Origin of the sequence: Pseudomonas sp. BF-RE-25 (assembly GCF_019956105.1) — a bacterium.
Taxonomy (GTDB): Bacteria; Pseudomonadota; Gammaproteobacteria; order Pseudomonadales; family Pseudomonadaceae; genus Aquipseudomonas; species Aquipseudomonas migulae.
This window is the reverse complement of record NZ_JAHBDB010000011.1, coordinates 230,687-288,357: the sequence shown is the minus strand read 5'-3', so window position 1 is coordinate 288,357 and position 57,671 is coordinate 230,687. Positions and strand designations below refer to the sequence as shown.

Sequence of the window (57,671 nt, the reverse complement as noted above, 5' to 3'; positions counted from 1 at the left end):
CAGTATTCCTACATCCTGCAAAGCGCCGACCTTGGCGAATTGCGCCAGTGGTACCCGAAGGTCGTCACCGCGCTCAAGGCGTTGCCGGAGCTGACCGCGATTGACGCCCGTGAAGGACGCGGGGCGCAGCAAGTGACCTTGATCGTCGATCGCGATCAGGCCAAGCGCCTGGGCGTCGATATGGACATGGTCACCGCCGTGTTGAACAACGCCTACAGCCAGCGGCAGATTTCGACGATCTACGACAGCCTCAACCAGTATCAGGTGGTGATGGAGGTCAACCCGAAATACGCTCAAGACCCGATCACCCTCAAGCAGGTCCAGGTGATCACCGCCGACGGCGCGCGGATTCCGCTGTCGACCATCGCCCATTACGAAAACAGCCTGGAAGATGATCGCGTCAGCCATGAAGGCCAGTTCGCCTCCGAAAGCATTTCCTTCGACATGGCCGAAGGCGTGACCGTGGAGCAGGGCACTGCGGCCATCGAACGGGCGATTGCCAAGCTCGGTATGCCGGAAGACGTCATCGTGAAAATGGCCGGTACAGCCGATGCCTTTGCCGCCACGCAAAAGAGCCAGCCGTGGATGATTCTTGGCGCGCTGGTGGCGGTGTATCTGGTACTGGGCGTGCTGTATGAAAGCTACATTCATCCGCTGACCATTCTCTCGACCTTGCCGTCGGCGGGGGTTGGCGCGTTGTTGTCGATCTATGCATTGGGCGGCGAGTTCAGCCTGATCTCGTTGCTCGGGCTGTTTTTGCTGATCGGGGTGGTGAAGAAAAACGCCATTCTGATGATCGACCTCGCGCTGCAACTGGAGCGGCAAAAGGGCCTGGAACCGCTGGAGTCGATTCGCAGCGCGTGCCTGCAACGTCTGCGTCCGATCCTGATGACCACGCTGGCCGCGATCCTCGGGGCGTTGCCGCTGCTGCTGAGCCGTGCCGAAGGTGCGGAAATGCGCCAGCCGCTGGGCCTGACCATTATCGGCGGGCTGATCTTCAGTCAGGTGCTGACCCTTTACACCACCCCGGTGGTTTACCTCTATCTCGACAAACTGCGCCATCGTTTCAATAAATGGCGTGGGGTGCGTACTGATGCTGCTCTGGAAACTCCGCTATGACTGACCGTTCGCTTATCAACCTGTCTGCACCGCTGATCACGGCCAGAGGCTCGCGTTTGTTGAGCCTGTCGCTGTGCGTGGCGCTGCTCAGTGCCTGCGCCATCGGCCCGGATTACCAGCGCCCGACGGCCGCCGCGCCGGTGCAGTACAAGGAGGCGGCCGGTTGGCGTCAGGCCAACCCGAGCGATTCCCTGGCCCGCGGTGCCTGGTGGGAGCTGTATGGCGATCAACAGCTCAACGGCCTGATCGACAAACTCAACAGCGCCAACCAGACCGTCGCCCAGTCCGAAGCCCAGTACCGTCAGGCCCAGGCCCTGGTGCGCAGTGCCCGCGGTGCTTTCTTCCCGACGGTGGACCTGACCGTCGGGAAAAACCGTTCCAGCCAGGGCACCGGCAGCAGCAGTTCGAGCCTGAGCAGTTCCTCCAGCGGCATCCGCAACACCTACACGGCCCAGGCCGGGGTCAGTTGGGAGGCCGACGTCTGGGGCAAACTGCGCCGGGGCCTTGAGGCCGACACCGCCAACGCCGAGGCAAGTTTTGCCGATCTGGCGGCGATGCGGTTGAGCCAGCAGTCGGAGTTGGTGCAGAACTACCTGCAATTGCGTGTGATCGATGAGCAAAGGCGCCTGCTGCAAGCGACGGTCGAGGCGTATCAGCGCTCGCTGAAAATGACCGAAAACCAGTATCGCGCCGGCGTTTCCGGCAAGGACGCGGTGGCACAGGCCACCACTCAGCTCAAGAGCACCGAGGCCGAGTTGGTCGATCTGATCTGGCAGCGCGCCCAGTTCGAGAACGCTATCGCCGTACTGATCGGGCTGCCGCCCGCTGAGTTCAGCCTCGCAGAAACCACGGACATCCCGCTGCTGCCCGACGTGCCGCTGAACCTGCCTTCGCAATTGCTCGAACGTCGCCCGGACATCGCCTCTGCCGAGCGCTCGGTGATGGCGGCCAACGCCAACATCGGCGTGGCCAAGGCGGCTTATTACCCGGACCTGACGTTGAGTTTGAACGGCGGTTACAGCAGCAGCACCTCTTCGAACTGGATCAGTGTGCCTAACCGCTTCTGGTCGGTCGGCCCGCAACTGGCAATGACCTTGTTCGACGGCGGTCAGCGCTCGGCGGAAGTGGACCGCAGCGAAGCGGCCTATGACGAAACCGTGGCCAAATACCGTCAGACCGTGCTCGACGGTTTCCGTGAAGTGGAAAACTACCTGGTTCAGCTCAAGGTCCTGGAAGACGAATCCGCCGTGCGCCAACAGGCACTGGACGCGGCGCGTGAGTCGCTGCGCCTGACCCAGAACCAGTACAAGGCCGGGTTGATTGCTTACCTGGATGTGGTCGTGGTGCAAGCCACGGCGCTGAACAATGAACGCAACATGCTGGACTTGTTGCAGAGCCGGCTGATCGCCAGCGTGCAATTGATTGCGGCGCTGGGCGGCGGATGGGACGGCCAGCTAGAACTCAACAACTGATCCCCGAATTCCCGCATTCCCCCGTATCCCTGTAGGAGCTGTCGAGTGAAACGAGGCGGCGATTTTTGATCTTGCTCCAGATCTTCATTGCCTGAAAGAATCGCCGCCTCGTTTCACTCGACAGCTCCTACAGAGGTGTGGGGTGCGGTTCGGGAGTAACGTTTCAGAGGTATTGCGGGCGATCAAACAAGCGTTTCATCGGCTTGATGGCCCTTTGCTAATTTTCTCAGTGCGTTCTTTTGTGCAATCAGTACAATCGCCCGATTTGCCCCCCGAGAACGGAAGCAGTACGGCGGGGTAGTCGCGAGAAATCCAATGCTCATCGGTAGCTATTCACCCACGCTGGTTATCATTTCGCTCTTCGTAGCGATTCTCGCCTCCTATACCGCACTCGACATGACCGGGCGCATTGCCACCGCCAAAGGTCGGGCTGTGCATTTGTGGACGGCGGGCGGGGCTTTTGCGATGGGCATTGGTGTGTGGTCGATGCATTTCATCGGCATGCTCGCGTTCAAATTGCCGATTGACCTTGGCTACGATGTCACGCTGACATCGCTGTCGCTGCTGACCGCGTTCCTGTCCAGCGGCTTCGCCCTGTGGCTGGTCAGCCAGCCACAATTACCGGCCTGGCAACTAGCGTTCGGCGCACTGGTGATGGGGGCCGGCATCAGCGCCATGCATTACACCGGCATGGCCGCCATGAGCATGCAGCCGGGCATCGATTACGACCCGACGCTATTCAGCTTATCGCTGCTGATAGCCGTCGGCGCCTCGGGCGCGGCGTTATGGATCGCCTTCCGCCTGCGCAAGCACACACCTTACGTCCGGCTGATTCGCGGCGGCGCGGCGGTGATCATGGGCATCGCCATCGTCGGCATGCACTACACCGCCATGGCTGCGGCGCAGTTTCCGGACGGCAGTTTTTGTGGCGCGGCCGTCAACGGTTTAAGCGGCAAGGGCCTGGACAGCCTGGTCTTGATCACCACGCTGGCGGTGTTGAGCATCGCCTTGCTCACCTCGATTCTGGATGCGCGTCTGGAGGCGCGCACCGCCGACCTGGCCCGCTCGCTGACCGAAGCCAATCGTGAACTCACCCAACTGGCGCTGCACGACACCCTGACCGGTTTGCCGAATCGGGTATTGCTGGCCGACCGCATCGGCCAGGCCATGTCGAAGGTGCAGGAGCAGGGCGGTTGTTTTGCATTGATGTTCATCGATCTGGACGGTTTCAAACCAGTCAATGATGCCTTCGGCCATCACATGGGCGACCTGCTGCTGCGGGAAGTCGGCTTGCGCCTGCGCGAGGATCTGCGCAGCCAGGACACCCTGGCGCGGATCGGCGGTGACGAATTTGTCTTGCTGGTGCAACTGCGCGACCAGCATGACGCCCTGAACCTGGCGGCCCGTCAGGTCGGAATGATCGCGCGCTCGTTCCGCGTCGCCGAACATGATTTGCAGATTTCAGCCAGTGTCGGCATCGCCCTCTATCCGGGCAACGGCCAGACGGCCGAAGAGCTGCTGATGAATGCCGATGCGGCGATGTATCACGCCAAGGGCGCGGGCAAAAATGGATACAGCTTCTTCGACGCCTCGATGAACAGCAACGCGCGTAAACAACTGCAATTGCTGCAAGACCTGCGTAATGCCGTGGACCAGCAACAATTCAGCCTCTATTACCAGCCCAAATTCGACGCCAGCAATGGCCGGCCGGTCGGCGCCGAAGCGCTGTTGCGTTGGGTGCACCCGACTCAGGGCATGCTGCTGCCGGATAAATTCATCGAGCTGGCGGAGAAGACCGGGCTGATCATCCCGATTGGCGACTGGGTGCTTAACGAAGCCTGCCGCCAGATGCGCGAGTGGTACGTGCTCGGCTACACCGACTGGCGCATCGCGGTGAACCTCTCGGCCCTGCAGTTCTGCCATGCTGGCCTGGTTCAGAGTGTCGCCAAAGCCCTGGCCACGCACCATTTGCCCGCCAACAGCCTGACTCTGGAAATCACCGAAACCACCGCCATGAGTGACGCCGATGCGAGCATGACGGTGCTTAACGAGCTCTCGGAGATGGGCGTCGACCTGTCCATCGATGACTTTGGCACTGGCTATTCGAGTTTGATGTACCTCAAGCGCTTGCCGGCCAATGAATTGAAGATTGACCGTGGTTTTGTTCGCGACCTGGAACGCGACAGCGACGACGCCGCGATCGTTTCCGCCATCGTCGCGCTGGGCCAGGCACTGGGTTTGCGGATTGTCGCCGAAGGGGTGGAAACCGACGTGCAGCAGGATTTCCTCACTCAACTGGGCTGTGATTCGTTGCAGGGTTACCTGCTGGGGCACCCGCTGCCGGCGGAGCGCTTCATGGTCGACATCCTTCGAGCGGAGCGTGCGGCCGCGTTACCGCTTACCGCCGAGTCACTCACCCTGTAGGAGCCGGCTTGCCGGCGATGGGGCCCGTGAGATTTACGTCGATTTCGAGGACGCTATCGCCAGCAAGCCGGCTCCTACAGAGGACCGTGTTGTTCAGATCGTTCAGGCCCGCCACAAAACCTTGTAGGAGCCGGCTTGCCGGCGATGGCGTCCGCCTGGACACCACAACACCCCATGCAAAAAACGCCGATGGCGGTTATTCTTGCCCCCGACTGCTTACGCTTGAACGGGGAAAGCTCGCATGGACAAAGTCATCGTCATCACCGGCGGCAGCCGCGGCATCGGTGCCGCCACAGCCTTGTTGGCCGCCGAACAGGGCTATCGGATCTGCATCAACTATCAATCCGACGAAGAAGCTGCGCACCGTGTGCTCGAGCAAGTCCGCGCCCTCGGTGCCCAAGCCATCGCGGTCCGTGCCGACGTCAGCATCGAAGACGAAGTGATCACCTTGTTTCACCGGGTCGACACCGAACTGGGCCGGGTCACCGCACTGGTCAACAACGCCGGCACCGTGGGGCACAAATCCCGGGTCGACGAAATGTCCGAATTCCGCATCCTCAAAATTCTCAAAACCAACGTCCTGGCGCCAATCCTCTGCGCCAAACACGCGATCCTGCGCATGTCGCCCAAACATGGCGGCCAGGGTGGCAGCATCGTCAACGTCTCCTCGGTAGCCGCACGCTTGGGCGCCCCCAACGAATACGTCGACTACGCGTCCTCCAAAGGCGCGCTCGACACCTTCACCGTCGGCCTGTCCAAGGAAGTGGCCGGCGAAGGTATCCGCGTCAACGCCGTGCGACCTGGCTATATCTACACCGATTTCCACGCACTGAGCGGCGATCCGGACCGGGTCAGCAAACTGGAATCGGCAATACCGATGGCACGCGGTGGCCGGCCGGATGAAGTGGCGGAAGCGATTGTGTGGTTGTTGTCGGATAAGGCGTCGTATGCGACGGGGACGTTTGTTGATCTTGGTGGCGGACGCTAGCCCTCAAATGTTGTGGTGCCTGTTCTGGTCTCATCGCGAGCAGGCTCGCTCCCACAGTGGAACACGGTCAACTGTAGGAGCGAGCCTGCTCGCGAAGGCGATAGACCAAACACTATCAAACCTTCAAAACGACCGCACAATCCGCCCCAACGTCTCCATCGCCTTCTCCGAAGCCTCATTCCAGGGGCTGCCATAATTCAGTCGAATACAATTCCTGAACCGCTGCGCCGGTGAAAATATCGGCCCCGGCGCAATGCTGATCCCTTGCGCCAATGCCATCTGAAACAACTTCAACGAGTCCATCTGCGGCGGCAATTCCAGCCATAAAAAATACCCGCCGGCCGGTTGGCTGACGCGAGTCTGCGCCGGGAAATAGCGAGCAATCGCCGCCAGCATCGCACTCTGCTGTTCTTCCAACGCATAACGCAGTTTGCGCAGATGCCGGTCATAGCCGCCATGTTGCAGATAATCGGCAATGGCCGCCTGCGCCGGCATCGATGCGCACAGCGAGGTCATCAACTTCAACCGCTCAATCTTCTGCGCATAGCGCCCGGCAGCCACCCAGCCAATGCGATAACCAGGGGCGAGGCTCTTGGCGAACGAGCCGCAATGCATCACCAACCCTTCGGTATCGAACGCTTTCGCCGGTTTCGGCGCCTGCTGCCCGTAATAGAGTTCTGCGTAGACATCATCTTCGATCAGCGGTACCTGATGGATTCGCAACAGCTCCACCAGTTCCTGTTTCTTGGGCTCGGGCATGGTGGCGCCCATGGGGTTCTGGAAGCTGGTCATGCACCAGCAGGCCTTGATCGGGTGGCGTTCCAGGGTTTGCGCGAGCACGCCGAGGTCGATGCCGTCGCGTGGGTGCACGGGGATTTCCACGGCTTTGAGTTTCAGCCGTTCGAGGATTTGCAGGCAGGCGTAGAACGCAGGGGCTTCGATGGCCACCAGGTCGCCGGGTTCGGTGACGGCTTGCAGGCACAGGTTCAACGCTTCGAGGGCGCCGTTGGTGATCAGCAGTTCTTCCATGGGCAGCATCAGACCGCCGACCATATAGCGCAGGGCGATTTGTCGGCGCAGTTGCGGGTTGCCTGGCGACATGTCGGTAACGACCATGCGCGGATCCATGTCCCGGGCGGCGCTGGCCAGGGAGCGGGACAGGCGTTGCAGGGGAAACAGGGTCGGGCTGGGGAACGCCGAGCCGAAGGGTACGGTGTTGGGGTCTTTGATCGAGTCGAGGACCGAGAACACCAGTTCGCTGACGTCGACTTCGGTGGACTCATTGACCTGACTGCTGATCACCGGCTCTGAAAACGGGCTCGGCGCATGGGTGTTGACGAAGTAGCCGGAACGCGGGCGGGCGCGGATCAGGCCACGGCGCTCCAGCAGGTAATAGGCCTGGAACACAGTGGACGGGCTGACGCCGTAGGTCTGGCTGGCATAGCGCACCGAGGGCACGCGCTGGCCGGGGCCGAGGACGCCGGAGCGGATCAGTTCAGCGATGTCGTCGGCGAATTTTTCGTAGCGTTTCATTTAAAGCCCGGTTCGGTGTCATTCAGGAAAATCGAGGTGACATCTTCGCGGGCGAGCCTCGCTCCTACAGACACCATCGTACCGTAGGAGCGAGGCTTGCCCGCGAATGGCAGCACCGCAGTCTAAGGGATCAACGGTTCATCGGCGCAACAAACCGGCTTTTGGCCACGCTATAAATCTCAGGTTCATCGCTGTCGACGATCTTGAAACTGATGCTCTGCGAGCTGCTGCTCGGCCGTTCGGTGGTCATCGCCACGGACACCGGCACGTCGACAATTTCACCCGGTGCCAGGCTCAGTTCGGTCTTGCCTTGCAGCTGGAAGCCGTCGCCATCGACCAGGGTCAAGCGGTAGTCCTGACGTTGCTGGGTCTTGTTGATGACCTTAAGGCTGTAGATGTTTTCGATCTGCCCCTGGCTGTTCTCGCGGAACAGACCACGGTCCTTGCTGACGTCCAGCGACACCATCGGCCGTTCCACCAGTGCGAGGGCGAGGGCGCCGATCATCACCAGCAACACCGCGGTGTAGCCGATCAGCCTTGGCCGCAGCAGATGCGTCTTGCCACCTTGCAACTCGTGCTCCGAGGTGTAGCTGATCAGGCCACGGGCATAGCCCATTTTGTCCATGATCGAATCGCAAGCGTCGATACACGCGGCGCACCCGATGCACTCCATCTGCAAGCCATCGCGGATGTCGATGCCGGTCGGGCAGACCTGCACGCACAGTTGGCAATCGATGCAATCACCAAGGCCGACGTCGGCAGGTTTCACCTCACGTTTGCGTGGGCCACGGTTTTCGCCACGGGCGACATCGTAGGAAATGGTCAGCGTGTCTTTGTCGAACATCACGCTCTGGAACCGTGCATACGGGCACATGTGCATGCACACCGCTTCGCGCAGCCAACCGGCGTTGATGTAAGTCGCGCCGGTGAAAAACAGCACCCAAAACAGGCTGACACCGCCCATCTGCAAGGTCAGCAACTCTTCGGCCAGCGGCCGGATCGGCGTGAAGTAACCGACAAACGTCAGGCCCGTCATCAAACTGATCGCCAGCCACAGCGTGTGCTTGGCCGAGCGACGCATCAGTTTATTCACGCCCCAGGGCGCGGCTTGCAGCTTGATTCGCTGGTTACGCTCGCCTTCGGTGATCTTCTCGCACCACATGAAAATCCAGGTCCAGGAACTCTGCGGGCAGGTGTAGCCGCACCAGACCCGGCCGGCAAACACGGTGATCGCAAACAGACCGAACGCGGCAATGATCAACAGTGCCGACAACAGGATGAAATCCTGCGGCCAGAAGGTCGCACCGAAGATGTGGAATTTGCTTTCGGAAAGGTCCCAGAGCACAGCCTGACGGCCACCCCAGTTCAACCACACGGTGCCGAAAAACAGCAGAAACAGAAATCCCGCACCGCTCAGGCGCAGGGTTCGGAACAGGCCGGTGAAGCTGCGGGTGTGGATCAGGTTGTCGCTGGACTTGGCCTTCATCTTTGGACGCGAAGGCTCAAATGTTTCTACGGTTCGGACGGGGATTCTTTCGCTCATGGTCTTTCGCTCATCAGCCTCCATCAGGCATGAGCACTATGAGCGGCGATCTGTTTGCATAACAGACTCAGGTATCGCAATAAAAAGCGGATCAGATGAGCGTTGAGCCTCGTCCTGCGACAAGTTGATGCACCCGTCAAAACGGGGCGCGGGCGTCTATATCAGGCGCCCGCGCGTGATGTTGATCCGGGTCAGTCAAATCACCGAATCACTGTTGGTGGCCTTCAGATGCCGTCGACCGTCCACTGCGCCTGCTACGGTCAATGCATCGGCTTCTGCTTCGGTGATGTAAATGCGCTGGCCGTCGATGTCTACCGCCGACATGGCCTTGGCGCCGTCGGTGATGATGGTGACGTCGGGGCACAGACGGATTTCTTCGCCGTTCTGCGTGATGAAGAAGCAGGTCTGGTTTTCGATGCGCACAGTCATGGAGAGGTCCTTTTTCTGCGGGTTCATGACTGTTAGGGCATCCGCGGCCGCCATCGTTCTGTGCAACCGATTAATGGTCGGCGCGGTCCATCCTCTATCGAGCATCTACAAGGATTGCACCATGAACGCCTGGTGGCATGAGGTTTGGGTGACGCTGCAAGCGGAGTTCGCCGACATCGGCGACGCCTCACAACTGACACGAATTACCGTCAGATTGCTGATAGCGGCGATTTTGGGCGGGATTCTGGGGTTCGAGCGTGAACACAAGGGCAAGGCGGCCGGAGTGCGAACGCACATGTTGGTCGCCCTTGGCGCGGCATTGTTTGTGCTGGTGCCGCAAATGTCCGGTTCTCAGGCGGATGCCATGAGCCGCGTGGTGCAAGGCGTGATCGCCGGGATCGGCTTTCTCGGTGCCGGGACCATCCTGAAAAACCAGGACGGTGATGAAGGCCACGTGAAAGGCCTGACCACCGCCGCCGGGTTGTGGATGACTGCGGCGATTGGTGTTTCCGCCGGGTTGGGGCGTGAGGCGACGGCGGTGTTCAGTACGTTGCTGGCGTTGGGGATTTTCAGTGTGATGCCGAGGATCGTGAAACTACTCGAAAACAAAGACTGACACGGACCTGTAGGAGCCGGCTTGCTGGCGATAGCGGTCGTCCAGATAACGCCATGTTTAATGTACGGACGCCATCGCCAGCAAGCTGGCTCCTACAGGGGGCGCGGCATCATTCGGGACTGACGATTACCGGCGGGATGGTTTCTGGCGGATCTTCACGCGGTGGAGGGGTAGTACCCGGCGGATCCTGCTCGGGTACAGGTTGCGGTTCAGTCGGTGGAATCGTCGGTTGGTCGATGTTCGGATCGGGCGTTTCTGCCGGGATTGGAATACTCATCGTGGAAGCCTCCAGTGGCACATGGCGCAAGTCGTGCTTAAGTGTGTTGACCACTTCGCGCAGGAATTGATTCCACCGGATACCCAGGCAAATCCCCGTGAACTTTACCGGCGCCCGTCGCTCGGAACTTAAGTGAGTTCATTCCGGGGCCGCTGGCCTTGCGCGAATGACGACCAGGTACAAGAGCGTCCATGGGGCGTGAAGGAGAGATGCTCGATGACTGCTGAAAAACCCACAGAGCTCAACTACAACCCTCATATGCCGCTGTCGCAGGCGTTACTGCTACCGCGCATCGCCATCGAAAACACCATGCCGACCCTCGATGGCGGGCAATTCGCCGTTAAAGCGGTGGTGGGGCAAGACGTGGTCGTCACCAGCAAAGTCTTCGCCGACGGTCATGACAAACTGGCCGTCCGGGTCCGCTGGCGTGCCGCCGACGATGAGGTCTGGCAGAGCGAAGTCATGGGCGAGTTGGGCAACAACGGTTATCAAGGCCAGTTCCGCGTCGACCGCCAAGGCCGTTATGTGTTCTGCATCGAAGCCTGGGTCGATCAGTTCGCCAGCTTCTGTTATGAGCTGGAAAAAAAGTACACGGCCCGCGTGCCGGTCAGTCTTGAGTTGCAGGAGGGGCGCAATCAGGTCCAGCAGGCGGCCGAACGCACTGAAGGGCCACTCAGCGAAGCGCTGGCCGCGCTGCACCATGAATTGTCCGGGTTGCTCGAAAACGAGCAGGTCGCACTGTTTTTGCACCAGCGTAGCGCTGACCTGATGGCCGAGGCCGATCACCACGCTTTTTTGAGCCTGAGCGCCGAGTATCCGCTGGATGTCGAACGCGAGCTCGCGCAGTTTGCCAGTTGGTATGAGTTGTTCCCGCGTTCGATCACCGATGACCCGGCCCGTCACGGCACCTTCAACGACGTGCATTCGCGGCTGCCGATGATCCACGACATGGGGTTCGACGTGCTGTACTTTCCGCCGATCCACCCGATCGGACGCAGCTACCGCAAAGGCCCGAACAACTCGCTCACCGCTGGCCCCGACGATCCGGGCAGCCCCTATGCCATTGGCAGTGAAGAGGGCGGGCATGAGGCGATTCATAAGGAGCTGGGCACCCGCGAAGACTTCCGTCGGCTGGTGGCTGCAGCGGCTGACCATGGCCTGGAAATCGCGCTCGACTTTGCCATCCAGTGTTCCCAGGACCATCCGTGGCTCAAACAGCACCCCGGCTGGTTCAACTGGCGCCCGGACGGCACGATCAAATACGCCGAGAACCCGCCGAAGAAATACCAGGATATCGTCAACGTCGACTTCTATGCCGTCGAAGCGATTCCCAGCCTGTGGGTCGAGTTGCGCGACATCGTGGTCGGCTGGGTCGAGGAGGGCGTGAAGCTCTTTCGCGTCGACAACCCGCACACCAAACCGTTGCCGTTCTGGCAGTGGCTGATCGCCGATGTGCGGGCGCTGTACCCGGAGGTGATTTTTCTCGCCGAAGCCTTCACCACGCCGGCGATGATGGCGCGCCTGGGCAAGGTGGGGTATTCGCAGAGCTACACCTACTTCACCTGGCGCAACACCAAGCATGAACTGTCGACGTACTTCACCGAACTCAACGAATCGCCGTGGCGCGAATGCTACCGGCCGAATTTCTTCGTCAATACGCCAGACATCAACCCGGCGTTTCTGCATGAGTCGGGGCGCGCCGGTTTTCTGATCCGTGCGGCGCTGGCGACTATGGGCTCCGGGTTGTGGGGCATGTATTCCGGGTTCGAACTCTGCGAAGCCGCGCCCGTGCCGGGGAAGGAGGAATACCTCGATTCCGAGAAGTACGAGATTCGCCCAAGAGACTTCAATGCGCCCGGCAACATCATCGCCGAGATCGCTCAGCTCAATCGCATTCGTCGGCAAAACCCGGCGCTGCACACGCATTTGGGGCTAAGGGTCTACAACGCCTGGAATGACAACATTCTGTATTTCGGAAAGCGCAGCGCCGATGGCAGCAATTTCATTCTGATGGCCGTCAGCCTCGATCCGCACAACGTTCAGGAAGCGAACTTCGAATTGCCGCTGTGGGAAATGGGTTTGTCCGACGACGCCAGCACCCAGGGCGAGGATTTGATGAACGGGCATCGCTGGACCTGGCACGGCAAGTACCAGTTCATGCGGATCGACCCGGCGCATCAGCCGTTCGGGATCTGGCGCATTACCGTCTAAACGCAGGATCTGTAGGAGCCGGCTTGCTGGCGATAGCGCAATTGCATTCAACAGTTTCGTTGACTGGCCCGCCGCCATCGCCAGCAAGCCGGCTCCTACAAGGGAAATCATTGCGTCGGAGGACTGTGAACGGCCCAGCGACCTTCTCGAACTCAACAGGAGTTTCAAATGGCGAAGAAACCCAAGGCAGCCACGTTTATCAAGGACCCGCTCTGGTACAAGGATGCGGTGATCTACCAGGTTCACGTTAAGTCTTTTTTCGACTCAAACAACGACGGGATCGGCGACTTTCCCGGCCTTATCGCCAAACTCGATTACATTGCCGACCTCGGCGTCAACACCATCTGGCTGTTGCCGTTTTATCCCTCGCCACGACGCGATGACGGTTACGACATCGCCGAATACCGTGGCGTGCACCCCGATTACGGCACCATGGCCGACGCCAAACGCTTTATCTCTGAAGCGCACAAACGTGGCTTGCGGGTGATTACCGAACTGGTCATCAATCACACCTCGGACCAGCACGCGTGGTTCCAGCGCGCGCGCAAAGCCAAACCCGGCTCGGCCGCGCGGGACTTTTACGTCTGGTCCGATGACGATCAAAAATACGACGGCACCCGCATCATTTTTCTCGACACCGAGAAATCCAACTGGACCTGGGACCCGGTCGCCGGCCAGTACTTCTGGCACCGCTTCTATTCCCACCAGCCGGACTTGAACTTCGATAACCCGCAGGTCATGAAAGCCGTGCTCTCGGTGATGCGCTATTGGCTGGACATGGGCATCGACGGCTTGCGTCTGGATGCGATTCCGTACCTCATCGAGCGCGACGGCACCAACAACGAAAACCTGCCCGAGACCCACGATGTCCTCAAGCAGATCCGTGCCGAAATCGACGCCAATTATCCCGATCGCATGCTGCTGGCCGAGGCCAACCAGTGGCCGGAAGATACCCAGTTGTACTTCGGCGACACCGATACAAAAGGCCTGAACGGCGACGAATGCCACATGGCCTTTCACTTCCCGCTGATGCCGCGGATGTACATGGCGCTGGCCCAGGAAGACCGTTTCCCGATCACCGACATTCTGCGTCAGACCCCGGAAATCCCGGCCAACTGTCAGTGGGCGATTTTCCTGCGCAACCACGATGAGCTGACTCTGGAAATGGTCACCGACAAGGAGCGCGATTACCTGTGGAATTACTACGCCGCCGACCGTCGCGCGCGGATCAACCTGGGGATTCGCCGTCGTCTCGCGCCGCTGATGGAGCGTGATCGTCGTCGCGTGGAATTGCTCAATAGCCTGTTGCTGTCGATGCCCGGCACACCGACGCTGTATTACGGCGATGAAATCGGCATGGGCGACAACATCTACCTCGGCGACCGCGATGGCGTGCGCACGCCGATGCAATGGTCGATCGACCGTAATGGCGGGTTTTCCCGCGCCGACCCGGCGAGCCTGGTGCTGCCGCCGATCATGGACCCGCAATACGGCTACCTGTCGGTCAACGTCGAAACCCAGGCCGGCGACCCGCATTCGCTGCTGAACTGGACCCGCCGCATGCTCGCGGTGCGCAAACAGTCCAAGGCCTTTGGCCGTGGCACCCTGAAAATGCTGTCGCCGAGCAACCGCCGGATTCTGGCCTACACCCGTGAATTCACCGGGACCGACGGCAAGCACGAAATCATCCTGTGCGTGGCCAACGTGTCCCGCAGCGCGCAAGCGGCAGAGCTCGACCTGTCGGCCTACGTCGGCATGGTGCCGGTGGAGATGCTCGGCGGGAATGCGTTCCCGCCGATTGGGCAATTGAATTTTCTCCTGACCCTGGCACCGTATGGCTTCTATTGGTTTGTACTGGCAGCAGAAAACCAGATGCCGAGCTGGCACGTCGAGCCGGCGCAAAGCCTGCCGGACTTCACCACGCTGGTGCTGAAGAAACGCATGGAGGAACTGCTCGAAACGCCGTCCCGTGGCACGCTGGAGCAGAGCATCTTGCCAAGCTGGTTGCAGAACCGGCGTTGGTTCGCCGGCAAGGACGCTGCCATCGACAAGGTCAACCTGGCCTACGGCGTGCGTTTCGGTGATGCGCAGCATCCGGTGCTGTTGAGTGAAATCGAAGTCACCAGCGGCGGCCAGACCAGTCGTTACCAATTGCCGTTCGGCTTCATTGCGGACGATCAGGTCGGGCCGGCATTGCCGCAGCAACTGGCGTTGTCGCGGGTGCGACGCGGACCACAGGTGGGTTTGATCACCGATGCCTTCAGCCTCGAACACTTCATCCGCGCCGTGCTGTCAGCCATGCAGGACAACACGGTGTTGCCTTCCGATGGCGGCGAAATCCGCTTCGAGCCGACTGCCGCACTGGCCGGCCTGGGGCTGACGGCGGAATCGGAAGTGCGTTACCTGTCCGCCGAGCAGTCCAACAGTTCGGTGGTGGTGGGCAAAACCATGGTGCTGAAGCTGATCCGCAAGATCGCCTCGGGCGTGCACCCGGAACTGGAAATGAGCGCGTACCTGACCAACGCAGGCTTTGCCAATATCTCGCCGCTGCTGGGTTCGGTGGTTCGCCGCGACGCCAAGGGCGAAGACAATCTGCTGATGATCGCCCAAGGCTATTTGAGCAATCAGGGCGATGCGTGGGAATGGACGCAGAACAACCTCGAACGGGCGCTACGCGATGAACTGGCCGACGCGATGTCCGAGCAGGAGCAGCATTACAACGCTCTCGGCGAGTTGAAAGACTTCGCCGCAATGCTTGGTCAGCGCCTGGGTGAAATGCACCTGGTGCTGGCGGCGTCTACCGACGACCCGGACTTCGCCCCGCACGTCACCACGCAAAAAGACGCCCTGGCCTCGGCCAAGGATGTCGCGGCGCAACTGGAGCACGCGCTGAAGTTGCTCAAGCAGCATCAAAGCGAACTGAACCCGGCAGACAAAACCCTGGTCAGCCGTTTACTGGACAACAAAAAAGCCATCCTCGGCCATGTCCAGGAACTGGGTAAAAAAGCAGTCGGTGGTCTGCGGATTCGCGTCCACGGCGACTTGCACCTCGGGCAGGTGCTGGTGATCAAGGGGGATGCGTACCTGATCGACTTCGAAGGCGAACCGGCACGGCCACTGGCCGAACGTCGCGGCAAACACAGCCCCTATAAAGATGTCAGCGGCGTGTTGCGTTCCTTCGACTACGCTGCGGCGATGACGATCAACGTACACAACGCCGATCAGACCTCCGATGTGCAGGCGGCTCGCCAGCGCGTTGCCGATCGCTATTTAAGTGAAGCGCGACAGGCATTTGTCGACGCTTATCGGCTGGCGGCAGCTAGTCTTGCTCATGCGTGGCAAGATCCGGAAGGCGAGGACGCCGCGCTGGCGTTGTTCGGTCTGGAAAAAGCGGCGTATGAGGTGGCCTATGAGGCAGAGAATCGGCCCACCTGGTTGCCCGTGCCGTTGCACGGTTTATATGGATTATTGAGTGGGCTTAAACCCTTTTCCGATCTTGGTGGAGAGTAGTCATGAGTTTCTCGAACAAGGAACAGGGTCACGCTAGAGAGGCGTTACTGCCCAGGTCCCGGGACATTGATGCGCTGGTACGCGCTGAACATCACGACCCCTTTGCAATCCTCGGCCCCCATGGCGATGGTGCTGGCGGGCAATTTATTCGGGCTTATCTACCTGACGCGCTGAGCGTGCAGGTGCTGGCCAAGGACTCCGGCGAAGAACTCGGCAGCCTTGAAGCCACCCAGACGCCGGGGTTGTTTGTCGGGCATTTCGAGCACGCGCAGCCGTATGTGCTGCGTACCCGTTGGGCCGGTGGCGAACAGGTGTCCGAGGACCCTTACAGCTTTGGCCCGTTGCTCGGTGAAATGGACTTGTACCTGTTCGCCGAGGGCAATCACCGCGACTTGAGCAGTTGCCTCGGTGCGCAGCTGAAAAACGTCGACGGCGTCGACGGCGTGCGTTTCGCCGTGTGGGCACCCAACGCCAGGCGGGTGTCGGTGGTCGGCGATTTCAATAACTGGGATGGGCGTCGCCACCCGATGCGCTCGCGTCACCCGACCGGCGTCTGGGAAGTGTTCATCCCGCGCATGCAGGCAGGCGAGGCTTACAAGTACGAGATCCTCGGTGCCCACGGCATTCTGCCGCTCAAGGCTGATCCAATGGCCCTGGCCACCGCGCTGCCGCCGGACACTGCGTCGAAAGTCGCCTCACCCCTGAGCGTCGAATGGCAGGATCACGCGTGGATGCAGGCACGCGTCGAGCGTTCACAACCGAGCGCGCCGCTGTCGATCTACGAATTGCACGCTGGCTCCTGGCAGTGCGAACTGGACGATCTGGGCGAAGTCGCGCGTCAGTACACCTGGCACGAACTGGGTGAACGGTTGATCCCGTACGTGAAGGATCTGGGCTTCACCCACATTGAGCTGATGCCGATCATGGAGCACCCGTTCGGCGGTTCGTGGGGCTATCAACTGCTCTCGCAATTCGCCCCGAGTGCGCGTTACGGTTCACCGGATGACTTCGCCGCGTTCGTCAACGCCTGTCACCTGGCCGACATCGGCGTCATCCTCGATTGGGTGCCGGCGCATTTCCCGACCGATGTCCACGGCCTGGCGCAATTCGACGGCACCGCGCTGTACGAATACGGCAACCCGCTGGAAGGTTTCCACCAGGATTGGGACACGCTGATCTACAACCTCGGACGCACCGAGGTGCACGGCTACATGCTGGCGTCGGGGCTGCACTGGCTCAAGCATTTCCATGTCGATGGCCTGCGCGTCGATGCGGTGGCGTCGATGCTGTATCGCGATTACTCGCGCAAGGCCGGCGAATGGGTGCCGAACCGTCACGGTGGGCGGGAGAACCTTGAAGCGATCGACTTCCTGCGTCACCTCAACGACGTGGTCAACCTCGAAGCCCCTGGCGCACTGGTGATCGCCGAAGAATCCACCGCGTGGCCAGGCGTGAGCCAGAGCACCCAACAGGGCGGCCTGGGTTTTGATTACAAATGGAACATGGGCTGGATGCACGATTCGCTGCATTACATCCAGCAGGATCCGGTGTACCGCGCGCATCATCACAACGAACTGAGTTTCGGCCTGGTATACGCCTGGTCCGAGCGCTTCATTCTGCCGATCTCCCACGACGAAGTGGTCCACGGCAAACACTCGCTGATCGACAAAATGCCCGGCGACCGCTGGCAGAAATTCGCCAACCTGCGCGCGTACCTGAGCTTCATGTGGGCGCATCCGGGCAAGAAGCTGTTGTTCATGGGCTGCGAGTTTGGCCAGTGGCGCGAGTGGGATCATGATCAGCAGCTGGATTGGTACTTGCTGCAGTACCCGGAACACCAAGGCGTGCAGAAACTCGTTGGCGACCTCAACCGGTTGTACCGCGAAGAACCGGCGTTGCATGAGCAGGACGACGTGCCGCAAGGGTTCCAGTGGTTGATTGGCGATGACGCGATCAACAGCGTTTACGCGTTCCTGCGCTGGAGCAAGGATGGGCGGCCGGTGCTGGTGGTGGCCAACTTTACGCCGGTACCGCGCCAGGCTTATCGCATTGGCGTGCCGTTTGCGGGGCGCTGGACTGAGGTGATCAACAGTGATGCGGCGACGTATGCCGGTTCGAATTACGGGAACAGCGGCGGGGCGTCTACCGAGGAAGAGGCCAGCCATGGGCAGGCGCTTTCCTTGGTGCTGAATTTGCCGCCGTTGGCGGTGTTGATGTTGCGGCCGGAGGGTTGATCTAAAAACGCGTCGCTGCCATTCGCCAGCAAGCCGGTCTCGCTCCCACAGGGGTCACGCTGTACCTGTGGGAGCAGCGGTGCGACGACCCGGCTTGTCCGCGATGGTGTCAGCCGGGACAACGCATTTCATGAAAACCGACGCTCACCAGCGCATCCGCACGCCAAGGCTGCCAATCAGCCCATTCAAATCATTTTCATCCACACTGCTGCTGTAATCGGCACTGACATACAGGCTCACGGCGGGAGTCACTCTGGCCACCAGGCCCAAACCCACTTCGACCGTCGATGAATAGCGGCTGGTGCTTATCTTGTCGACCTGATCCAGGGTCACGGTATTGCCGGTGTACACCGTGTGCCACAAGTTGGTCCGCACATACGGTTCGACCCCGAGGCCGTTGATGTCGTAGCTACCTTTCAACCGTGCACCGACCCGGCCGCTCCAGGATGTCAGGTCGCTGGACGAAGCGTTGCCGGAACCGGCGTACGGGGTGTCCAGGGTGATGCGCTGATTGATCAACTGCGCCTGGGGTTCGACGACCCAGTTGTCGCCCAGACCAATCGGAAAGCCGCCTTCCACCGAGAAGGTGACTGCGCTGCCTTCGGCGGCTTGTCGCGCCCCTTGTTCATTACGACTGAAACCGTTGACCCGACCGCCACTGGCCGTCAAGTCGACGTGCCAGCCCTGTGGGCCGGTCAGGCTCCAGTAGGCGCCGAGGCTCTGGCCTTGCAGGTTGAGGGTGTCGGTGTTGGGGTCGGCAAGGGCGCGACTGGTCAGCAGGCCGTTGCTGTTGCCTTGAAACTGGCTCATCCCGCCGATCAGCCCGACCTGCTGGGTATGGCCACTACCGCTTTGAAGGGTGAGGATCGCCGGGCCTTTGAATTCGTTGGCACCAGGAATGCTGAATCCCTGGGACAGATAATCGGTTTGTGCCTGACGCGACGCCTGTCCATAGAGCTGATCCCAGGCCGAGGGCGCAGCGTCTTCGATGGTCAGGTGTGAACTTCGCAAATCAGGGTTGGCGCTGAAGCGGCCAGGGTAGGTGTTAGCGAGCGCGGGCAAGGTGAGCACCGGGACCTCCTGATCATACCAGGGGGTTGTTTCTTCCTCGGCAGGCGAGGCCTGCACTTCCATGGATGAGCACAGCAAGAGTGAACTCGACACCGTGCAAAAAGTAACTTTGATCTCTTGTGGGGTGAATGAAGTTTTCATGGAGGTCTACCTTGCAGTCGCATGTGGTATCTCGCTCTGGCGTCTCTCCTACCCCTGATTGAGGGGCGACCGAATGGACTGGGGCAAGCCGCTGGCGGCCCGTTTTGACGGGTGTCTGGGGGTTGCTCCGGGTGGTACTTCCGGGGGTAGTAACGTCAAGTCAAGAAGACCGATGGCGTCGCGTCAAGAAAATGAACGATAAGCGGTATGTCTATTTTGGCCGTTGCAACTGATTGTTTTTTGGCGCTTATCTAAGTTCTTGTTTGTACGAAAAATCATCGTGAAAGTATTGTTCCAGAGGCGTTTGAGCAGCCGACGGTCGGTAAGAAAGTCGATGTGAACGGCGAGATTCACTGGCGCATCCCTTAGAACATTACTGTCAATATCAATGATGCCTGACGGATCATGCCTGAAACACTAAAGACGCACTTCCACTGCCAACGGCAAATGGTCCGACAGATGCGTCCACGGCTTGCTGCCCAATATCCGCGGGTCATGGCTGCTGGCATTGCGCAGATAAATCCGGTCCAGTCGCAGTAGCGGAAACCGTGCTGGATAGGTTTTTGCCGGGCGACCATGGTGGCGCTCGAATGCTTCGTGCAGGTAGTCGTGGCGGGCTAGGGCGGCGTTGCCTTGTAGCTGCCAGTCGTTGAAGTCGCCGGCGATGATCACCGGTGCATCGTCGGGTAAAGACTCGAGCAGTTGGCAGAGTAACTGGAGCTGCAACTGACGATGACTTTCCAGCAGGCTCAGGTGTACGCAAATCGCGTGGACTTCGGCGTGGCCCGGTACGTCGAGCAGGCAATGCAGCAGACCGCGGCGCTCGGGGCCGGTGATCGAGACGTCGAGGTTGCGGTATTCGCGGATCGGGTATTTTGACAGCAGCGCGTTACCGTGGTGACCGTTGGGGTAGACCGCATTGCGGCCGTAGGCGAAATCGCTCCACATGCTGTCGGCCAGGAATTCGTATTGCGAGGTCTGTGGCCAGTTGTTGAGGCGGGAAGAATGGCGTTCGTGTTCACCGACGACTTCCTGCAGGAACACCAGGTCGGCGGACGTACTGCGTACCGCTTCACGCAGTTCCGGGAGGATGAAGCGTCGGTTTAGCGCGGTGAAGCCCTTGTGGGTGTTGACCGTCAACACCCTGAGTCGATGAATCGCCGGCGGCGTGTTCAATGGCTTTGCTTCGACGGTCTGGCGCTTGGAATCACTGGTCACTTTGACTCCTCTGAATCAGGCTGGCTTATGTATGCGACTGATGCGGGGGCGGGCAGTTCAGTTTGAGCATTTGCAGGGGGCCGACTTGCCAGTGATGGCGTCCGCAAGAATAGCGCAAGGTTCGAGGGCCTCATCGCCAGCAAGCCGGCTCCTACAGGGGTGGGGGCAATTTCAAACCTGTGATCGACACAACCTTGTAGGAGCTGGCTTGCCGGTGATGGCGTCTTCAAGATTAGCGCAAGGTTCGAGGGCCTCATCGCCAGCAAGCTGGCTCCTACAGGGGCGGGTGTAATTTCGAGCGGGTGATCGACACAACCTTGTAGGAGCTGGCTTGCCGGCGATGGCGTCCGCAAGAATAGCGCAAGGTTCAAGGGCCTCATCGCCAGCAAGCTGGCTCCTGCAGGGGGCATTGGTTTAGACGAAGACGATTTCATAGGGCAACCGCATGCGCTCCAGCAGTACCCGGGGCAGCAGCGGGGCGATGCCGATGGCGGGTTCGCCGTCGAGCTGGCTGGCGTAGGCGTGGGTGGCGTGGCTTTTGCGCGCGACGGTCCAGGTGTCGAGGCGAACCTTGCGGGCGCGGTGCCACGGGATCAATCCGCGATCACGCGAGGGCCAATGCCACGCCCAGACGGGTACTTCGTTGAACGCTGCACCGACCGAGGCGGCAGCTTTGGCACTGGCGCGGCCGACGACGTCGTGGTCGACATTGCCGTCCTCGCTCCAGGTGCTGAACACCACATCACCAGGCCGCAAGTACCGCGCGATGAATTGAGTCAACTGAAGCTCGCGCTCGGCCAGGGCGTTGTCGGTGAACCCACCGCGAATCCACTTCAGGCTGTGCATCGGCAAACCGAGGCGGCGCAAGGCTTCGACGCTTTCCTGGGGGCGAAACACGCTGAGGCGTTTCTCCGACCATTGCTGTGACCCCGGATGGCTGGCGCTGCCGTCGGTGATCGAGATCAATTGCAGGGGATGGCCCAGAGCGCTGAGTAATTGCAGCAGTCCGCCGCAGGTCACGACTTCATCGCCGGGATGCGGCGCGATCACCACGGCGCGGGCGCCGGGCGGGACCAGGGTCTGGGTGTTGATGACGGGAATGTTGTCGAGCTGAGGCGCGTTGTTCCAGATCTGTGCAGTAAGGCTGCTGTCGCTGATGGAAACGGATTTCATCGGGCTACGTCCTTGTTCTAATTGATAGCAATGTGCCGCTCTCCGAACCCTGGATTGCCGCGAGCAGAGTATTGCTCAAGTCACGCTATTCGTCGCGTCGATGTTCCCACCGGTGCATATTTTTCTCCGGGCTGTGCCAGGTCGCGCAATTTTCGCTGGAGTCGCTCCAGTGTCTGGCCGCTGCCTGGCCATGTAGAAACCCCCGTAGTTTCATTTCACTCTTCTTCCTCACGCTGCAATTCGAACAGCAGCAGCGAACGGCCGGTGACCGAATATTCGTGGCCGAACTCGAAGCGCTCCTGACCACGGATCGATGGCTGATTGGTGTCGACCATGCAGGTCCAGAACCTGCCATCCGGCACTTGCGGCAAGGTGAAATTGACGATGTCGTGGTGCGCGTTGACCACCAATAGCAAGGTGGCATCACCGCCCTTGCGGCGAATCCCGGTTTCCTGGGCTCGGCCATCGAGCAACATGCCGAGGCATTTGCCGTGGGATTCCTCCCATTGTTCTGTGCTCATCTCGCTGCCATCCGGTGCCAGCCAGGTGACGTCCTTGACGCCGATGTCCTCGTTGTAATTGCCCACCAGGAAGCGCCCGCGTCGCAGGATCGGGTAGGCCAGGCGTAACTTGATCAGGCGTTTGACGAACTTCAGCAACGCCTTGCCATCTTCGCTCAGGTCCCAATTGACCCAGCCGATTTCACTGTCCTGGCAATAGGCATTGTTGTTGCCGTCCTGGGTGCGGGCGAACTCGTCACCGGCCACCAGCATCGGCGTGCCCTGGGATAGCAGCAGTGTGGCGAAGAAGTTGCGCATCTGCCGCTGGCGGAGCGCATTGATTTCCGGGTCGTCAGTCGGGCCTTCGACGCCGTGGTTCCAGGACAGGTTGTTGTTGCTGCCGTCCTGGTTGTTCTCGTCGTTGGCTTCGTTGTGTTTTTCGTTGTACGACACCAGGTCGTTGAGGGTGAAGCCATCGTGAGCGGTGACGAAGTTCACTGACGCGTAGGGCCGCCGACCACGCTGATTGAACATTTCACCGGAGGCAGTCATCCGGCTGGCGAAGTCAGCGAGTTGGCCATCGTCGCCTTTCCAGAAGGCGCGCACGGTGTCGCGGAATTTGTCGTTCCATTCGACCCAGCCCGGTGGAAAGCGACCGACCTGATAACCACCGGGACCAATGTCCCACGGCTCAGCAATCATTTTCACCTGGCGCAATACAGGGTCCTGGCGGCAGGCAACGAGGAAGCTGTGACGTTCATCGAAACCGTCGTGGTAGCGCCCGAGAATGGTCGCCAGGTCGAAACGGAACCCGTCCACGTGCATTTCCGACGCCCAGTAACGCAGGGAGTCGGTGACCATTTGCAGCACGCACGGGTGACTCAGGTCCAGGGTGTTGCCGGTGCCGGAATCGTTGATGTAGAAGCGCTTGTCGTCGGGCATCAAGCGGTAATACGAGGCGTTGTCGATGCCGCGCATCGACAGGGTCGGGCCCTGTTCGTTGCCCTCGGCGGTGTGGTTGTACACCACGTCGAGAATCACCTCCAGATTGGCTTCGTGCAGGTGCGCGACCATTTCCTTGAACTCGGCGATCTTGCCGCTGGCCAGGTAGCGCGGGTCCGGGGCGAAAAACGCGATGCTGTTGTAGCCCCAGTAATTGGTCATGCCTTTGTGCAACAAGTGCTGGTCATTCACGAACGCGTGAATCGGCAGCAATTCCACGGTCGACACGCCGAGCTTGCGGATGTGTTCCAGCATGTCATCGACCATCAACCCGGCGAAGGTGCCACGCACGTTCTCGGGGACGGACGGGTGACGCATGCTGAAGCCGCGCACGTGAGTTTCGTAAATGATCGTTTTGTCCCACGGCACGCTGACGCGATGGTCGTGGCCCCAGGTGTGCGCCGGGTCGATCACCTTGCATTTCGGTACGAACGGCGCGCTGTCGCGTTCGTCAAAACTGAGGTCGGCGTCGGGGTGGCCGATGGTGTAGCCGAACAGCGCCTCGGACCATTTCAACTGGCCGACCAGTTGTTTGGCGTAGGGGTCGATCAACAGTTTGTTGTGATTGAAGCGATGCCCGTTGGCCGGGTCATACGGGCCATAAACACGGTAGCCGTAGATCAGCCCCGGATGAGCGTCGGGGAGGTAGCCGTGGTAGATCTCGTCGGTGTATTCCGGCAGCTCGATGCGCTCCAGTTCGACCTCGCCGGCGTCATCGAAGATGCACAGTTCGACCCTGGTCGCGTTGGCGGAGAACAAGGCGAAGTTGACCCCCAGACCATCCCAGGTGGCGCCCAGCGGAAAGGGCAGGCCTTCCCGGATTCGCGAAGCCTCGGCCTGAGGTTCTGGCGCGGCTTTTTTTGGACTGGTCATAGATGCTCCTGCAAAAAAGGGGGCTCACACACCGATTCACTGTAGGAGCGAGCCTGCTCGCGATGGACTCCAGAACGACGCGTTTTTCCAGACAATGCGCGTAATCGTTAACGTTCATCGCGAGCAGGCTCGCTCCCACAGTGTTCAGTGGTTTATCGGGGGCGAACGTGCCCACGGTGGCGAGAGGTCGCTCGCCACAAGGTCAGTCAGGACAATGCCGGGAAGCGTCAGACCGCAGGCGGTTTACGCGCTGCGCGAGGTTTCTTCTCGGTGGATTTTTCCCCGGGCGGGATCACCTTTGCCGCAGCGGCCGGTTTCGCCTTGGCTTTGGTTTTCGGCTCGCCAGCCTTGCCGTTGGCGGTTTTGCTGACGGCAGGCTTGGAGCCTGCCGCTTTGCTGCTGGCCGCCTTGGGCGATTTGCTGGGGGCCAGGGCTTCGGCTTCTGCCAGTTTTCGAGCCATCTCCCAGTGCCGGGCTTCATGGCCCTCGGGTTTTCCTTCCGATTCCCAGATCTGATAGGCAAATTCGCGGATGCGTTTATCGTCGGTACTCATCGCTATGCTCCTGAACTGAACTCAAAGTTTTGGATAAAGAGATTGACCGGGAAATCCCCCAGCGCGGCGCCAATTATCAGCTCCTTGTGTTCTGTGACTGCGACGCTGGAAAAAAGTCCCTTCAGATTTTCGGCAGGGGTGGTAAACGGTAATTTGACTCGCGTATCGCCCCACTGCGGCGCGCCGACATGGGGTATGGCACTGTTTTTCAGCAGGTCTGCACAGCGTATCGGGACGATCACGATGGCCTGCTTCTGGTTGTACGAGCGCGCAAATGCCAGCACCCGGTGTGACTCGCGGCCGACCACTTCCAGCGCTTGATACGTCCCGCGTTGAAACAGCTCGGCCTGTTGGGCGCGCAGGCCTAATGTGCGCGCGATCAGGGTTTGTTTGATGCGTCCGTCACGCCAGTTGGCCAGCAGTTCCGGCAGTTCTGGCGAACGTTGCATGGTGTGTTGGCGACTCGCGTAATCCACCGGGCGACGGTTGTCCGGATCGACCAGCGAGAAGTCCCAGTACTCGTTGCCTTGGTAAAGGTCCGCAATGCCCGGCACGGTCATGCGCAGCAAGGTTTGCGCCAATCCGTTGAGTGCGCCGGGGGCGGCGATGGACGTCACGGCTTTGCTCAGGGCTGCGCGCAGCAGCTCGGCTTCGGGGCTTAGCAGCAGACGTTCGATGAACGCCTGGGTCGCACGTTCATACGCATCGTTCGGCGCGCTCCAGCTGCTTTGCAGCTTGGCTTCACGCAAGGCTTTCTGCTGCCACTGCCAGAGACGTTTGACGTAGTCCTCGAGCGCCGGCCGATCGTCGTCGCGCAGTTCCAGCGGCCAACTGCCGAGAATCGTCTGATACAGAATCAATTCATCGCCCGCTGACGGCATCGCATCGTCGTCGCGCACCGGCCGGGCCAGTGTCTGCCAGAGCGGCACCTGCTCGGCGAACCATGCGCTGCGCTCGCTCAACACCGCCAGCCTGGCGCGGGTGTCTTCGCCGCGTTTGTGGTCGTGGGTCGCGGTGGCCAGCAGGTTGTCGGGGAATTCTTCGAGACGATTGAGGCACGCGGCATGAAAGTCAGCCACCGGCGCGCTGAATTGTTCCGTGTTGAACCCCACGTCATTACGCGACAGCAAAACCGCCGAGCGATAAAACGCGGTGTCCTCGACTGCCTTCGCCGCCGCCGGTGAAGTCAACTGCTGAAAACGCACGCAGGCATGCTTGAGCATCTTGCGCGGACGGCCCGCCGGGCGTTTGCGCCAGGGTTCGCCGCCCAGCCATCGAGCCAGACAATCGAGTACCGGCCAATCGGCTTCGCTGAGGTTTTGCCGCGCGCCGTCCATGGCTTGCTGAAAAAAACCATCGTCCTCAGCGGAACGCCCACAAGGGCTGATGTAGGTGCGATACACCGGGAAGTGCACGATCAGTTCCTGCAACGCCCGACGAATCGCGCCGAGGGTCAGGTCGCGGGTCATCACATCATCCCGAGCCACTTGCAGCAGCGCCTGAGCGACACTTTCGAAGTCGCCGGCAAGCGAACCGTTGATAATTTGCTGACGGGCCAGGTGTGCTTCCTGACGGAAATCGGCAGGCCGTTCGCTGTAGCGGTTCCACAATTCGCCGAGGGTTTTCTCACCGGCGGGATCATGTTGCAGCAACGACACCTGGTTCATGAATTCATAACCGGTGGTGCCATCCACCGACCAGTCACGGTGCAGGGTTTCACCTTCGCCAAGAATCTTCTCGACGTAGATCGGCAGGTGTCGGCCCGGCGTCAGGCTGTCGACCCGGCGCCGCAGTTTGCGGCAATAAGCGCGCGGGTCGGCGAGGCCATCGATATGGTCAATGCGCAGGCCGTCGATCAGGCCCTCGGCGACCAGCTCGAAGATTTTTGCGTGAGTGGCTTCGAACACCGCCGGGCGCTCCACACGCAGACCGCCCAGTTCGTTGACATCGAAAAAGCGCCGCCAATTGATGTCATCCGCCGCCGTACGCCAACTGGCGAGGCGATAGCTTTGACGTTCCAGCAACCGGTGCAGGCGCTGGAAACCGTCCGGCGTGAGCGAATCGTAGGCTTGCAGGTTCTGCTTGATGACGTGAAGCAGGGCCGGGTCGCTGGCCAGTTTGCGCAGCTCGTCTTTCAACGGTTTGGCCAGGCGGTGGGCGTCTGTCTGGTAACTCAAGGTGCTGAAACGGTCGGCCAGTGACTTGAATCGCTCGGGATCGTCCTTGAGCAATTCGCCGTAGTCCATCGGGCAAATCGGGAAGTGATGATCGTAGTGTTCGACGTAAAAAGCCCCGTGCTGCGCATCGAAGCGCAAGGGCAGGGTGCCGTCCTGCAACGCCACGCCATAGTCGCTGCCGAGGAATGGCAGCAAGAGCTGACCCTCCATCAACGGATCGGGCGAATGCCATTGAATGTCGAAAAATTCGCCGTACGGGCTCAAACGGCCCCATTCCAGCAAGTCCAGCCACCAGGGATTATCGCCGCCACCGACGGCCATGTGGTTGGAGACAATGTCGAGGATCAGCCCCATGTTCTGCTCACGCAACGCGCTGACCAAACGGCGCAACGCTGCTTCGCCGCCCAACTCCGGGTTGACCGTGCCCGGGTCCACCACGTCATAGCCGTGCATGGAACCTGCGCGTGCGCTCAGCAGCGGCGAGGCGTAGACATGACTGATGCCGAGGCGGGCGAAATAGGGCACCAGCGGCACCGCGTCGTCCAGCGTGAAGCCTTTATGAAACTGCAAACGCAGGGTCGCGCGTGGTTGATTCATCGGTCACGCTCGGCCGCCTGAAGCCGCGCGCAGGCAAGCAATTCCAGACGTCGGGCCGCGTCCAGGTCATCGAGCAGGGCTTCGCTGGCACCGGGCAAGCGGCGCGACCAATTCGGATGGGTGTCGATGGTGCCGGGCAGGTTGGCCTGTTGTTCGATGCCCAGGGCATCCTCCAGTGGCAGCAACACCAGCGGCGCGCGGGTATGGCCGAGGAAGCGAATGGCTGCGTCGAGTATCTGATCGGTCTCATGGGACTCTTCGCGGAAGTTCTGCGGGTCCTGGCTCAACGCCCGGCGCAGGCCTTCACGCTCGCGTTCGCGGTGACGGCGCCACTCGATTTCACCCGTGGCGTCGACCAGGCCCAATCGGGCATTCCAGTCGATATCGTGGCCATGCCACCAGCCGTTGAGTGTCGGCAAATCATGGGTGCTGGTGGTGGCCAGTGCGTTGTCCGGCCAGTCGAGGATCGGCTTGAAGTGTGTGTTGTCCTGCTCGAACAGCAACACGCGCATGCCGAGAATCGAACGGGCGATGAGTTTTTCCCGCAGGCCGTCTTCCACCGTCCCGAGATCTTCGCCGAGGACGATGGCTTGATGCCGATGGGATTCCAGGGTCAGCAGGCGCAGCAGATCGTCCACCGGGTAATAAAGATAAGCGCCATCGGCGGGTGATGAGCCGTTGGGGATCACCCACAGCCGTTGCAGGCCCATGACGTGATCGATGCGCAGGCCACCGGCATGGGCGAAGTTGGCCCGGAGCATTTCGATGAACGCACGAAATCCGTGACGCACCAGGCCTTCAGGCGAGAACGCGGAAATCCCCCAGCCTTGCCCGGTGCGATTGAGAATGTCCGGCGGCGCACCCACTGTCAGCGAGGCGAGCAATTCGTCCTGGCGACTCCAGGCCTGGCTGCCACCGCCGTCGGCACCGACCGCGAGGTCAGCGATCAGGCCAATGCTCATGCCGCTACTGCGCGCAGCGGTTTGTGCGCGCTCTAGGCAACGGGTAATCAACCACTGGCAGAAGGCGAAGAAGCCGATGCGCCCGGCGTTCTCTTCGGCAAACTCAGCCAGCGCAGCACTGCGCGGGTCGCGCCATTGCTCGGGCCACTCGCGCCAGTCGAGGTTTTCACCTTTGGCGGCACGGGCCTCCTGAATGGCTTCGAAACGGCAGTGGTTCTCCAGTGCTTCGCCAGCCGCGTGGCGGAAGCTGCTGAAGTCGGCGTGCAACGGGTGTTCGCCCTGGACAAAGCCTTCGTACAACGCCTGCAACAGACGGTGCTTGGCGTCGGCCGCCACAGGCCAGTCAACCAGCGGCTGTTGTTCCAGATGCTTGAGCTCGGCGGCGAGCCCGGTGGCGTCAATCGCCGTGCGCATCGCTCGCTCGCCAAGGATCGCGCCGGGCGCCGCGTACAGACTGTTGAGGAACAGGCGGCTGGACGGCGAATAAGGGCTATAGCGTTGGGTGTCGCTGCTGAACATCGCGTGCAGCGGACTGATCGCCAGCGCTTCGGCGCCACGCTCACCGGCGACGCGGGCCAGATCTTCCAGCGCCTGGGTGTCGCCAAAACCGCCATCGCCGGGACGGCGCAGCGAGTACAGCTGCACGCTCAGCCCCCAGGCGCGAGGGATCGGGCTGTCGACCGCATCGTTGACGCTGTAGCAGCGTGCCGGCGCCACGGCCAGCGTAAAGGATTGGCCGTCGATACTGACGTGCTGATAACCGACAGGAATCAGGCCGGGCAACATCGCCTGGGCATCCAGTTTCAGGTTGAGCCGCGATCCGTCCTCAAGGTGGATCTCGCAGGGGGTCTGCGGCTCGAAATAATGCGCGAGGCTGAGGCCCACGCCAACGTCCGCGGTCAGCAGCGGCGGCAGATGCCGGGTTTGCTGCACTTGCTGCAATTCTTGCAGGCTGGCATCGATCTCCTGGGCGCTGCCGGCCGGATGGCCGAGCCCGGTCAGGACGTTGCGTAACACCGATGGCGCGACTTTTTGTGGGCGGCCGTTGGCATCGATCCAGTCGACGGCCAGGCCAGCTCGGCTGGCCAGTATTTCCAATTGCGCATCGCTCATGGGCGCTCTCCATCCGGGGGTAGCAAAGGGGCTGCGGTCGTGAGGCTGACTAGCGCGCAATACGGGGCAAGGGTGCCCTGATTCAGCAGGTCGGCGGACTTCGGCGGGTGTTCGAACAACAACGAAGTGCCGGCCTGTGGGGAGTGGACCACCGGCTTGTCGCTGAGGTTCAGGTCTATGCGCAGCAGGCTGCCATCGCCCAGTTGCCAGCGTGCGCTCACCGCGCCTGGCGCCAGTGCCTCGGCACCCAACGGGTGTGAACCGGGCAGGCGCGCGATGATCTGCTCGTGGCGGATTTTCAGCAGTTGGCGATACAGCGCGTAAATGGCCGATTGCCCGCTCGCCGTCAGATTCGGCCGTGAGTCTTCGAAGGTTTGCGGCGCGTTCGGGTCGGGAATCTGTTCACGCCTGGCCGGGTCCGAAAATGCATCGAACGCGCAAAATTCGTTACGCCGACCTTCGCGAACGAGTTCCGCCAGTTCGCCGTGATGGCTGGTGAAAAACAGGAACGGTTGCTCGGCGGCAAACTCGTCGCCCATGAACATCAGCGGGATCATCGGCGATAACAGCAACAACGCCGTCGCGGCTTTCAAGGCGTCGGGGTGGGCAAGTTGGTGCAGCCGTTCGCCGAATGCGCGATTGCCGATCTGGTCATGGTTCTGCAAGAACAGCACGAACGCTGTGGGCGGCAAATGACCGCTGGGCTCGCCGCGAGCTTCGCCGTGGCGGTTGGTGTGGCCCTGGAACACAAAGCCCTGGCTCAGGCAGCGTGCCAACTGCTCGGTAGGGTTGTCGGCATAGTCGGCGTAATAGGCCTCGGTTTCACCGGTCAGCAGCACGTGCAAGGCGTTGTGGCCGTCGTCGTTCCACTGCGCGTCGTAGCCTTCCTGCAGCAGGCTGGCCTGGTTGTGTTCGTTTTCGACCGTTAGCCACACGTGGCGCGCCGGGTCGATTTGCTGCCGGATGCGTTGCGCCAGTTCCTGTAGAAAGTCGGGGCTCTTGATCGCGTGCACCGCGTCGAAGCGCAAACCGTCAAAGCGGTATTCCAGCAACCACATCAATGCATTGTCGATAAAGAAGTCGCGCACCTCCCGTCGCCGGAAGTCGATGGCCGCGCCCCAAGGCGTGTGCTTGTCTTCATTGAAGAACGCCTTGGCGTAGCGATGCAGGTAATTGCCGTCCGGGCCGAAGTGGTTGTAGACCACATCGAGCATCACCGCCAGACCATGGCCGTGGGCGCTGTCGATCAGGTGCTTGAGTTGCTCGGGCGTGCCGTAGGACGCCTGGGGCGCGTAGGGCAGAACCCCGTCGTAGCCCCAATTGCGATCACCGGGGAACTGCGCCAGCGGCATCAATTCGATGGCGGTAACGCCCAGCCCGGCAAGCCGCGCCAGGTGCTGCTCGACCTCGACGAAACCGCCGAGCGCACCAACGTGCAACTCGTAGATTACCGCCTCGTTCCAGGGCCGCCCAAGCCAGTCGCGGTGTCGCCAGGTGTAGGCGAGGGGATCGACCACCACGCTGTGCCGATGAATGTCACCGGCCTGAGCGCGGGAGGCCGGGTCGGGCACCTCGAGTTCGCCATCAATGTTGTAGCGGTAACGCGTGCCCGCAGGACAGCGCGTCTTGATCACGAACCAGCCATCGGCCTGAGGCAGCAACGGCAAGGACTGTCCATCTTCCAGTTCGACACTGACAAAAAACGCATCCGGCGCCCACAAGGCAAAACGCGTGTGCTCTGCGTCCAGCATGATTGCGCCGTGGGGCCAGGTCTCAAGGGTCCGTAACGGCATCGTTGAAAACCTCTTACTGTTTGTTCGATTTCCCCAGCGCTTTAGCCACCAGCTGTTCGTAGAGTTCGGCGTAGGGTTCGACGGCTTTGCACCAGTTGAACGGTGCGGCCATGGCCCGGCAACGCATGGCATTGAGCAAGCCAGGAAAGGCGAACACCTTGAAGGCACGGCTCAGGGCTTCCTGATAGCTCTCGACCGTGGATTCGTCGAACAGGAAACCGGTCACGCCATTTTCGATGGTGTCGGCCAGGCCGCCGGTGTTGCGTGCCACCGGCAACGAACCAAAACGCTGGGCGTACATCTGGCTCAAGCCGCACGGTTCATAACGCGAGGGCATCAGCAGGAAATCGCTGCCGGCGAACATGCGGCGGGCGTCGGTTTCGTTGAAGCCGATGCGCACACCGATCTGCCCTGGAAAGCGCAGGGCCAGTTCACGCATGGCCTGTTCTTCTTCCGGCTCGCCGCGCCCGATGATCGCGATCTGGCCGCCGGATTTGACGATGTACTCGGACACGGCTTCCGTCAGGTCCAGGCCTTTCTGATAGACCAGGCGCGAGACCACGGCGAACAGCGGACCTTCGGAGTCGTCCAGCCCGAACAGCTCGCGCACGTGCGCCGCGTTGACCGCTTTGCCTTCCCAGTCACCGATGCTGAACGGACGGAACAGGTGGGTGTCCGTGGCGGCGTCCCAGCTCTCATCGATGCCATTGGGAATCCCGCTGAGCAGGCCTTGCTGGGTCTTGGCGGCGAGAAAGCCGTCGAGGCCGCAGCCGAAGGCCGGCGTGGTGATTTCCTGGGCGTAGGTGGCGCTGACGGTGGTGATGTGGCTCGAATAAGCCATGCCGGCCTTGAGGAACGACATCTTGCCGTAAAACTCCATGCCTTCCTGTTGCAGGGCATGCGCGGGAATGCCCAGCTCGGGGCACGACCCCAGGCTGGTCACGCCTTGATAAGCGAGGTTGTGAATGGTGAACAGCGTCGGCGTGCGTTGACCGCGCCAGTGCATATAGGCGGGGGCCAGGCCGGCGGGCCAGTCATGGGCATGCACCAGGTCCGGGCACCAGTGGATTTGTGCGAGGTTGGCGGCGATGTCGGCAGCCGCCAGGCCCAGGCGGGCGAAACGAATATGGTTGTCCGGCCAGTCGCGGCCGTTATTGGCGCCGTAAGGTGAACCTTCGCGCTCGTAGAGTTCAGGGCAGATCAACACGTAAATGACCAGGCCGTCAGGCATGTCCATGCGCCCGATCTTGCAGGCAGGCAGCGCGGCATGACCACCGAGCTCACCAATAATGTGGATCGGGTTTTCGCTGTGCAGCACTTGCGGGTAACCGGGGATCAGCACACGCACATCGTGCAATTTCGCCATGGCCCGGGGCAGCGCCGCGGAAACGTCACCCAGACCGCCGGTCTTCACCAGGTCGGCGATTTCCGAGGTCACAAACAACACTTTCTTTCTGTTGGGATTCTGACTGACCACCGGCGTCAACGTCTTGGTACCCGTGACGTTGATCGATTGGGCACTTGGGGCACTCACGGCGCTCGTTTCGCCGACCTGCTGATGAGCACGTTCTCCCTGGATATCTAATGCCGTACTGATCATATGAATCTCCCGTGTTGTTGATCTAGTTCTAGGTCTGGCAAACGGTGTTTCGTGGCCAAATCCTGTGGCCGGGCGCAAACGCGCTACGCATCGGTGAGCAAACGCTGCCCATGCGTTAAAGCAGAATGGCTGGAGTGGCCGTTGCAAGGATTGCACCAGTCGCAACGCACCTACCTTTCAGAGGACCGGCCACAAATGGCAAAAGTTTCGATTTTTTTGACACTTTGTGACCGACCGGTTTTGCCCCGCGAAAAGGAGTCTAGGCCAGAACTTAGAGCGGTGAAGGCCAGTTGGCAAAATTGTTCGACAATCGGTTCAAAGCGGTACGGGCGTACCGGATAGGCAGCCAAACGCCCCGACGAAGGGCATGTTTTTTCGCGATTCAGCCCCAAAAAGTAACCTGCCAGTCACATGAATGTGCGAGGGCGATTACGGCTGCGCACTGTTGTGGTGCGCTCGCAGGTCCCGCTTTTGGCCGAACCGCTGCCTTACTGCGGCGCGGGTTGCCTTGTTATAGTTCGGGCCTCATTTTTTGCCCGGTAAAGGATCACTGCCATGTCTCAGTACACTGCGTTCACCGTCGAACTGGCCGATAAAATTGCCCATGTGCAGATCAATCGTCCGGAAAAGATCAACTCGATGAACGCCGCGTTCTGGAGCGAGATCATCGAGATCTTCCAGTGGATCGATGACACCGACGAAGTCCGGGTGGTGGTGCTCAGCGGCGCCGGCAAACATTTTTCCTCCGGTATCGACCTGATGATGCTGGCCGGCGTGGCCAATGAGCTGGGCAAGGACGTCGGCCGCAATGCGCGCCTGCTGCGCCGCAAGATCCTTGCGCTGCAAGCGTCCTTCAATGCCGTCGACAACTGCCGCAAGCCGGTGCTGGCAGCAATCCAGGGTTATTGCCTGGGTGGCGCGATCGACCTGATTGCCGCCTGCGACATGCGTTATGCCGCCGAAGACGCGCAATTCTCGATCAAGGAAATCGACATCGGCATGGCCGCTGACGTTGGCACCTTGCAACGCTTGCCGCGGATCATCGGTGACGGCATGCTGCGTGAACTGGCTTACACTGGTCGCTCGTTTGGCGCCGAGGAAGCGCGCAGTATCGGCCTGGTCAATCGCGTCTACAGCGACACCGCCAGCCTGCTGGACGGTGTCATGGGCATTGCCCGGGACATCGCCGGCAAGTCGCCGATTGCGATCACCGGCACCAAGGAGATGATCAGCTACATGCGCGACCATCGCATTGACGACGGCCTTGAATACGTCGCTACCTGGAACGCCGCCATGCTGCAATCCACTGACTTGCGCGTGGCCATGGCCGCCCATATGAGCAAACAGAAACCCGAATTTCTGGATTGATTGAAAAATGACTTCACGCTGGACCACTGCAGTACTGGACACCGATCAACCGGGCGGCTGGGCCGTTGCGCGCAGCCCCGAAGGCTTCCTGTTCGACGACAATGGCGCGCTGTTCCCGCGTGAATGGCTCAAGCGTCAGGACCTGCCGGTTCTGGCCGAACACGGCATTGGTCATCTGGATGGCGAACCGGTCTACCTGCTGGAGCTGCGCAGTCACAGCGAAGTACCGGGCTGCAACTGGAAAGGCTTGCGGGCGTTCATGCTCGATGGCGATCACGCGGTTTACAAAGTGCTGGGTTATGCCGCGCAGATCGGTACCTGGGCCCGTGAACACCGTTTTTGCGGTAACTGCGGGCAGGCGACCTTGCAGGTGCCGCGTGAGCGGGCGATGTATTGCGAGCCGTGCAATCTGCGCTATTACCCGCGGATTTCGCCGAGCATGATCGTGCTGATCACCCGTGGCGATGAAGTCTTGCTGGCGCGCTCGCCACGGTTTGTCACCGGGGTCTACAGCACGCTGGCGGGTTTTGCCGAGCCGGGTGAGTCCGCTGAAGATTGCCTGATTCGCGAGGTGCGTGAAGAGGTGCAGATCGAGGTCAAGAACATCCAGTACATGGGCAGCCAGTGCTGGCCGTTCCCGCACTCGATGATGCTCGGCTTCCACGCTGAGTACGCCGGCGGCGAGATTGTCTGCCAGGAGGACGAGATCGAAGACGCCCAGTGGTTCAACGTGCACGAGCTGCCGCCGTTGCCGGCGTCACGCTCGATTGCCCGTTACCTGATCGACGTCTATGTGGCGCGGCGCTTAGGCCACGCTGAACCAGTGCTGCCAGGCTAGGCGCACAGTCAGGCCCAGCACCACGGTGATGAACACCGGACGAATGAACTTGGCTCCGCCGCTGATGGCGGAGCGCGCACCGAAGAACGCACCGACCATCACCGACAGGCCCATGCTCAGGCCGATGATCCAGTCCACTTGCCCGGAAAAGATGAACACCGACAGCGCCGCAATGTTGCTGACGAAGTTCATGCTGCGCGCCACGCCGCTGGCCTTCACCAGGTCGATGGGGTACATCAGCAGGCTGCTCACGGTCCAGAATGCGCCAGTGCCGGGGCCGGCCACGCCGTCGTAGAAACCGAGGCTGAAGCCTTGGGTCGATTGCCACTTTTTCTTGATCGGTGCCTCGCTGTCCAGCGGCGCTTTCGGCGTGCCACCGAACAACAGGTAGAGGCCGCAGGCGAACACGATCACCGGCAGCATTTTGTTCAGCCATTCGGCGGGCAGGTAATGCGCGACTACGGCACCGGTCAGCGCGCCGACCAAGGTGCCGACGATGGCGTGCACCCACTGCCGGGGATGGAACAGTTTGCGTCGATAGAAAGTGAAACTGGCGGTGGCCGAGCCGAAGGTCGAACTGAGTTTGTTAGTGCCCAGCACCAGGTGCGGCGGCAGGCCAGCGGTCAACAGCGCCGGCGTGGTCAACAGACCGCCGCCGCCGGCAATGGCGTCGATGAAACCGGCAATGAAGGCGACGACGGCCAGGATGGCGAGGGTGGTGAGGTCAACGCTGAGTTCGAAAGGCATGGAAATGGGCTTATTCGGCGGGGTGCAGCAAAGGGCTGCGGGGAAGGGCCGGTATCTTACCTATATCCAACTTCTGCGGCGACTGGTCTGGCCTCTTCGCGGGCAAGCCTCGCTCCTACAGGGGAATGCGCTTAACCGTAGGAGCGAGGCTTGCCCGCGAAGACTGACTTGCAGGCGCTACATCACTTGGCGGCCGGCCCATTCCCGATCTGCCACACAAACGGCGGTTCAGCCCCGTTAATCTCCCAATCCCCGACAATCCGCGCCTTGTAGATCACCGGATTATGCGAGGACACGGTCCGCGCATTACGCCAATGCCGGTCCAGCGATTTCCCCTGACGCACATCCGAAGCCCCCAGCGCATTGAACAGCTCGGTGGTCGCCCGCTGAATCAGCTCGGACACCACAACCTGTGCTTTTGCCGATTCGAGTTCCGCCGCAACATTCGCCGCCCGCTCCAGCGCATCATCCCCCGAAAACCGCGCCAGATACGCCCGCTGCGCCGGTTGTGCAGCCTTCAACGCGCTAGCTTCGGCGGCGTACACCAGCGCCGCCACTTCACCGACGACTTGTTGAACTTGTGAATCCTCGCTGACGCGCTGGGCATTGCCATGGCTGTAAATACGTTTGCGCTCACATACCTGATGCGCCACGTCACGCAACGCGGCGCGACCGATCCCGCTCAGCGTGGCCAACAACACGAGCTGATAAAACGCCGTCTGGTATTTGAAACGGGTGGCGAAGTCGATGATGTTTTCGGCGTCCACCTCGGCGTCGATAAACCGCGACGTGCCGCTGCCCGTGGTGCGCTGACCGAAACCGTCCCAGTCATCGCTTTGCACGATCCCCGGTTGCCGGGTGCGCACCGCTGCGATGACATCGCCGCCGGTGTCACTGCGCTGTGCGTAGACGTCGATCCAGTCGGAAAACAGGCTGCCGGTGCTGTAGAACTTTTCACCGTTGAGCCGCCAGCCGTCGCCGTTGGGCGAGACTTTGGTGATCACATCGCCAATCGCCACATTGCCGATTTCAGTCCAGGCGCAGCCGACAATGTCGCCGCCGACAAAGCGTTTAAACCACAGATCCCGTGCCGGCCCTGGCGTGGTGTTCAAGCGGTCCTCGGCAAACGCGAAATGCCCGCGCAGTGCCTGGGGCACGTTGGAATCGGCTTCGGCCAGTTCGATCAGCAACTCAAACAGCTGCGGCAGGGTGGCGCCGCCACCCCCATATTCCACCGGCACGCGCACCGCGCCGAAACCGGCTTCCTTCAGCCACTGGATGGGCTCGTAAGGCAGGCTGCGCGACTGTTCACGCTCAACGGCACCGGCGGCGATGCGCTGGAAAATCGGGCGGAATCTCGCGGCCAGCGCTTCATAGTCAATGCCAATGGACAGCGGATTGATTACCTGGTGTTCGGTCATGGGACAGCTCCTTGGATCGGCAGTGGATGCCATGGGGGATTGCATGGTCCATGCCGACCAGGAACAGCCATGATCTGCGGGGCGTACGTGCCTCAATGTGGCCTGAACTGTTGCTGCAGCAACAGCGCCGTAGCAAATTGCCCTGTCACACCCAGAACCCTGTGGGAGCGAGCAGGCTCGCTCCCACAGGGGGCTTCGGTCGCTACAGGAAAGCACTGGCACGGTTGCTGCTCTCACCCCAGGACTTCCTAACGTCCCGAGGACACGTCAATGAGTCAGCAAGCCGTCAAATTTGCCTACTGGGTGCCGAACGTCAGCGGCGGGCTGGTGGTCAGCAAGATCGAACAACGCACCCACTGGGGCATCGACTACAACCGCAAACTGGCGCAACTGGCCGAAGCGGCGGGGTTCGAATACGCCCTGACGCAGATTCGCTTCACCGCCGGTTACGGCGCCGAGTACCAGCATGAGTCGGTCGCCTTCAGCCATGCGCTGCTCGCCGCCACCACCACATTGAAAGTCATCGCGGCGATCCTGCCCGGCCCCTGGCAACCCGCGCTGGCGGCCAAGCAACTGGCGACCATCGATCAACTGACCAACGGCCGCATTGCGGTGAACATCGTCAGCGGTTGGTTCAAGGGTGAATTCCAGGCCATCGGCGAACACTGGCTGGAGCACGACGAGCGCTATCGCCGCTCCGAAGAATTCATTCGCTCGCTCAAAGGCATCTGGAGCCAGGACAACTTCACCTTTCGCGGTGACTTTTACCGCTTCGACAATTACAGCCTCAAACCGAAACCGCTGGGCCAACCGGAAATCTTTCAGGGCGGCAGCTCCCGTGCAGCACGGGACATGGCGGCGCGAGTTTCGGACTGGTACTTCACCAACGGCAACACGCCGGAAGGCATCAAGGCGCAAGTCGACGATATCCGCAGCAAGGCTGCCGCGAACAATCACTCGGTGAAGGTCGGGGTCAACGCGTTCGTCATCGCCCGCGACACCGAAGAAGAGGCACGCGCAGTGCTGGCGCAGATCATCGATCAGGCTGATCCGGAAGCGGTGAATGCCTTTGGCGATGCGGCGAAACAGGCGGGCAGGGCATCACCGGAAGGCGAGGGCAATTGGGCCAAATCAACGTTCGAGGATCTGGTGCAGTACAACGACGGCTTCAAGACCAACCTGATCGGCACGCCGCGGCAAATTGCCGAGCGGATTGTGGCGTTGAAAGCGGTGGGCGTGGATTTGGTGCTGGCGGGGTTTCTGCACTTTCAGGAAGAGGTGGAGTATTTCGGCAAGCGGGTGCTGCCGTTGGTGCGGGAGCTGGAAGCCGAGGCCAGCGTGAAACAAGCCGAAGTCGCCTGACCACCACAAACCCTTGCCGGCGATGGCGGTATCACAGACAACATCTTCGTTGAATGTGAGGACGCTATCGCCGGCAAGCCGGCTCCTACAGGGTGCGATGTGTGTTTACAGACCTAGGTCAGACAGCCCCGGATGATCATCCGGGCGACGCCCCAGCGGCCAGTGGAACTTGCGGTCGCTTTTCTTGATCGGCATGTCGTTGATGCAGGCGAACCGGTTGGCCATCAGGCCGTTCTCGTCGAACTGCCAGTTTTCGTTGCCGTAGGAACGGAACCAGTTGCCCGAGTCGTCGTGCCATTCATAGGCGTAGCGCACGGCGATGCGGTTGCCGGTGAACGCCCAGAGTTCCTTGATCAGTCGATAGTCCAGTTCCTTGGCCCATTTGCGCGTCAGGAAACCTTTGGCTTCTTCACGGTTGTAGGCGAATTCGGCGCGGTTGCGCCATTTGGTGTCCAGTGTGTAGGCCAGAGACACACGCTCTGCATCACGGGAGTTCCAGCCATCTTCGGCCAGGCGAACTTTTTCGATGGCCGATTCACGGGTAAACGGCGGCAATGGCGGACGAACTTCGGCGTTAGACATTTAAAGTCTCCCAATAATATTAAAGTTCAAGCAAGTTGTCGGGCTTGTTTAAAGTGTTACAGGTCCAATAACTTTCGCGCCATGCATTGCGCATTATCGGCGGCACTGTGATCACCCATGACAAGCGCCACGGTAATGGCGCCATCGATCAGGATCAGCAGCTGTTTGGCCAGCGTCTCCGGGTCGGTTGCGCCATGTTCGGTGCAGAGCTCGCGCACGTAGTCGAGCAGCTTCTGTTTGTGTTCTTTGGCGACCAGCCGGACCGGGTCTTGCGGGTCGCCGGTTTCACCGCTGGTGTTGATGAAAGCGCAGCCACGGAAGCCTTCGGAGGCAAACCAGGCCTTGAGCACGGTAAACAGGTTGAGCAGCCCGTCGGCCGGGGTTTCGGCCTGGTCGACGGCGCTTCTGTACCAGAGCATCCAGCGCACGTCGCGGCGTTGCAGGGCGGCGACGGTCAACTCCTCCTTGTTGGCGAAGTAGCGGTAGATGCTTTTTCTGGAGACGCCGGCGGTTTTCACCAGAAGATCCATGCCCGTGGCAGCGATGCCACTTTTGTAGATCAACTTTTCGGTGACATCCAGAATGATGTCGCGTGTGTCGTTGCTAGTGATTTCGTTCATGCGGCGTACAGTAGAACGATCGTTCTCCTTGGTCAAATATTATTTTGTGCTGACCATGAAATCGCCTTCGCGGGCAAGCCTCGCTCCTACAGAGGTGTAGGAGCGAGGCTTGCCCGCGAAGGGGTCATTACAGACCGTAACAAGACCCAAACCCCTCCATGGTGTAAGCTCTCAACCTCTCCGGATTCGACCCATTGCGAGCCCTATGCCGTCGCTTTTCAAACGCTCTCTGCTGCCCAAACTGCGCAGTTTTCCGCTGACCGCCGATGCCGTCACCATCCTCTCTGGCGCTGCCGAATTCCGTCGCTGCCTGTTGGAAAAAATTGCCCAGGCGACCCGGCGCATCTATATCGTCGCGCTGTACCTGCAGCAGGATGAAGCCGGCCAGGAAATTCTCGATGCCTTGCACGCCGCCAAACTGGCGCGTCCGGAACTGGACGTGGTGGTGGTCGTCGATTGGCTGCGCGCCCAGCGTGGCTTGATCGGTGCCGGCAAACAGCCGGGCAATTCGGCGTGGTATCAGGAAACCACCCGAACCCACGCCAGCGTGGTCCCGGTGTACGGTGTGCCGGTGCAGACCCGCGAGCTGTTCGGCGTGCTGCATTTGAAGGGATTCGTGATTGATGACTGCGTGATCTACAGCGGTGCGAGCCTGAACAACGTTTATCTGCACAAATTCGACAAATACCGCTACGACCGTTATCACCTGCTGCACAACGGCGCCCTGGCCGATTCGATGCAGCACCTGGTTCAGCACGGCCTGGTCGCCTCGAAAGCGGTGCATCGCCTCGATTTGCCGAACCTGCCGACCACCCGCAGCTTGCGCCACGACATCGGCGACCTGCGCAGCCGCCTGAAACATGCGGCGTACGACACCACGACGGGCAGCACGGTTAAAGACGTTTTGTCTGTCAGCCCATTGCTTGGTGTCGGCAAGAACAACCCGTTGAGCCGGGTGATCTGCGAGTTGATCGCCAGCGCCCGGCACCAACTGACGATTTGCACGCCGTATTTCAACCTGCCGTTGGCGGTGACCCGGGAGATCAACCGGGCATTGGCCCGGGGTGTGAAGATCGACATCGTGGTCGGCGACAAAACCGCCAACGACTTCTACATCCCGCCGAGCGAGCCGTTCAAGGTGATCTCGGCGTTGCCGTACCTCTACGAGATCAGCCTGCGGCGTTTCGCCAAACGTCATCAACGCAACGTCGACAGCGGCCAGTTGAACCTGCACCTGTGGAAGGACGGCGATAACACCTATCACCTTAAAGGCATGTGGGTCGATCAGCGTTACACCATGCTGACCGGCAACAACCTCAATCCGCGCGCATTCCGTCTCGACCTGGAAAACGCGCTGCTGATTGATGACCCCAAAGGTGAATTGCTGGAGCCGCGTCGCAGTGAGCTGGCGGAGATTTTCCAGCACACCACGCGTATCGAGCGTTATCAGGACTTGCAAACCCTGCCGGATTACCCGGCGGGCGTGGCCAAGTTCCTCAAGCGTGTCAGTCGTGTGCGCATTGAACGCTTGCTCTATCGCATCCTATAAAGCCTGACGCTGCCGGGGCCCTGGCCACAGGGCCACCAGCAGCAACAACGCCGCCGCCACCAGATACGGCAAACGCGGTTCGATGCCGTAGATCAGCGTGGCGGTCAACGGCCCGATCACCACACCGAACCCTTGGGCGGCGCCGATGGAACCTGCGGTCGCGCCTTGCTCCGAGGCCTCGACCGCATTGGCGGCAAGCGCGGCGAAGGACGGGAAAATCAGGCCCATGCCGCTCGCCGAGACAAAGAATCCCAGCCATAACCCCCACGCCGAATCGACCATGATGCTGCCGGAAAACCCCAGCGCAGCGACCATCGCGCCGACCCGGATCAGCCGTAGCGGCGGCCATTCCAGTCGACGCACAACCAGCTGCGAACAGATCAACGCGAAGCCGACCATGGTCAGGGCGATACCGGCCGTTTGCGCGGCGTCGGCCGGGCTCATGCCCAGTCGATCGATGGCGAAGAAGCCAACGGTGATCTGCGCAACAGAAACGCACAGCATCGCCACGAACGCGACCGCCATGGGCCGGCGCAGCCGTGGATCGTTGAGGTGCACCTTGCGCGGCGCCTGACGCAAGTGCAATTCCTGAGCCTTGAGCTTGTAACGCAGCACCAGGAACGCCAACAACGGTAGAAACGCCATGGCGTAGAAAGGCAGGCTCAGGCTGTATCGGGACAGCAACGCCGCTATCGCCGGGCCGATCACCAGCCCGCAGGCGTTGGCAGCGCCCAATGCGGCCATGGCTTTGGCGCGGTGTTGCGGTTCGACGTTGTCGGCAATCAATGCATTGCAGCCGACCGGGATCGCCGCATAAAACACGCCGATCAGCCCGCGTCCGAGCATCAGCCCGATAAACGCCAGCGCCGCTGAAGGCAGGAATCGCAACGACGTGTCGATGAACAGGCACAAGGCCCAATAGGCGAGGGTGAATCCCGCAGTGCCGAGCAACAGAATGCGTCGTCGTCCGAAGCGGTCGCTGGCCTGACCCCATGGACGCGCCAGCACCATCCAGATCACCCCGGACACCGTCACCGCCGCACCGGCCTGCCAGGTAGCCAGGCCCAAGACCCGGGCGATGGGCCCGATCAAAGAAACGAACGCCATCATTGCCATGGTGCAGGCCATGTTGGCGACCATGAGCGGGCGCAGGTCGAAGGTTGAAGCGGACATGGGTGAGTCTTCCGTGAGCTTTTATTATTGGCGGGGGATGTTAGCGCGGCCTGTGCGATCCATCAGGAAAATATATCGTCACTGAAAATGCCATCGCGCAAGCCCGCTCCCACAGGGAGTGTGGTGACTTCACTAATCGTGCAGACAAAAAAAGCCCCGCGACCGAAAGAGGTGCAGGGCTAAAAAACTGGTTGGTTGCGACCAGCCAAAAGAGCTCTATAACGTGTTACTTGCTGGCGACCGTCTCTGGTTGCCAACCGCCACCCAGGGCCTTGTAGATCGCGACGATGCCGCGATACAGATCGACTTCGGCCTGGGCCTGAGTGTCTTCCGCCGCCAGACGTTCGCGTTGGGCATCGAGCAGGACAAGGAAGTCCGCCGTACCTTCGCGGTAGCGAATTTCAGCCAGGTCGGCTGCCGCGCGGCTTGATTCACTCTGACGAATCAGCGAAATCAGGCGTTGCTGGCGTTTGCCGTAATCACTGAAAGCGTTTTCCGATTCTTCCAGGGCCAGCAGCACTTGTTGCTCGTAGGTCGCCAAGGCGCCTTCGGCATCCGCGTCGGCACCGCGGATACGGGCTCGAACACTGCCCAGGTCAAACGCCGCCCAAGTGATACTTGGGCCCAGCGCCCAGGCGTTGGCCGCCGAGGAACCGATCTGCGAACCACGTCCGGCGGTCCAGCCGAGGAAGCCGCTGAGGCTGACCCGCGGGAACAGGTCCGCCTTGGCCACGCCGATACGTGCCGTGGCCGAAGCCAGTTTGCGCTCGGCGCTGAGAACGTCCGGACGACGTTGCAGCAGTTCGCCCGGATCACCGATCGGCAGTGCCTTGGCAATCGCCGGCAAGTCTTTCGGGCTCAGGTCCACGGTCAATTTGTCCGGACGCTCACCCAACAAGGTGGCGATACGGTTTTTCTGCCGAACCTGCTCGGCCTGCAATTGCGGCACGCTGGCTTCGACAGACGCCAGGCGTGCGTCGGCGCGGACCACATCGAGCTGATCGCCGACGCCGGCATCGCGCAGGCTTTCGGTGATCTTGCGCGACTCCTGCTGGTTGTTGAGGTTGGCCAGGGCAATTTTTTCCCGCAGTTGCGCACCGCGCAGTTGACCGTAGGCATCCACCAACTCGGCAATCATGGTGACTTGCAGTTGGTACAGATCCGCTTCGGCCGCTTGCTGTTCGGCGTCGCTGGATTCCAGGTTGCGCTGGATGCGACCAAACAGGTCCAGTTCCCAGGCCATGTCCAGACCCAGGTCATAGCGTTCGCTATTGACCCGTTTGGTGGTCTGGCCCGGAATCTGGCCTTTGCCCAGATCACTGCTGACGCGGCTGGTGATGGTCGGCATGGCGTCATTGCTGACGTCATCGCGGATCGCCCGGGCCGACTTCCAGCGAGCGAAGGCGACGCGCAAATCTCGGTTACCTTGCAGCGATTGCGTCACCAACTGGTTGAGGGTCGGGTCTTCAAACTGCTGCCACCAGATGCCTTCGAAACGCGAGCGGTCGAAGTTTTTCTGACCGGCAGCGCCATCGGTGGCGGTGGTGATGTTGGCCGGTTCAGTGGCCGGGGTCTTGTAGTCCGGGCCGACGGCACAGGCGCTCAGGGCCAGTACCAGCAGGCTCGGCAGGAAGGCTTTCAGGCTCATTGTTGCGCCTCCAGTTTCAGGGCTTTGGCCGCTTTGCGCTGCTCGCCGCGTTCCACGAAATTACGGATCAACACGTAGAACACCGGCGTCAGCAACAGGCCAAAGAAGGTCACCCCGAGCATCCCGGAGAACACCGCCACACCCATGGCGTGACGCATTTCGGCACCGGCACCGCTGGAGAACACCAGTGGCACCACACCCATGATGAACGCGAAGGAGGTCATCAGGATCGGCCGCAGACGCAGGCGGCAAGCTTCAAGCACCGCAGCCAGCGGGTTCATGCCTTCTTCCTGTTTATCCTTGGCGAACTCGACGATCAAAATCGCGTTCTTACAGGCAAGTCCCACCAGTACGATCAAGCCGATCTGGGTGAAGATGTTGTTGTCGCCTCCCGAAGCAATCACACCGGTGATGGCCGACAGCAGGGTCATCGGTACGATCAGGATTACCGCCAGTGGCAGGCTCCAGCTTTCGTACTGCGCCGCGAGTACCAGGAATGCCAGCAATACGCAGAGCGGGAACACGAACAGTGCGGTGTTGCCGGACAGAATCTGCTGGTAGGTCAGGTCGGTCCATTCGTAGGTCATGCCGTTCGGAAGTTCTTCCTTGAGCAGTTTCTCGATGGCTTTTTCGGCTTGGCCAGAGCTGTAGCCTGGGGCTGCCGCACCGTTGATTTCAGCGGTGATAAAGCCGTTGTAGTGCATCACGCGATCCGGGCCCGAGGTGTCGCTGACCTTGATGAAGGTCGCCAGCGGGATCATCTCGCCTTTGTTGTTACGTACTTTCAGCTGACCGATCTGGTCCGGTTCGAGGCGGAACTGCTGCTCGGCCTGGACGTTGACCTGATAGGTACGACCGAAGCGGTTGAAGTCGTTGGCATACAGCGAACCCAGGTAGATCTGCAGGGTGTCGAAGATGTCGCTGACGGCCACGCCGTGAGTCTTGGCTTTTTCCCGGTCAATGGCGGCATCGACTTGCGGCACGTTCACCGTGTAGCTGGTGAACAGGCCTGCCAGTTCCGGCACACCGTGGCTCTTGGTGATGATGTTCATGGTTTCTTTGTACAGCTCGTCGTAGCCCAGGTTGCCCCGGTCTTCGATCTGCAGGCGGAAACCACCGATGGTGCCAAGGCCTTGTACCGGCGGCGGCGGGAAGATCGCCATGTAGGCTTCCTGAATCCCGGCGAACTGGCCGTTCAATGCACCGGCAATCGCACCGGCGGACATGCTCGGGTCTTTACGCTCGTCGAACGGTTTCAGGGTCACGAACACGATGCCGGCGTTAGGGCTGTTGGTGAAACCATTGATGGACAGGCCCGGGAACGCTACCGCACTTTCCACGCCAGGCTGTTTCAGGGCCAGGTCGGACATGCGTTTGATCACGTCTTCGGTACGGTCCAGGCTGGAAGCGTCCGGCAATTGCGCGAAAGCCACCAGGTATTGCTTGTCCTGGCCGGGTACGAAACCGGTCGGGGTGCTGGAGAAACCGAAGAACGTCAGTACCATCAAGCCCGCATACAACAGCAGGGCAATGCCGCTGCTGCGGATAACCCGGCCGACGGTGCCGACATAACTGTGGCTGGCCTTGTCGAAGAAGCGGTTGAACGGACGGAACAACCAGCCACCGAAGATCTTGTCCAGGACCTTGGAGAAACGGTCTTTCGGCGCGTCATGGCTTTTGAGCAACACGGCGGCCAATGCCGGCGACAGGGTCAGCGAGTTGAAGGCCGAGATCACTGTCGAGATCGCGATGGTCAGGGCGAACTGTTTGTAGAACTGCCCGGTCAACCCGGAGATGAACGCCGCCGGGATAAACACCGCACACAACACCAGCGCCGTGGCGATGATCGGGCCCGTTACTTCACGCATGGCGCGCTTGGTCGCTTCGACCGGCGTCAGCCCGAGTCCGATGTTTCGCTCGACGTTTTCCACCACCACGATGGCGTCGTCCACCACGATACCGATGGCCAATACCAGGCCGAACAGCGACAAGGCGTTCAGCGAGAAGCCGAACAAGTGCATCACTGCAAATGTACCGATCAACGAAACCGGAACCGCCACCAGCGGAATGATCGAGGCACGCCAGGTTTGCAGGAACAGGATCACGACCAGAACCACGAGGATCAGTGCTTCGAAGAGGGTGTGAACCACCGCTTCGATGGAGCCGCGCACGAAGATCGTAGGGTCATAAACGATGCTGAAATCCATGCCTTCCGGGAAGCTCTTCTTCAGCTCCGCCATCTTGTCGCGCACTTCGTTGGAGATTTCGATCGCGTTGGAACCAGGACGCTGGAAGATCGGGATCGCCACAGCCGGCTGGTTGTTCAGCAAGGAACGCAGGGCGTATTGGCTGGAACCCAGCTCGACGCGCGCGATGTCTTTCAGACGGGTGATTTCACCGTTGTCGCCGGAGCGAATGATGATGTTCTCGAACTCTTCTTCGGAAACCAGACGACCCTGAGTGTTGACCGACAGCTGGAACGCGGTGGCATTCGGCGCAGGCGGGGCACCCAAGGCACCGGCAGCGACTTGACGGTTTTGTTCGCGGATCGCGGTTACCACATCGGTCGCGGTCAGATTGCGCGAAGCGGTCTTGTTCGGATCGAGCCATACCCGCAGCGAGTAGTCGCCCATACCAAACAGCTGCACGTCACCGACACCGCCCAGACGCGCCAGCTCATCCTTGATGTTGAGCAAGGCGTAGTTGGACAGGTAGAGCATGTCGTAGCGTTTGTCCGGCGAGGTCAAGTGCACGACCATGGTCAGGTCGGGCGATGCCTTGTCCACGGTGATACCGATGCGCGTCACTTCTTCTGGAAGTTTCGGCTCTGTCCGGGTCACGCGGTTCTGCACCTGCACCTGGGCGTTGTCCAGGTCGGTGCCCAGCGCGAAGGTGATGGTCAGGGTGATCTTGCCGTCAGCGGTGGACTGCGAGGACATGTACAACATGTTCTCGACGCCGGTGATGGCTTGCTCCAGAGGAGCGGCCACGGTTTCACCGATGACTTTTGGGTTGGCGCCCGGGAAGTTGGCACGGACCACAACGGTCGGTGGCACGACTTCCGGGTATTCGCTGATCGGCAACTGGAACAGCGAGATGGCACCGGCGATCAGGATCAGCAGCGACAGCACCGCTGCAAAGATCGGCCGTGAAATGAAGAATTGGGAAAAATTCATCGGAGTCGTTATCCCTTAACCGCGTGGGGTTGCAGCAGCCAGTTTCACAACCGAACCCGGCGCGACCTTGGCAGGTGCGACTTGGGGCAGGTTGCTGGCTTCCAGCGCTTGTCGTTGTTGTGCGAGTGCCGCGAGGGTTTGTTCGCTGGCCATCGGGATCACTTCAGGGGTGACTGGCGAACCGGGACGTACCCGTTGCAGGCCCTTGACGATGATCGTGTCGTCCTTGTTCAGGCCGTTGCGCACGATGCGCAGCCCTTCGATTTTCGGACCCAGTTCCACTGCGCGGTAGGCGGTTTTGTTGTCCGCATCCATCACCAGCACGAACTTTTTACCGAGGTCAGTACCGACCGCTTCATCGTTGATCAACACGGCGGAGTAGGTGCCGCTGCCGACCAGTTTCAGACGCGCATAAAGGCCCGGGGTGTAAGCGCCGTCGCTGTTGTCGAACACGGCGCGGCCACGGATGGTGCCGGTTTTCGGGTTGACCTGGTTGTCGACGAAGTTCATCACGCCCTGGTGCGGGTTGCCGTCTTCGTTGGACAGGCCGAGGTAAACCGGAGTGGTTGCACCACGTTTGCCCTGGCGAGCGAGTTGGGTGTATTTGAGGAACACACGCTCGTCAGCGTCGAAGTAGGCGTAGACCTTGTCGGTCGACACGACGCTGGTCAGCGCGGTGGTATCGGCGGTCACCAGGTTGCCGGCGGTGATTTCGGCACGGCTGACACGGCCGCTGATCGGTGCGGTGACGCGGGTGAAGCTCAGGTTCAGTTTCGCCAGGTCCAGTTGTGCCTGAAGGGCTCCGACCGCAGCGCGGGCTTCTTGTGCGGCACTCGTGCGCGAATCGGCCAGCTCGGCGGAAATCGCGTTGCTGGTACGCAGACGCTCACCGCGCTGGGCTTCGTTTTCGCTACGGGTCGCATTGGCGCGCGACTGAGCGACCAGCGCTTCGAGACGGCGGACCTCGGCCTGGAAGGGACGCGGGTCAATCTGGAACAGCAAGTCGCCTTTCTTGACCAGCGCGCCTTCGGTGAAGGCAACGTCATCGATCTGACCGGAGACCCGTGGACGAATCTCTACCGTTTCCGGCGCTTCAAGGCGCCCGGTGAATTCGTCCCACTCATTGACCGGTTGTTCCAGCACCTTGGCGACACTGACTTTCGCCGCAGGCATGGTCGCGGCAGACTCCGGAGCCTTGCCGCAAGCGCTCATCACCACTACGGCCAGCAGGGCCAACGGGAAGCGCAAATGTTTGAGTGACTGTTCCATGGATGCATCCGCCAATGTATTGAGATGGGCGGATGATGCTCGGCGGGGGTGGTATCGCACGAATCGAATGAAGCGAAGGTAACTATCATTCGGAATGATATAAGCGCCGTGCGAGCCCTCTAGCATGCACCTCGGGTTGGAGCGCGATCAATGTGTTTGACGGCAATTCTGTGTTGCGGGGAATGCAAAGGACTGGCTTGAGAGAGAGTCGCTCCCTTCGCGGGCAAGCCTCGCTCCTACAGTTGATCGCATACTTCTGTAGGAGCGAGGCTTGCCCGCGAAGAGGCCATCGGCACCAACAGAAGATCAGGATCAGGCCAGACTATCCGGATCCCCAAAAAACATCTGAATCCGCGACCTCAACCAACGTTCACCCGGATCATTGTCCTGCGACCCACGCCACGCCATGTGCAATTCAAAGCTGCGCACCGGCAACGGCGGATCTTCCGCCCGCACACCACCTGCTGCCGTCAACGCGTCAGCCGTGTAATCCGGCACCGTCGCGACGATATCCGTCCCGCTGAGGAGCGTGCTGAGTCCGTTGAATTGCGGCACCGCGAGTACCACGTGACGTTTGCGCCCGAGTTTTTCCAGTTCTTCATCTATAAAGCCGCTCAGGTCACCGGCGAACGACACCAGCGCATGGGGGCGGGCGCAGAAATCATCGAGGCTCAACGGGCCCGGCACCGTATCGGCACGCAACAGTTTGGGCATGCTGCGGCGCAGCACTTTACGCTTGGCGTTGGCCGGCAGGTCGGCGGTGTAGCTGACGCCGATTGAAATCTCGCCCGAGGCCAGCAGGCTCGGCATCAGGATGTAGTTGGCCCGCCGCACCACCAGCACAATCCCGGGCGACTCGGCGCGCAGGCGCTTGAGCAGCATCGGCAACAAAGCGAACTCGACATCGTCCGACAGGCCGATGCGGAACACAGCGGTACTGGTCGCCGGGTCGAATTCCGCTGCGCGGCTGACGGCCGTGGAAATCGAGTCCAGGGCCGGGGAGAGCAGGGCGAAGATCTCCACCGCCCGCGCGGACGGTTCCATGCTGCGCCCGGTTCGCACGAACAATGGATCATCGAACAGCCCGCGCAGGCGCGAGAGCGCCGCACTGATCGCCGGCTGACCGAGGAACAATTTCTCCGCAGCGCGGGTCACACTGCGTTCGTGCATCAGTGTTTCGAAAACGATCAACAGGTTCAGGTCGACACGACGCAGGTCATTACGATTCATCTGGAGTCCTGGCAGAGTCATCAAGCTTGACGGGAGCAGCCATATGAGAACAATGGCCGGCATGAATATTACGGGGAAAGGCTGCTACTCTGCACCGAGTAATTCAGTTTTCCTACAAAGGCTGCTTCGGTTTCTTACGACATTTGAAGATGTCGCCGGCGCTGCGGAATCAATGACAGGCATGTCGACTATTAATAGCCACTGATAGTCTTGGGTAGAAAGCCCAGATAGAGTTCAGGGCATTAGAGGTTTCTTTGACGAGGTTTGCGATGTCCCGCACGATCCGTTTTCACAAGTTTGGTCCAGCCGAGGTGCTCAAATGCGAAGAGCATGCGGCCGCTCTCCCTGCACCGGGCGAAGTGCAGGTGCGCGTCGAGGCGATTGGCATCAGCTGGTACGACATACTCTGGCGCCAGAACCTGGCGTCCTCCCATGCTCGCTTGCCTTCAGGCCTTGGCCATGAAATGTCCGGCGTCGTGACGGCGGTTGGTGATGGCGTCGATGATCTGGCGGTTGGCGACAAGGTCGCCAGTTTCCCGGCTGAAAGTCCGAACGACTATCCCGTCTATGGCGAACAAATCGTTCTACCGCGCTCGGCACTGACCCGTTATCCGGACGTGCTGAGCCCGATTGAAGCGGCGGTGCATTACACGCCGCTGTTGATTGCTTACTTTGGTTATGCCGATCTGGCACGGGTCAAGCCTGGGCAATTTGCCCTGGTGACTGACGCGAGCCACTGCGCCGGGCCTTCATTCGTCCAATTGGGTAAAGCCTTGGGTGTACGGGTGATTGCCGCCACGAAAACGGCCGAAGAGCGTGAATACCTGCTGTCGCTGGGTGCCGAGAAAGTCATCGTCACCGAGGAAGAAGATCTGCTCATGCGGATCAACAAGATCACCGATAACCGCGGTGTCGATGTGGTGTTCGATGGCCTGGGCGGCCCGCAGATGTCGCTGCTCGGCGATGTGCTCGCGCCTCGCGGCAGCCTGGTGCTGTATGGCCTGCAAGGGGGTAACCAGACGCCATTCCCGGCCTGCGCAGCGTTCCAGAAGAACATTCAGTTCTTTGTACACTGCATCGGCAATTTCACCGGCAAGCCGGAGTTGGGCATCATCCAGGACCAGGCCGCACTGCAACGGGCCTTGCGCGACATCAACCAGATGACCGCCGATCGCGTGCTGCTGCCGCTCAAGACTCGGGTCTTCCCGTTTTCCGAGTTTGTCGAAGCACACCGCTACATGGACGAATGCCCATGCCGCGAGCGGGTCGCCCTTCAGGTCGAACCTGCGTAACAGCCCCTGAAAAAGTCCGTGCCTGCACGGACTTTTTTATTGCCCCTCGCAAAACATTGAGACGTCTCATCGATCTGTCGATGGGTCAGTTCAGCAACTGAACTGGTTTTTGCTCTCGATCTGTATCTTCTAATCAGCATCTAAGCCTTGATAATTGAATGATTACTTTCATCTCAAGGAATGAGTCATGTCTGGGTGTCAGGCTGATACTTTTCAACGCACATTGTTAATAGATATCCGACCAGCAGTAATTCTTTGCGCAGCTTTCAAAAAGATATATGCGGCTTCTATCTTTATTTCTTGTGCTACCTATCTGTGGGACGTTGTCGGACATTTCCTAGGATGTTCTGTTAAGTCGCCAGATGCAGGCGGTACGGGGCTTTTGCGCCATCCGGCTTCGGCGTATGCAGCGTCGGCGATCAACTATTTCAAATAATTACCAAAAGCATAAGTGCTAGCCTTTGACAATAATGTCCAGCACTTCATCCGTGTCAGACAATCCGCTGTGCAGTGCATATCGCTGTTTATGCAGTACTGAACTTACGAGCATCAGGTAAATAAAGATGACCCATATCCATGATCAGGCGATGAACTATGTCTATCAGCAAATGCTGCAACGCTTGCTGAGTTTTTTCTCTCGGGCCGAACGCACGGCATTGCAACTGATGATCCAGCGTCTGGTGGTCGCCGCGGGGGGCATGGAGCGCATTGGCGATTACAAGGTGCTGGCGATCCAGTCCGGCTCGCGGGACAGTTGTTACACCCTGGCGCTGCTGCGCGCCGCACAACTGAGCATTGCCGGCCGGGCGCCCGCCACGTTTCAGTTGCGTGTGGCCTCCCTGCGAATGAACGGTGCGAGCGCAATGGCTCAGGAAAACATCCATCGCAGCTACAGTTCGCTGTTTCTCTACGACGATCCGCGGGTCGAAGTGCTGATGGTGGATAACCGTGAAGTGTTGCCTTTCAGCCACCCGGCACCGATCTCCGATGCCGGTCGAGAAGCCAATCGGCTCAATGTGCTGATGGTGGGCCACCGTCGAACCTGGTACGGGCCAATCGATCTGTGGGACGACGGCTATCTGGCGACCGGCGAGTTCTATGGGCAGATCGCGCGCTGGGACGGTGGCGTCGATGCCTTGGTCAGCAGTGACACGTCACGTCAGCAAAAGCAGTTTCTCGAAGGCTTGAAGCGGGCGGCGGCAAAGGCCGGGCTCAAGACCTCCAGTCCGGTTGAAACAGGCTTTGATGAACTGTTCGCCTTGCTCGATGAGATCGGCAGTGACTGCTATCGCGCGTTTTATGCCGAACAGGGGCAGGCGGCATGGCGGCCGGCCGAGCGCTTCGAGGCCTGTCGCCGTACCACGTTCATCGACATTCAAGACATGCTGGTCAGCAACCTTGAAGAGCGCTGGCCGCTGCTCACTGAGTTTCTCGGTTTTCAACCTGACGAACTGGCGGCTCAGATCAGCGACAACGAATTCGTCAGCCTTTCGATATCCGCACACGTGCGGGGGCTGCAAGCGTGCTTTGTGCACGGTCGCAGCTATGAGGCGGGTGTCGCCGAATACTTGCAACGGGCATTAGTGATGATGCGCCGCAAGCGACTCCCGGAGCGTTTGTGCGAGCAAGCAGTGGCGGTCTTCGGTAACCCGGCGAGGCTGTCCGAACAGCGTGGGCTGGCCGCGGCCGAGGCGCAAAAAAGCCTCGGTTTGACCGAGGCTCAGCTGGTGTGCCTGCTCTTCGCACCCTTTGTCGAAAACGGTGCTGTCCTTGAGCGTTTTCTGCGTCAGTGTCATCCCGGAATGCTGGTGGCGATGCCTGATTTGCACCGGGCAATGCAGGGCAATCCGGTGTCGGAGCAGATTCTGCAATGGATGGTCGACGTCAGCGGGCTGCCCGTCGGCCTGCTCGGCACACTTTACCGGATGGGGCCGGTGCCGGGGGCCGAGGGCAGGGTGGTTGACCCGGATGCCGATGGCGTGGACCTGCCATCGGAAGGCGCCAACTTTGGCGATGATGCCGCGGTGGCGGGTGAAGGGTCAGCGGGACATTGAAAGGACCACGCGAGACCGACTTTGCTTATCAGGCGGTGTACCGATACCTGACGCACCTGATCAATGAACCGGTCAGCGACACGCGCGTGCGCCTGCCGTCGTTGCGTCAGTTGGCGGATCGTTTGAGCGTGTCGATCTCGACGATTCAGTACGCGTATTCGTTGCTGGAGAAAGAAGGGCGCGTGTATTCGGTCGCCAAATCCGGCTATTACGCGTTGCCGGTGTCCGCCATCAATGCACCCGGCAATGGCAATGACCTGCTCGAAAGCGTTTATTTCAGTGCCAGGTGCCCAGGCATGCTGGTGTTGAGCGCCGATGAACCGGCATTGTTGCAACCCCTCGACAGTCCGTTATTGCTGCTGGAACGGGAACTGCTGCGCCAGTATCCGCGCCAGCCGCAACCGCCTTCGCAACCCTGCGGCGAACTGGAACTGCGTACCGCCCTGGCCGCGCGTTACACCACAACGCCGGTACGCTGCTGGCATGCCGATGACGTTTACATTGGCGCCGACTTGCGCGGCGTCCTGGAAATACTGATCGCCGTGTTGAGCCTCAAAGACGCTGCGGTGGTCCTTGAGTCTCCGTGTGACTGGGCGATTCTGCGCTTGCTCCAGGCCGCCGATGTCCAGGTGATCGAGTTGCCGCTGCAAACCGATGGCGGGCTAGACGTCGAACAGCTCAAGGAGCTGCTGGAGACCCACCCGGTGCGGTTGGTCGTGCTGTCATCCGCTTTGAACATGCCGCAAGGCAGCCTCGCAGATGACGACAACCGGCGAGCCATTGCGCAGCTCCTCGAACGGCATGGCAGCTGGGTGCTGGAAAACGATTGCTACGGCGAACTCGAATTCGAACCGGGCGGCTTGCGGTTTCGTGATCTGCTCGACCCTGACCGGCTGATCGTGTTTTCCACGTTCGAGAAAATCATCGGCCCGGAAGCGCCCTACGGCTTTCTGTTGTCGCGGCATTTCAGCGCCGAATTGCAGCGGCACTTTTTACTGCGTGCCTTTCGCCTGTCGCCGATTCGCCAGAAAGCCATCGCTCGTTTGTACGGTAACGGACGGATCGACCAGCACCTTCATGTGCTGCGCAGGTTGCTCAAGGACCGCAAGGTGCAGATGACGCAGTTGTTGCAGGAACGCCTGGGCGACGCCTTGCATTTTGTCGAACCTCAGGGTGGGGCAACGATTTGGGTGCGCTCCCTGCGACAGGTCGATGTGCGGCGGGTGTTTCAGCGCCTGCTCAAGCATCAGGTGGTGATTGCGCCGGGCGAGCTGTTCAGTTTGCAGGGCCTGCACACGCAACACTTGCGCCTCAGTCATAGCTTTGGCGGTGATCATGATCTGGCCGCTGCACTGAGCCTGCTCGGCGATGCCTTGCGCCTGGAATCGGTAGATTGAGCATGTCCGCAAAACATCCTTTGCGTCCGTGGATCGATCCCATCGCGTTGCGGTCAAACTGCCAGTAAACTGCGTCCCTATTCCTGAACCACTCTATTCAGAGGTTTTGCATGACACTCAGTCCTTTTGCGGGCAAACCGGCACCGGCAGAGTTGTTGGTCGACATCCCGCGACTGGTAACGGCTTATTACACCGGCCAGCCCGATGCCGCGATCTCCACCCAGCGTGTCGCTTTTGGCACGTCCGGGCACCGAGGTAGCTCGTTCGACTTGAGTTTCAACGAATGGCACGTTCTGGCGATCAGCCAGGCGATCTGCCTGTACCGCGAAGCCCAGGGCATCGATGGTCCGCTGTTCGTCGGCATCGACACCCACGCGCTGTCCACCCCGGCGGGCGCCAGTGCCCTCGAAGTGCTGGCCGCCAACGGCGTGACGGTGATGATTGCCGAGGGTGACGAGTACACCCCGACACCAGCGATTTCCCACGCGATTCTCTGTTACAACCGTGGCCGCACCTCGGGCCTGGCAGACGGCATCGTCATCACGCCGTCCCATAACCCGCCGCAAAGCGGTGGCTACAAATACAACCCCACCAACGGTGGTCCGGCCGACACCCACATCACCAAGTGGATCGAAGCCAAGGCCAACGAGCTGCTGGGCAACAAGCTCGCCGGCGTCAAGCGCATCAGCTACGAGCAGGCGCTGAAGGCCAGCACCACGCACCGTCACGATTACCTCAACACCTATGTCGCCGACCTGATCAACGTGATCGACTTTGACGCCATTCGCAACGCCAAACTGCGTCTGGGCGTCGATCCGCTGGGCGGAGCAGGGGTGCGTTACTGGTCGGCGATTGCCGAGCATTACAAGCTGGATCTGGACGTGGTGAACACGCAGGTCGATCCGACCTTCCGCTTCATGACGGTCGACTGGGATGGCCAGATCCGCATGGACCCTTCGTCCAGCCATGCCATGCAAGGCCTGATCGGCCTGAAAGAGCGTTTTGACGTCGCGTTCGCCTGCGACCCGGATCACGATCGCCATGGCATCGTGACGCCGTCCGGCGGTTTGCTCGCGCCGAATAGCTATCTGGCAGTGTCCATCGACTACCTGTTCCAGAACCGCCCGCAATGGCGCGCCGATGCAGCCGTGGGTAAAACCGTGGTCAGCAGTGGCTTGATCGATCGCGTGGCCAAGCGTTTGGGTCGTCGTTTGTACGAAGTGCCGGTCGGTTTCAAATGGTTTGCGGACGGTCTGTTCGACGGCTCGCTGGGTTTTGGCGGCGAAGAAAGCGCCGGTGCCTCGTTCCTGCGCAAGGACGGTGGCGTGTGGAGCACTGACAAGGACGGTTTGATCCCGGCCCTGCTGGCTGCGGAAATGACCGCCCGCACCGGTCGCGACCCGAGCCAGGCCTATCGGGCGTTGACCGATGAACTGGGCGAACCGTTCTCGGTGCGGGTCGATGCCAAGGCCAATCCGGAGCAGAAGGCCTTGCTGAGCAAGCTGTCGCCGGAGCAGGTCACGTCGACCCGGCTTGCGGGCGAAGCGATCCAGAGCATCCTCAGCCACGCACCGGGTAATGACCAGGCGATCGGCGGTTTGAAAGTCATGACCGAAAACGGCTGGTTCGCGGCACGTCCGTCGGGTACCGAAGACATCTACAAGATCTACGCCGAGAGTTTCGTCAGTGACGAACACCTCAAGCAGTTGGTTGCCGAAGCTCAAACATTGGTGGATGGCGCTATTTCTGCGAAATAAGTGAAGGGCCCCTTCGCGGGCAAGCCTCGCTCCTACAGGTTCTTGTAGGAGCGAGGCTTGCCCGCGAAGGCGTCAGTAAAGCCATCGGCAAAAAAAAGGGGCAACTATGATAGTCGCCCCTTTTTTGCCCTGCATTTACCCAATCAAGCCAAGTCCACCAAAACAATCTCACTGTCTTCAATGGCCGTCACGCGCAACACCTGCTCATCAGCCACCGCAACACCATCTCGAGCTTGTGCTCGCAAGCCATTGACTTCAATCGCGCCCGTCGCCGGAACCAGGTAAGCGCGGCGGCCATTGTCCAGACGATACTCCGCAGACTCGCCAGCCTTCAGGTTCGCCGCAACCAGGCGTGCATCCGCACGGATCCGCAGGCTTTGATCGTCGCCGGCCTTGCCGCTGGCCAGGGTCACGAAGCCTTCGCGTTGGCCTTTAGGGAACGGTTTTGCGCCCCAGGACGGTGCCAGGCCTGTTTCGTTCGGGATGATCCAGATCTGGAAGATCCTGGTTTCAGTCGCTTCCAGGTTGTACTCACTGTGAGCGATCCCGGTGCCGGCGCTCATGACCTGCACATCGCCCGCTTCGGTACGGCCCTTGTTTCCGAGGTTGTCCTCGTGGGTAATCGCACCTTCACGGACATACGTGATGATTTCCATGTCCCGGTGCGGGTGTTTCGGGAAACCGGTACCCGAGGCGATCACGTCGTCGTTCCACACCCGCAGGTTGCCCCAGTTCATGCGTTTAGGGTCGTAGTATTCGGCGAACGAAAAGTGGTGATGAGCATCCAGCCAGCCATGGTGGGCGCCGCCCAGGGAGTTGAAGGGTCTGAGTTCGAGCATGATCGTCTCCTGAAAGGGGTGGTGAATGGCGAGCATCATCTATCAGGCACTGATCGATAAAAAGCGTAAAAAATGCCTCAATACAATCGAATAAACTGATATCAAATCACCTCGAAACATTCTCATCCAGCCTTCACTTCATCGCATAAGCCAATGACCTGTAAGCATTTCACTAGAACTGAACGGCAAATGCAGACACCATAGCCCTCAACAGCCTCA

Annotated in this window: 39 protein-coding genes (1 of these 39 cut by a window edge); 16 read left to right on the top strand and 23 right to left on the bottom strand. The window is 60.5% G+C overall.

The window, feature by feature from the left end; genetic code table 11:
* From KGB24_RS06905 to KGB24_RS06890, 4 genes are all read left to right on the top strand, one after another.
* Window positions 1-1,119, top strand: partial view of an efflux RND transporter permease subunit gene (locus KGB24_RS06905; protein ID WP_223416664.1) — the 3' portion only. Its footprint begins 1,989 nt before the window's first position; 1,119 of the gene's 3,108 nt are visible here — the last part of the coding sequence; its start codon lies off the left edge, out of view; its stop codon occupies window positions 1,117-1,119.
* The gene (locus tag KGB24_RS06900; protein WP_008030212.1) at window positions 1,116-2,591 is read left to right on the top strand and encodes an efflux transporter outer membrane subunit; all 1,476 of its coding nucleotides are present in this window, start codon (window positions 1,116-1,118) and stop codon (window positions 2,589-2,591) included. Before KGB24_RS06905 ends, KGB24_RS06900 begins: the two co-directional genes overlap by 4 nt.
* Window positions 2,592-2,906: 315 nt before the next feature.
* On the top strand, window positions 2,907-5,015 hold the full coding sequence (locus tag KGB24_RS06895; RefSeq protein ID WP_223416665.1) for a putative bifunctional diguanylate cyclase/phosphodiesterase: 2,109 nt from the start codon (window positions 2,907-2,909) through the stop codon (window positions 5,013-5,015).
* A 241-nt stretch (window positions 5,016-5,256) separates the two neighbouring features.
* Window positions 5,257-6,003: an SDR family oxidoreductase gene (locus tag KGB24_RS06890; protein WP_223416666.1), complete on the top strand. Its 747-nt coding sequence runs from the start codon at window positions 5,257-5,259 to the stop codon at window positions 6,001-6,003.
* A gap of 123 nt (window positions 6,004-6,126) precedes the next feature.
* Here the strand turns inward: KGB24_RS06890 and mapR are convergent, their stop codons facing one another.
* The 3 genes from mapR to KGB24_RS06875 all read right to left on the bottom strand — a co-directional run bounded on the left by mapR (window position 6,127) and on the right by KGB24_RS06875 (window position 9,508).
* A complete protein-coding gene (gene mapR / locus KGB24_RS06885; protein ID WP_223416668.1) occupies window positions 6,127-7,536 on the bottom strand; it encodes a GntR family transcriptional regulator MpaR in 1,410 nt (469 codons plus the stop codon).
* Window positions 7,537-7,666: 130 nt separating this feature from the next.
* Window positions 7,667-9,079, bottom strand: a complete 1,413-nt coding sequence (gene ccoG, locus KGB24_RS06880) for a cytochrome c oxidase accessory protein CcoG (RefSeq protein WP_223416669.1) — start codon at window positions 9,077-9,079, stop codon at window positions 7,667-7,669.
* Between the two features lie 195 nt (window positions 9,080-9,274).
* On the bottom strand, window positions 9,275-9,508 hold the full coding sequence (locus KGB24_RS06875; protein ID WP_008035603.1) for a DUF3203 family protein: 234 nt from the start codon (window positions 9,506-9,508) through the stop codon (window positions 9,275-9,277).
* A gap of 121 nt (window positions 9,509-9,629) precedes the next feature.
* On the opposite strand from KGB24_RS06875, the gene KGB24_RS06870 reads away from it, so the two are divergent.
* The gene (locus KGB24_RS06870) at window positions 9,630-10,124 is read left to right on the top strand and encodes an MgtC/SapB family protein (RefSeq protein ID WP_207284273.1); all 495 of its coding nucleotides are present in this window, start codon (window positions 9,630-9,632) and stop codon (window positions 10,122-10,124) included.
* Window positions 10,125-10,233: 109 nt separating this feature from the next.
* Here the strand turns inward: KGB24_RS06870 and KGB24_RS06865 are convergent, their stop codons facing one another.
* A complete protein-coding gene (locus KGB24_RS06865) occupies window positions 10,234-10,401 on the bottom strand; it encodes a hypothetical protein (protein WP_192227263.1) in 168 nt (55 codons plus the stop codon).
* A gap of 216 nt (window positions 10,402-10,617) precedes the next feature.
* Here KGB24_RS06865 and KGB24_RS06860 point away from each other — a divergent pair, with 216 nt between their 5' ends.
* The 3 genes from KGB24_RS06860 (at window position 10,618) to glgB (ending at window position 18,356) form a co-directional block, all read left to right on the top strand.
* The gene (locus KGB24_RS06860; RefSeq protein ID WP_223416671.1) at window positions 10,618-12,612 is read left to right on the top strand and encodes an alpha-1,4-glucan--maltose-1-phosphate maltosyltransferase; all 1,995 of its coding nucleotides are present in this window, start codon (window positions 10,618-10,620) and stop codon (window positions 12,610-12,612) included.
* A gap of 168 nt (window positions 12,613-12,780) precedes the next feature.
* A complete protein-coding gene (gene treS, locus KGB24_RS06855) occupies window positions 12,781-16,122 on the top strand; it encodes a maltose alpha-D-glucosyltransferase (RefSeq protein WP_223416672.1) in 3,342 nt (1,113 codons plus the stop codon).
* A gap of 2 nt (window positions 16,123-16,124) precedes the next feature.
* A complete protein-coding gene (gene glgB, locus KGB24_RS06850) occupies window positions 16,125-18,356 on the top strand; it encodes a 1,4-alpha-glucan branching protein GlgB (RefSeq protein WP_223416674.1) in 2,232 nt (743 codons plus the stop codon).
* Between the two features lie 144 nt (window positions 18,357-18,500).
* On the opposite strand, the gene KGB24_RS06845 is transcribed toward glgB, so the two are convergent.
* The 9 genes from KGB24_RS06845 to glgA form a co-directional block, all read right to left on the bottom strand.
* Entirely contained in the window at window positions 18,501-19,568 is a 1,068-nt protein-coding gene (locus KGB24_RS06845; protein WP_223416676.1) for an autotransporter outer membrane beta-barrel domain-containing protein, read from the bottom strand.
* 417 nt (window positions 19,569-19,985) lie between these two features.
* The gene (locus KGB24_RS06840) at window positions 19,986-20,786 is read right to left on the bottom strand and encodes an endonuclease/exonuclease/phosphatase family protein (RefSeq protein WP_223416677.1); all 801 of its coding nucleotides are present in this window, start codon (window positions 20,784-20,786) and stop codon (window positions 19,986-19,988) included.
* A 414-nt stretch (window positions 20,787-21,200) separates the two neighbouring features.
* Window positions 21,201-21,959, bottom strand: coding sequence for a PIG-L deacetylase family protein (locus tag KGB24_RS06835; RefSeq protein WP_192227257.1), 759 nt, complete (start codon window positions 21,957-21,959; stop codon window positions 21,201-21,203).
* Window positions 21,960-22,174: 215 nt separating this feature from the next.
* Entirely contained in the window at window positions 22,175-24,334 is a 2,160-nt protein-coding gene (glgX, locus tag KGB24_RS06830; RefSeq protein ID WP_223416679.1) for a glycogen debranching protein GlgX, read from the bottom strand.
* Between the two features lie 227 nt (window positions 24,335-24,561).
* Window positions 24,562-24,888 carry a DUF2934 domain-containing protein gene (locus KGB24_RS06825; protein WP_223416681.1) on the bottom strand — a complete coding sequence of 109 codons (327 nt, stop codon included), beginning with the start codon at window positions 24,886-24,888 and terminating at the stop codon, window positions 24,562-24,564.
* A gap of 2 nt (window positions 24,889-24,890) precedes the next feature.
* The gene (locus tag KGB24_RS06820; RefSeq protein WP_223416682.1) at window positions 24,891-27,662 is read right to left on the bottom strand and encodes a malto-oligosyltrehalose synthase; all 2,772 of its coding nucleotides are present in this window, start codon (window positions 27,660-27,662) and stop codon (window positions 24,891-24,893) included.
* The gene (gene malQ, locus KGB24_RS06815) at window positions 27,659-29,737 is read right to left on the bottom strand and encodes a 4-alpha-glucanotransferase (protein WP_223416684.1); all 2,079 of its coding nucleotides are present in this window, start codon (window positions 29,735-29,737) and stop codon (window positions 27,659-27,661) included. The genes KGB24_RS06820 and malQ overlap by 4 nt, the downstream gene beginning before the upstream one ends.
* A complete protein-coding gene (gene treZ, locus KGB24_RS06810) occupies window positions 29,734-31,530 on the bottom strand; it encodes a malto-oligosyltrehalose trehalohydrolase (protein ID WP_223416686.1) in 1,797 nt (598 codons plus the stop codon). The genes malQ and treZ overlap by 4 nt, the downstream gene beginning before the upstream one ends.
* A 13-nt stretch (window positions 31,531-31,543) precedes the next feature.
* Window positions 31,544-33,130, bottom strand: coding sequence for a glycogen synthase GlgA (gene glgA / locus KGB24_RS06805; RefSeq protein WP_008026261.1), 1,587 nt, complete (start codon window positions 33,128-33,130; stop codon window positions 31,544-31,546).
* Between the two features lie 555 nt (window positions 33,131-33,685).
* Here glgA and KGB24_RS06800 point away from each other — a divergent pair.
* The gene (locus KGB24_RS06800; protein ID WP_192416430.1) at window positions 33,686-34,498 is read left to right on the top strand and encodes a crotonase/enoyl-CoA hydratase family protein; all 813 of its coding nucleotides are present in this window, start codon (window positions 33,686-33,688) and stop codon (window positions 34,496-34,498) included.
* Window positions 34,499-34,505: 7 nt separating this feature from the next.
* Window positions 34,506-35,336, top strand: coding sequence for an NAD(+) diphosphatase (gene nudC / locus KGB24_RS06795; protein WP_008026265.1), 831 nt, complete (start codon window positions 34,506-34,508; stop codon window positions 35,334-35,336).
* On the opposite strand, the gene KGB24_RS06790 is transcribed toward nudC, so the two are convergent.
* Both KGB24_RS06790 and KGB24_RS06785 read right to left on the bottom strand, forming a co-directional pair.
* Entirely contained in the window at window positions 35,304-36,083 is a 780-nt protein-coding gene (locus KGB24_RS06790) for a TSUP family transporter (RefSeq protein ID WP_008038340.1), read from the bottom strand. The two genes, nudC and KGB24_RS06790, sit on opposite strands and share 33 nt — an antisense overlap.
* Before the next feature lie 182 nt (window positions 36,084-36,265).
* The gene (locus KGB24_RS06785; RefSeq protein WP_223416688.1) at window positions 36,266-37,504 is read right to left on the bottom strand and encodes an acyl-CoA dehydrogenase family protein; all 1,239 of its coding nucleotides are present in this window, start codon (window positions 37,502-37,504) and stop codon (window positions 36,266-36,268) included.
* A 270-nt stretch (window positions 37,505-37,774) separates the two neighbouring features.
* Between KGB24_RS06785 and sfnG the strand changes: the two genes are divergently transcribed.
* Entirely contained in the window at window positions 37,775-38,866 is a 1,092-nt protein-coding gene (gene sfnG / locus KGB24_RS06780) for a dimethylsulfone monooxygenase SfnG (RefSeq protein ID WP_223414370.1), read from the top strand.
* 105 nt (window positions 38,867-38,971) lie between these two features.
* On the opposite strand, the gene KGB24_RS06775 is transcribed toward sfnG, so the two are convergent.
* Window positions 38,972-39,448 (bottom strand): DUF1348 family protein, encoded by a 477-nt coding sequence (locus tag KGB24_RS06775; RefSeq protein ID WP_223414369.1) that lies wholly within the window; start codon window positions 39,446-39,448, stop codon window positions 38,972-38,974.
* Window positions 39,449-39,504: 56 nt separating this feature from the next.
* Entirely contained in the window at window positions 39,505-40,068 is a 564-nt protein-coding gene (locus KGB24_RS06770) for a TetR/AcrR family transcriptional regulator (RefSeq protein ID WP_223414368.1), read from the bottom strand.
* A 205-nt stretch (window positions 40,069-40,273) separates the two neighbouring features.
* Between KGB24_RS06770 and pssA the strand changes: the two genes are divergently transcribed.
* The gene (gene pssA, locus KGB24_RS06765; protein ID WP_223414367.1) at window positions 40,274-41,617 is read left to right on the top strand and encodes a CDP-diacylglycerol--serine O-phosphatidyltransferase; all 1,344 of its coding nucleotides are present in this window, start codon (window positions 40,274-40,276) and stop codon (window positions 41,615-41,617) included.
* Here pssA and KGB24_RS06760 read toward each other — a convergent pair.
* The 5 genes from KGB24_RS06760 to KGB24_RS06740 all read right to left on the bottom strand — a co-directional run bounded on the left by KGB24_RS06760 (window position 41,612) and on the right by KGB24_RS06740 (window position 50,113).
* Window positions 41,612-42,790 (bottom strand): MFS transporter, encoded by a 1,179-nt coding sequence (locus tag KGB24_RS06760; RefSeq protein WP_223414365.1) that lies wholly within the window; start codon window positions 42,788-42,790, stop codon window positions 41,612-41,614. The two genes, pssA and KGB24_RS06760, sit on opposite strands and share 6 nt — an antisense overlap.
* A 226-nt stretch (window positions 42,791-43,016) precedes the next feature.
* On the bottom strand, window positions 43,017-44,438 hold the full coding sequence (locus tag KGB24_RS06755; RefSeq protein ID WP_223414364.1) for an efflux transporter outer membrane subunit: 1,422 nt from the start codon (window positions 44,436-44,438) through the stop codon (window positions 43,017-43,019).
* Window positions 44,435-47,614: an efflux RND transporter permease subunit gene (locus tag KGB24_RS06750; RefSeq protein ID WP_008026283.1), complete on the bottom strand. Its 3,180-nt coding sequence runs from the start codon at window positions 47,612-47,614 to the stop codon at window positions 44,435-44,437. The genes KGB24_RS06755 and KGB24_RS06750 overlap by 4 nt, the downstream gene beginning before the upstream one ends.
* 15 nt (window positions 47,615-47,629) lie before the next feature.
* The gene (gene mexE, locus KGB24_RS06745) at window positions 47,630-48,883 is read right to left on the bottom strand and encodes a multidrug efflux RND transporter periplasmic adaptor subunit MexE (protein ID WP_008026285.1); all 1,254 of its coding nucleotides are present in this window, start codon (window positions 48,881-48,883) and stop codon (window positions 47,630-47,632) included.
* A gap of 312 nt (window positions 48,884-49,195) precedes the next feature.
* The gene (locus KGB24_RS06740) at window positions 49,196-50,113 is read right to left on the bottom strand and encodes a LysR family transcriptional regulator (protein ID WP_008026287.1); all 918 of its coding nucleotides are present in this window, start codon (window positions 50,111-50,113) and stop codon (window positions 49,196-49,198) included.
* A gap of 269 nt (window positions 50,114-50,382) precedes the next feature.
* Here KGB24_RS06740 and KGB24_RS06735 point away from each other — a divergent pair, with 269 nt between their 5' ends.
* The 4 genes from KGB24_RS06735 to pgm all read left to right on the top strand — a co-directional run bounded on the left by KGB24_RS06735 (window position 50,383) and on the right by pgm (window position 56,613).
* Entirely contained in the window at window positions 50,383-51,405 is a 1,023-nt protein-coding gene (locus tag KGB24_RS06735; protein WP_008026289.1) for a zinc-dependent alcohol dehydrogenase family protein, read from the top strand.
* A 563-nt stretch (window positions 51,406-51,968) separates the two neighbouring features.
* Window positions 51,969-53,459, top strand: coding sequence for a hypothetical protein (locus KGB24_RS06730; protein ID WP_223414363.1), 1,491 nt, complete (start codon window positions 51,969-51,971; stop codon window positions 53,457-53,459).
* On the top strand, window positions 53,456-54,856 hold the full coding sequence (locus KGB24_RS06725) for a PLP-dependent aminotransferase family protein (RefSeq protein WP_223414362.1): 1,401 nt from the start codon (window positions 53,456-53,458) through the stop codon (window positions 54,854-54,856). Before KGB24_RS06730 ends, KGB24_RS06725 begins: the two co-directional genes overlap by 4 nt.
* A gap of 110 nt (window positions 54,857-54,966) precedes the next feature.
* Window positions 54,967-56,613: a phosphoglucomutase (alpha-D-glucose-1,6-bisphosphate-dependent) gene (gene pgm / locus KGB24_RS06720; RefSeq protein ID WP_223414361.1), complete on the top strand. Its 1,647-nt coding sequence runs from the start codon at window positions 54,967-54,969 to the stop codon at window positions 56,611-56,613.
* A gap of 143 nt (window positions 56,614-56,756) precedes the next feature.
* On the opposite strand, the gene KGB24_RS06715 is transcribed toward pgm, so the two are convergent.
* Window positions 56,757-57,452: a pirin family protein gene (locus KGB24_RS06715; RefSeq protein ID WP_207284350.1), complete on the bottom strand. Its 696-nt coding sequence runs from the start codon at window positions 57,450-57,452 to the stop codon at window positions 56,757-56,759.
* Between the last annotated feature and the right edge of the window lie 219 nt (window positions 57,453-57,671).

Bases quoted from the DNA above. Each gene is read 5' to 3' on its own strand.
- KGB24_RS06890 (WP_223416666.1), top strand. From the start codon at position 5,257: ATGGACAAAGTCATCGTCATCACCGGCGGCAGCCGCGGCATCGGTGCC.
- KGB24_RS06750 (WP_008026283.1), bottom strand. From the start codon at position 47,614: ATGAATTTTTCCCAATTCTTCATTTCACGGCCGATCTTTGCAGCGGTG.
- KGB24_RS06835 (WP_192227257.1), bottom strand. From the start codon at position 21,959: ATGAAATCCGTTTCCATCAGCGACAGCAGCCTTACTGCACAGATCTGG.
- KGB24_RS06870 (WP_207284273.1), top strand. From the start codon at position 9,630: ATGAACGCCTGGTGGCATGAGGTTTGGGTGACGCTGCAAGCGGAGTTC.
- KGB24_RS06785 (WP_223416688.1), bottom strand. From the start codon at position 37,504: ATGACCGAACACCAGGTAATCAATCCGCTGTCCATTGGCATTGACTAT.
- KGB24_RS06895 (WP_223416665.1), top strand. From the start codon at position 2,907: ATGCTCATCGGTAGCTATTCACCCACGCTGGTTATCATTTCGCTCTTC.
- glgX (WP_223416679.1), bottom strand. From the start codon at position 24,334: ATGACCAGTCCAAAAAAAGCCGCGCCAGAACCTCAGGCCGAGGCTTCG.
- KGB24_RS06825 (WP_223416681.1), bottom strand. From the start codon at position 24,888: ATGAGTACCGACGATAAACGCATCCGCGAATTTGCCTATCAGATCTGG.
- KGB24_RS06775 (WP_223414369.1), bottom strand. From the start codon at position 39,448: ATGTCTAACGCCGAAGTTCGTCCGCCATTGCCGCCGTTTACCCGTGAA.
- ccoG (WP_223416669.1), bottom strand. From the start codon at position 9,079: ATGAGCGAAAGAATCCCCGTCCGAACCGTAGAAACATTTGAGCCTTCG.
- mexE (WP_008026285.1), bottom strand. From the start codon at position 48,883: ATGGAACAGTCACTCAAACATTTGCGCTTCCCGTTGGCCCTGCTGGCC.
- KGB24_RS06820 (WP_223416682.1), bottom strand. From the start codon at position 27,662: ATGAATCAACCACGCGCGACCCTGCGTTTGCAGTTTCATAAAGGCTTC.
- pgm (WP_223414361.1), top strand. From the start codon at position 54,967: ATGACACTCAGTCCTTTTGCGGGCAAACCGGCACCGGCAGAGTTGTTG.
- KGB24_RS06755 (WP_223414364.1), bottom strand. From the start codon at position 44,438: ATGAGCCTGAAAGCCTTCCTGCCGAGCCTGCTGGTACTGGCCCTGAGC.
- KGB24_RS06790 (WP_008038340.1), bottom strand. From the start codon at position 36,083: ATGCCTTTCGAACTCAGCGTTGACCTCACCACCCTCGCCATCCTGGCC.
- malQ (WP_223416684.1), bottom strand. From the start codon at position 29,737: ATGAGCGATGCGCAATTGGAAATACTGGCCAGCCGAGCTGGCCTGGCC.
- KGB24_RS06845 (WP_223416676.1), bottom strand. From the start codon at position 19,568: ATGAAAACTTCATTCACCCCACAAGAGATCAAAGTTACTTTTTGCACG.
- glgA (WP_008026261.1), bottom strand. From the start codon at position 33,130: ATGATCAGTACGGCATTAGATATCCAGGGAGAACGTGCTCATCAGCAG.
- KGB24_RS06730 (WP_223414363.1), top strand. From the start codon at position 51,969: ATGACCCATATCCATGATCAGGCGATGAACTATGTCTATCAGCAAATG.
- KGB24_RS06735 (WP_008026289.1), top strand. From the start codon at position 50,383: ATGTCCCGCACGATCCGTTTTCACAAGTTTGGTCCAGCCGAGGTGCTC.
- KGB24_RS06860 (WP_223416671.1), top strand. From the start codon at position 10,618: ATGACTGCTGAAAAACCCACAGAGCTCAACTACAACCCTCATATGCCG.
- KGB24_RS06715 (WP_207284350.1), bottom strand. From the start codon at position 57,452: ATGCTCGAACTCAGACCCTTCAACTCCCTGGGCGGCGCCCACCATGGC.
- KGB24_RS06740 (WP_008026287.1), bottom strand. From the start codon at position 50,113: ATGAATCGTAATGACCTGCGTCGTGTCGACCTGAACCTGTTGATCGTT.
- KGB24_RS06875 (WP_008035603.1), bottom strand. From the start codon at position 9,508: ATGACTGTGCGCATCGAAAACCAGACCTGCTTCTTCATCACGCAGAAC.
- glgB (WP_223416674.1), top strand. From the start codon at position 16,125: ATGAGTTTCTCGAACAAGGAACAGGGTCACGCTAGAGAGGCGTTACTG.
- KGB24_RS06865 (WP_192227263.1), bottom strand. From the start codon at position 10,401: ATGAGTATTCCAATCCCGGCAGAAACGCCCGATCCGAACATCGACCAA.
- nudC (WP_008026265.1), top strand. From the start codon at position 34,506: ATGACTTCACGCTGGACCACTGCAGTACTGGACACCGATCAACCGGGC.
- KGB24_RS06770 (WP_223414368.1), bottom strand. From the start codon at position 40,068: ATGAACGAAATCACTAGCAACGACACACGCGACATCATTCTGGATGTC.
- treZ (WP_223416686.1), bottom strand. From the start codon at position 31,530: ATGCCGTTACGGACCCTTGAGACCTGGCCCCACGGCGCAATCATGCTG.
- mapR (WP_223416668.1), bottom strand. From the start codon at position 7,536: ATGAAACGCTACGAAAAATTCGCCGACGACATCGCTGAACTGATCCGC.
- treS (WP_223416672.1), top strand. From the start codon at position 12,781: ATGGCGAAGAAACCCAAGGCAGCCACGTTTATCAAGGACCCGCTCTGG.
- sfnG (WP_223414370.1), top strand. From the start codon at position 37,775: ATGAGTCAGCAAGCCGTCAAATTTGCCTACTGGGTGCCGAACGTCAGC.
- pssA (WP_223414367.1), top strand. From the start codon at position 40,274: ATGCCGTCGCTTTTCAAACGCTCTCTGCTGCCCAAACTGCGCAGTTTT.
- KGB24_RS06760 (WP_223414365.1), bottom strand. From the start codon at position 42,790: ATGTCCGCTTCAACCTTCGACCTGCGCCCGCTCATGGTCGCCAACATG.
- KGB24_RS06900 (WP_008030212.1), top strand. From the start codon at position 1,116: ATGACTGACCGTTCGCTTATCAACCTGTCTGCACCGCTGATCACGGCC.
- KGB24_RS06800 (WP_192416430.1), top strand. From the start codon at position 33,686: ATGTCTCAGTACACTGCGTTCACCGTCGAACTGGCCGATAAAATTGCC.